We start from the raw sequence: 54,443 nt of genomic DNA, 5'->3' as shown, positions 1-54,443 counted from the left end.
TCAGCAGGTCGGTCACCTGCAGGTCCACCTCGGCCACCGCCAGCCCGAGCCGTGCCGTCGCCGCGGCCGCCAGCACCCGGCGCAGCCGGGCCGCCGTCGTCGGCAGCGGCTCGGCGGCCGTCGCCGCGAAGTCCGCCGACAGCCGCAGCGGCCCCGGCGGCACGGCGCCGGGCGGTGGCGGTACGACGGGTTCCTGGACGTCCTCCGGATCCGCCGGCGCGATCCGCACCGCCCCCAGCCGCACCCCCGGCACCCCGGCCGCCGCCCGGCGCAGCACCGCGTCGGCCGCCGGCTCCGTCACCCACGCACCGTCGTGCTGCCCGCCCAGCGGGAGCAGCCTGCCCGAGCCCAGGGGATGCCGTACCGCGTCTGTCCATCGGTCCGCCGTCATTGCTCCAGCCTGCCGCATCACCGGGGCATGACAGGGCATCCGCACTTACCTTGGTCGCAGGACGACGACCGGAAGGGGCGCACGGCGATGACGGAGACGACGGCGGAGCCGGAGAAGGACCCGAAGGACCCGAAGGACCCGACGGACCCGACGGACCCGACGGTACAGACCCGGAAGACCGTCAGACGCGGTGGCGGGGACCCGTCGACCCGGGGCCGGACCACGATCGCCGACGGTGTGGTGGAGAAGATCGCCGGACTGGCGGCCCGGGACGTGGTCGGCGTACACGCGATGGGCAGCGGACTCGCCCGCACCTTCGGCGTGGTGCGCGACCGGGTGCCGGGCGGCTCCAAGTCGGTCACCCGCGGTGTGAAGGCCGAGGTCGGCGAGGTGCAGACCGCGCTCGACCTGGAGATCGTCGTGGATTACGGCGTCTCGATCGCGGATGTGGCCCGTGCGGTACGGGAGAACGTGATCGCGGCCGTGGAGCGCATGACCGGGCTCGAGGTGGTCGAGGTCAACATCGCGGTGAGTGATGTGAAGCTGCCCGAGGAAGAGGAAGAGGAGCCGGAGTCCCGGCTTCAGTGACGGCTGAGGGGAACGCACCATGAGCTTGGCCGTGGTCGGCATGATCGCCGGCATGGCGCTGGGCTTCGCCGGGTACTTCGGCGGGTTCGGCGCCTTCCTGCTGGTGGCGGCGCTGGGGGCCGTCGGGTTCGTCGTCGGCAGGTTCGCGGAGGGAGACCTCGAACTCGGTGACTTCTTCCGCGGTCGCGACGACCGGCGTGACCGGCGACGATGACCGGCGCGAGCAGTGAGACGCGCAGGACTGCGACGGTCGTGGCGCCCGGCGAGCGCGGGGCCGTCCGGATCGCCGACCGGGTGGTGGCGAAGATCGCGGGGCAGGCGGCCCGCGAGGTCCTCGGCCCCCTCCCCAAGGACGCCGTACCCCCGCACGCCACGGTGGCGGTCCACCACGGCACCGCCCGCGTCCGCGTCCACCTCGAGCTGGACTATCCGTCCGACATCGGCGCCCGGTGCGCGGCTGTGCGTCGGCATGTGGTCGAGCGGGTAGGCGCGTTGGTGGACATGGAGGTACGGGAGGTCGCCGTGCACGTCGAGCGGCTGCACCCGGCCAAGACCCAGGGGAGGGCGTGATGAGCACCGAGCAGACACAGGTCGTCGAGAAGCCACCCGAGGCCGCGCCGCCCCCGGCCGGCCACGCGGCCCGCTTCTGGTCGCCGCGCCGCACACCCGCGGCCCTGGCCGCCGTCGTTCTCCTGGTGACGGCGGCCGCCTTCCTGTACGACATCGGGGCCGTACGGGCCCGCCACCCCGCGATGCACTGGCGCCGCGCACTGGCCCGGCAACTCGCGATGCGCCCCCTCGACGACACCTGGGTCCTGGTCGGCGCGGGCATCGCCGCCGCCCTCGGCGTCTGGCTGCTGACCCTGGCTGTCACGCCGGGCCTGCGGGACGTCCTGCCGATGCGCCGCAGCCACCCCGACGTCCGCGCCGGGCTGCGCCGCGACGCGGCCGCGATGGCGCTGCGCGACCGTGCCATGGAGATCTCGGGCGTACGCCGGGTACGCGTACGACTGCACCGCTCCCGCGCCCATGTCCTCGCCGTCTCCCACTTCCGTGAACTCGACGAGGTGCAGGCCGACCTGGACGCGGCACTCACCGACGCGATCCACGGTCTGGGTCTGGCCCACCCGCCCAGGCTGACCCTGCACGTCGTCCGCCCCGGCCGGAAGGGATGAACGATGCTCACGGCGATCAACCGCGTACTGATCGGTCTGGCGGGCCTGGTGCTCCTCGCCCTGGGCGGCGCGGTCCTGGCCGTCGGCCTCGGCGCCCCGCCCCCCTCCTGGTGGATCCACGACGGCCGTCACGACGTTCTCCTCACCACCGCCGAACGCACCCACTGGCGTGGAGCGGGCTGGTGGTGGCCGACGGTCCTGGCCGCCCTGGCGGTCCTGCTCCTGCTGTCCCTGTGGTGGCTGACCGCACAACTGCGCCGACGCCGGCTGACCGAGGTCCTGGTGGACACCGGGGACGGTGAGGGCGCGCTGCTGCGCGGCAGGGCCCTGGAGACGGTGCTGGCGACCGACGCGGCCCACCAGCAGGGCGTCGCCCACGCCCAGGCGGTGCTCAGGGGCAGGCGGACGGCTCCGGAGGTACGGGTCTGGCTCCAGCTGGACCCGGACGTGCCACCGCGGGAGGCCCTGGACGACCTCACCGCACAGGCACTGGCCCACGCCCGGGACTCGGCCGCCCTGAAGAGGCTCCCGGCGGAGGTCCGGCTGACATCCGTGAAACACCGCGTGGAGAGGGTCACTTGAGACAGCGTCCGGCCGTACGGCACCGGAAATGCCGTCGGCGTCGGCCGTGGCCACGGGAATCTCCGCCCGCGGAACCGGGTTGTCCGCCATTGCAGCGATGACCTCGGGACAGCGGGAGGGGACGGGAGCCGATGAGCCTTCGTCAGTTCGAGTACGCCCTGGCCGTTGCCGAGGAGGGCTCGGTGACCGCGGCCGCGGAGCGGCTGCACGTGGCCCAGCCGTCGATGTCCCAGCAGATCCGCGCCCTGGAGCGGGAACTCGGCGTGGAGCTGTTCGCCCGTACGCCGACCGGACTGGTGCCCACCGTCGTCGGCCGTGCCTTCCTGCGGGAGGCGGAGGTCGCGGTGAGCGCGGCACGACGGGCGCGGGCGACCGCGCGGGGCGGTGCCGACGAACTGGTGGGCGAGCTGGTGGTCGCCGTGCAGATGGGCTTCGGCACGCGGCAGCTGCCGGGCGCGCTGGGCGGGCTGCGTCACCGCTACCCGCGCCTGGAGATCACCGTCTTCGAGGAGCCGGGCTCCGCCGAGCTGGAGCGGCTGTGCCGCCAGGGCGTGCTGAACCTCGCCCTGATGGCGGCGTGCGAGCGGACCCCCTCCGACGCCCACCACCTCGGCGACGAGGAGTTCGTCGTGGTGCTGGGCGCCGGGCACCCGCAACTCGCCACGGACCGCGTCGACTTGCGTGAACTGGCGGGGGAGCCGTGGGTGCGCTTCGACCGTGACAGCGCGCTCGACGCCGTCCTGCTGGACGTGGAGCGGACCAACGGACTGGCCCCGGCCACGGCCGCCCGGGTGTCCCAGACGGCGACGGCCGTGCGCTGGGCCGCCCACGGGCTCGGGGTGACGCTCGTCCCGGCCTCCGCGGTGCCCCACGGTCACGAGCATCTGGTACGCCCGGTGTTCCCGGTCGTGTCCCGGCCCGTCATCGCCGTGCTCCGGCCCGGCGCGGGCCCGGCGGAGGCGGCCCTGCTCGAATTCCTGCGCAAGGAGAACTGGTCCGATTCCGCGTTCTTCGCGCCGATGTCCTGACGGCCGAGAAGGACGCGGGCGCCACCGGATTCCGCGGTGGAAAGGTCACCGTATTACTGTCGCGGAAATCAGCGTTCCGGAATTCCGTGGGTGTCAGCCCCTGGGGAATTCGCCGCCGTCCACGATGAGATTGCTTCCGGTCAGCCAGCTCGCCCGGTCGGAGGCGAGGAACAGCACCGCGTGGGCGATGTCGTCGGGCCGGCCGTCGCGCCCCAGCGGGGCGGTGTCGCCGGCGTTGATCGTGCCCGGCTTCAGGTCCAGGCGTGCCCACTGCTCCCGTGCCTCCTCACCGCCGGGAGTGGCGACCCTGCCTGGAGTCACGGTGTTGACCCGGATCCCGAACGGGGCCTGCTCCGAAGCCAGTCCCCGGCTGTAGTTCTCCAGCGCCGCCTTCGCCGCCGTGTAGTGCAGGAACGGCGCCACCGGGCTGAGTACCGCGGCCGACGACACATGCACGATCACCCCGGAACGCCGCTCCCGCATTCCGGGTACCAGCAGCGAGTCCAGCCGCACCGATGCCAGGAAGTTGAGGTCCAGAGCGTCCTGCCACTCCTCGTCGGGGATGGCCGAAGTGCCCTCGTACGGTCGGGCCCCGCCCACGTTGTGGACCAGGACGTCCACCTCGCCGAGCACCTCCCGCGCGGCCTCGGCGAGCGCCTTGGCGCCGGCCCGGGTCCGCACGTCGGCCGCCACGAAGGCGGCCCCCTCCGGCACCGTGGCCGACGCCGACCTGGCGGTGGTGAGTACCTCGGCGCCCGCATCCAGGAGCCGGCGCACCACAGCCGCGCCGATTCCGCGAGAACCACCCGTGACGAGGGCCCGCTTTCCGGCGAGTTCCCGTGTTTCCGATCCATTCTCGATCGTGGCCATGCCGCCGATCCTTTCCCTCGCGTTTTGGTTCGCTGTTCACGGTACGGAGGGAAAAGAACCAGAGGCAAAGACGAAATAGCAGCGACTGCCATAGGGAATCCCTATGGCGTCCCGACCGTCAGAATCCGTGCCGCATACCTCCGTCGACCGGCACCATGATCCCGGTCAGATAGGACGCCGCCGGCGACAGCAGAAACGCGCCCACCCGCCCGAACTCCTCCGGCGTCCCGTACCGCCGCAGCGGAATCCGGGACTCGTTCTCCATCCGGGTGGCCGCGGGGTCGGCCGACAGCGCGTCCAGCGCCCGCGCCCGGTCCGTGTCGATCCGCGACGGCAGCAGCCCCACCACCCGGATCCCGCGCGGCCCCAACTCGTCCGCGAGCGACTTGGCGAACCCGGCGAGCCCCGGCCGCAGCGCGTTCGAGATCGTCAGTCCGGGAATCGGCTCGTACACCGACCCGGACAGCACGAAGCCGATGACACCGCCGTCCGCCAACTCGGCCGCGGCCGCGCGTGCGAGCCGCACGGCTCCCAGGAACACCGCCTCGTAGGCGGTCTGCCACTGCTCGTCCGTGTTGTCGGCGATGAACCCGGCAGGGGGCCCACCCACGCTCACGAGAATGCCGTCGAAGCGTCCGAACCGCTCACGCGCCGCCGCGATCACCCGCTCCGGAGCGTCCCCGTCCGCGTTGTCGACGGCGATGCCCGCCGCGTTCGGCCCCAGTTCGGCCACCGCCTCGGCGACCCGCTCCTCGTCCCGTCCGGTCACCACGACCTTCGCCCCGTCGGCGACCAGTTCGCGCGCGGTCGCGTTGCCCAGCCCGCGGGTCGCTCCGGTGACGACGTACACCCGGTCCTTCAGTCCAAGATCCATGATTCCTATCCTGCCTCGTCGCTGCCGAACAGTGTGAGGGCGGTGTTCACCAGTCCGATGTGGCTGAACGCCTGCGGGAAGTTGCCCAGCTGGCGTCCGAGCTCCGGTTCGTACTCCTCGGACAGCAGGCCCACGTCGTTGACGAGTCCCACCAGCCGTTCGAACAACTCCTTCGCCTCGTCGGTACGGCCCGTCATGTGCAGCGCGTCGGCCAGCCAGAACGAGCAGGCCAGGAAGGCACCCTCGCCGCCCGGCATGCCGTCGACGCCGATCGCGTCGGTGTCGTAGCGGCGCACGAAGCCGTCGTGGCCCAGGTCGTCGCGGATCGCGTCCACCGTGCCGATCACCCGCGGGTCGTCCGGCGGCAGGAAACCGAAGCGGGGGATCAGCAGCAGGGCGGCGTCGAGTTCGCGCGAACCGTAGTACTGGGTGAAGGTGTTGCGCTTCGGGTCGAACCCCTTCTCGCACACCTCCCGGTGCACCTCGTCGCGGAGCGCGCGCCAGCGCTCCAGTTCGCCCTCCAGCTCCGCGTGCTCCTCCAGGGTCCGTACCGCGCGGTCCGCGGCCACCCACACCAGCACCTTGGAGTGCACGAAGTGTCGGCGGCCGCCGCGCACCTCCCACAGGCCCTCGTCCGGCTGGCGCCAGATCTTCTCCAGGAACTTCATCAGCGAGCACTGGATGGCCCACATGTGCGGCTTGGTGGGCAGGCCGGCGTTGCGGGACAGCGACAGGGAGTCCATGACCTCGCCGTACACGTCCAGCTGGAGCTGGTCGACGGCGCCGTTGCCGACGCGTACCGGCGCCGAGCCGGCGAAGCCGGCCAGCCAGGGCAGTTCGAACTCGGGCAGCCGGCGCTCGCCGGCCAGGCCGTACATGATCTGCAGGTCCGCCGGGTCGCCGGCGACCGCGCGCACCAGCCAGTCGCGCCAGGCCTGGGCCTCCTTGTGGTAGCCGACCGACAGCAGGGCGCCGAGGGTGAGGGTGGAGTCGCGCAGCCAGCAGAAGCGGTAGTCCCAGTTGCGCACCCCGCCCAGCTCCTCGGGCAGCGAGCTGGTGGCGGCGGCGACGATACCGCCGGTCGGCGCGTAGGTGAGCGCCTTGAGGGTGATCAGGGAGCGCATCACCGCGTCCCGGTGGGGGCCGTCGTAGGTGCAGCGGGCGGTCCAGCGCCGCCAGCCGGTGACGCTGGAGCGCAGCGCCTCGTACGGGTCCAACAGCGGCGGCCGCGGCTCGTGCGAGGGGTGCCAGGTGAGCACGAACGCGACCCGCTCACCCTCCGCGACGGTGAACTCCGAGTGCGTGCCGAAGTCCTCGCCCCAGGTCCGTACGGACGGTTCGCTGCGCAGCCACACCGAGTCGGGGCCGGCGACGGCGACCCGGTGACCGCCCGAGCGGCGCATCCAGGGGATGACCGAGCCGTAGTCGAAGCGGAGGCGGAGCGTGCTGTGCACGGTGACACGGCCGCTGACGCCCTCGACGATGCGTACCACGTCGGGGGCGTGGTCGCGTTGGGGCATCAGGTCGGTGACCCGGACCGTGCCCTCGGGGGTCTCCCACTCGGTGTCCAGGACCAGCGTGTCGGGCCGGTACGCGCGCCGGGTGCACGTGGTGGCGTCCTTCGGGGCGATCCGCCAGTGGCCGTTGTCCTCGTCGCCCAGGAGCCTGGCGAAGCAGGCCGCCGAGTCGAACCGGGGCACGCACAGCCAGTCGATGGAGCCGTCCCGGCCGACCAGGGCCGCGGTCTGTTCGTCGCCGATGAGGGCGTAGTCCTCGATGCGTCGGTCCACGGGTTCCGGTTTCCCGCCTGGCCGGTGGGCCAATCAGGGGGTGGGCCGGGGGAGTGACCCGTGCTCAGACGGCGGCCGCCGGTTCCGCTTCCGCCGCGGGCTCGTCCTTCGCGGCCTCCTCGCGGGCGCGGGCCTCACGGCGGACCAGCACGAACCAGCCGTAGGGGACGCCCGCGGCGAACAGCCACCACTGGATCATGTACGCGTAGTTCAGCGGGGCGTCTTCCTTGCCCGGGTCGGAGATCTGCTCCGGGGTGTCGCCCTTGGGCTCGGGCGCGGTCTGCTGGATGTAGCCGCCCAGCACCTGCTTGCCGAGCCGGCGAGCCTGCTCCTCGCTGTCGATCAGCATGATCTGCCGGTCGGGCAGGCCCTTGATGTCCTTGATGCCGCTCGCCGCGGTGGTCTCGTCGGGCATCAGCCGGCCCTGGACGGTGACCCGCCCGGCCGGCGGGGCCGGGACCTTGGGGAACGCGGTCTGGCTGGGGCCGTCCGAGGAGATCCAGCCCCGGTTGACCAGCAGCACCTTGCCGTCGGCCAGCACGAAGGGGGTGAGGACGTGGTAGCCGACCTCGTCGTCGTCGTTGGTACGACGCCGGACGACGACCTCGTCGGCGCTGTCGAAGGTGCCGGTCGCGGTGACGGTGTGGTAGCGCTCCTTGCGGGTCACCGCGTGCCCCGGCTCGGTCACCTGCTCCACCGGCACCGGCTTGGCGTCGAGTGCCTGGGCCACCAGTGCGTTACGGGCGCTGCGCTCCTCATACCGATGCTCCTGCCAGAACCCCAGCCGGATCATCGTGGGGATCAGAAGCAGGGAGATCAGGGTGAGGATCACCCACTGCCGGGTCAACAGGAAGCGGTACACCCCACGACCGTACAACTCGGTCGTGGGGCGCGAGCGGGCGGGTACCGGGTCACACGCGGTCGACGATGCCCGCCTTCCCGGCCTCGCGGGCGCAGTGGGCGCCGCAGTACCACTGGTTCTCGGCCTCGACGCCCTGGCCGATGATCGAGACCTTGCAGTGCTCGCAGACGGGGGCCATGCGGTGGATCGCACAGGAGAAGCAGTCGAAGACATGGACCGCGCCCTGCGCGTGCACCTCGAAGGTCATTCCGTAGTCATTGCCGCAAACTTCGCATTTCGCCATGGGCCTCAGGGTGAGCGGTCGTCCTCGCGCGGGCGAGTGGGCGCCGGGCGAGTCGCACGGCAATCACCCGTCCGTACGGCCCCGCCGCGCGGTCACTGCCCCGCTGCCGGCGTCGATGCCGGCGCCACGTCCCGCAGCAACTGCCCGAAGGCCGCCTCGTCGACGACCGGTGTGCCGAACTGGCGTGCCTTGAGCACCTTCGAGGTGCCCGAGTCCGGATCGTTGGTGACGAGCAGGCTGGTGAGCCGCGAGATGCTCGTCGACACATGCAGACCGGCCTCGACGGCCCGGTCCTCCAGAAGCTCCCGCTCGATGGACGTGTCCCCGGAGAACGCCACCCGCATGCCCTGCCGGAGCGGCTTGCCGTCCTCGAACCGCCCCGGGTTCGGATACGGACAGGCCGGCCGCTTGCGGGCCGGTCGCCAGCCGTTCGGACGGTAGCCGCCGTGGCCGCCGCTCGCCTGCGGCCCGATCCGGGGCGTCTCCGACCACTCCGTCAGCGGCCGGCACTCGAGCAGCGGCAGCCGTACGCTGCCCGCCGCCGCGGCCCGCAGACTGGGCCGGAACGCCTCCGCCAGCACGCGTGCGTCGTCCAGCGCGTGGTGCGCCCGCCGCTGTACGACACCGAAGTGCGCGGCCAGGGTCTCCAGCTTGTGGTTGGGCAGCGGCAGCCCCAACTCCTTGGAGAGCGCGATCGTGCACAGCCGCTGCTTCACCGGGGGCTCGCTCTTCGCGCGCGCGTACTCGCGCGCGATCATCTGCCAGTCGAAGACCGCGTTGTGCGCGACCAGCACCCGGCCGTCGAGCCGGGCCGCGAACTCCTCGGCGATGTCGGTGAAGAGCGGCGCCCCTTCGAGCACCTCGCTCGTCAGACCGTGGATCCACACCGGGCCCGGGTCGCGCTCGGGATTGACCAGCGTGTACCAGTGGTCCTCGACCTCGCCGCGCCCGTCCAGCCGGTAGACGGCGGCGGAGATTATCCGGTCGTCCCGGGCCAGTCCGGTGGTCTCCACGTCGACGACCGCGTACCCCTCGGGATACGCGGCCGGCCACGGGGTGCCGGCGGAGACTGCGGTCGTCTGGTCTTCGAGCATGGTCATTGAGGATACGGGCCCCGACCGACAGTCCGGTCCGTCAGGTCACCCGCCGCCACCGCCCGTTCGCATGTCCTGATTGCCCTTCGCGTGGCTATGGACCTTTTCGCCGCCCGGTGCCACCGTCCACCCCGCCCGGCGCTGACGCGGCGACGACTCCGCGGCGGCGCGGCGCTCGGACGGTCGGCGGAAGGGCGGTACGGCGGATGGCTCGCGTACGGTACGGCGCTCGGACCGAGGCGGAGATCGCGGCCGCGCGCACCACGAGGCTCCCGGACGTCTGGTCCACCGGCGTGGTGGCTGTCTGGGAGAGCGCCCCGGACGCGGTCGCGGCGGTGCTGCCGCCCCCGCTCAAGCCCACCGGCCGCCCCCTGGTCCGCGTCAGCATCAGCCAGGTCCGGCTGCCCGGATTTCCGCTGGGCGCGGGCTCGTTCGCGGTCGCCGCCGCGCACGGCGCGGCCGAGGGCGGTATCCGCTGGTGATGCCGATGACCCACGAACGCGCTCTCACCGGCGGCCGTGAGGTCTTCGGCGAGCCCAAGAAGCTCGGCGAGGTGACCGTCGGGCGCGAGGGCGACCGTGTCCCCTTCGTCGGCGCCGGCTTCATGTGCCCGCACGAGGTGCCGCTGCGCGACCGCATCGGCCTGGACAAGGCATGTGGGGCAGCGACTCCCCGCACGACGAGGGCACCTTCCGTTCCTAGAGACTGAGCGGGAGTGAGTTCTGTTGCCAGGATTCGTGCTCAGCCGAACGCCCCGGACGGTGTTGGGCGTTCTGGTCGACCGCGTTCGCTCCGCGCCCGGCGCCAGTGGATCGTGTCCGTGGTCCGGGGATGCGGGGGCGGTGTCCCTCACGTCCTGGGGTGTCTGGTCGGGCCTGGACGGTCCGATGCCCGTATCCATCGCTCTGGTGGGTGCGGGGCGGTGTCGTCCGTCGCCGGATCGGGTGTCCCAGGGCGCGTCGTCCGATCGCCACGGCGGCTGCGTCGTGGCGGGTGGTCTTACGAGTTCTGCCGGTGAGGGGTTTCTGCCAGTGCTGGGCGCCCCAGCGGGAGGTGTAGGCGGAGTCGACGGCGATGACGGGGATGCCGAGTTCGGCCGCCATGGACACGAGCCGGGCCCGCAGCCTGCTGACGGGCATGCCGGAGATCAGGTTCCGGAACCGCTTCCTGCGGCCGTGTTTCTCCCGGGTCTTCTCCGCGGCGAAGTCGAGGTCCTCGACGGCGATGGCGAGCCCGTGACGCCTGGCCCAGTGCAACAGCCGGATCAGTGCGTGCCGGACTTGGGCGTCGCGGTGACCGGCGGTTCCGGTGAGGTCGTAGCCGAAGCGGAGTGGTTCGCCGACCGGGTTGCCGTGTTCGGCCGTGCGGTGCGTTCGCCAGGTGCGCCAGCGGCGCCGGGAGCTTGACCGACACCTCGCCGTCGGGGGTGACGCGGAGGGTCTCGTTGCCGTACCGCTTGCCGGACTCGCCGTCGGCCTCGAGGAAGCGTCGTCCGGCCTGCCACCGCGCGCGCCACTGCTCCTCGGTGAGCCCGGCGGCGTCAAGGTGGTGACGGCTGTTCAGCAGCCGTCTGCCGCCGCGCACCACATGCACGATGCCGGCCTGCCAGTCGGCCCGTGCCGCCTCCAGTCGGTCTTCGAGAACGTGCAGTCGGCGGGACTTGGCGAACCACTCCTGCTTGCTGCGGTAGCCGCCGGGCGCGTGTTTCGATCCCTTCTCGCCCACGGGCAGGGACAGCCGGTGCGCGATCGTACGCACCCCCGGCCTGAAGGCTGTGGATGAGCGCGAGCCGACCGCGCCGGGCCGGCGCCCACTGGTCATGGCTGGCCTTTGGTGACGCCGGTACTCCCCTCGCCGGGGCCGGAGTGCGATCCTCCGTGTCGTGACGGAACAGACGCACGACAACGAGGCCCACGGGGGCGCGCTCGGCTCCCGGCTGAACTGGCTGCGCGCGGCGGTACTGGGCGCCAACGACGGCATCGTGTCGACGGCCGGCATCGTCGTCGGCGTCGCGGGCGCCACCGGGGACCGCAGCGCCCTGCTGACGGCCGGCCTGGCGGGGCTGCTCGCCGGGTCGATGTCGATGGCGGCGGGGGAGTACGTGTCGGTGTCCACCCAACGCGACTCGGAACTTGCCGCCCTCGCGTTGGAGAGGCGGGAACTCAAGGAGCAGCCCGAGGCGGAACTGGAGGAGCTGACCGAGCTGCTGGAGCGGCGCGGGCTGTCCCGGGACGTGGCGCGTGAGGCAGCGGTCCAGCTGACGGAACGGGACGCCCTGAAGGCCCACGCGAGCGTGGAGCTGGGCATCGATCCGGACGAGCTGACCAACCCGTGGAACGCGGCGCTGGCGAGCTTCCTGGCGTTCACCGTCGGGGCGCTGCTGCCGCTGCTGGCGATCGTGCTGCCGCCCGCCGAGTGGCGGCTTCCGGTGACCGTGGGGTCGGTGCTGGCCGCGCTGGTCCTGACGGGATGGAGCAGCGCGCGGCTGGGGGCGGCCGCGGTGGGTCCGGCGATGGTGCGGAACGTGGTGGGCGGCGCGCTGGCCATGGGCGTGACCTACGCGGCGGGGAGCCTGCTGGGGGCGGTGGGGGTGTGACGGCCGCCCGTCTGTTGGCGGAGATCGCCAACAAGCAAGCGCGTACCGCAGGCAATACTTGTGGGTAACAACGTCTAGCGGCAGCCGACCAGCGGTTCTACGGTGCCCCCATGCCGAACCTGCCCGATGTCGTGCTGTGGTCGATACCCGCCTTCGTGCTGCTCACCGTGATCGAGGTGATCAGCTACCGCATTCATCCCGACGACGACAGCGACGGGTACGAGGCCAAGGACGCGGCCACCAGCGTCGGCATGGGCCTTGGGTCGCTCGTCTTCGACTTCGTCTGGAAGATCCCGATCGTCGCGATCTACTGGGCGGTCTACGAACTCACCCCGCTGCGCATTCCCGTCCTGTGGTGGACGGTCCCGCTGATGCTGTTCGCGCAGGACTTCTTCTACTACTGGTCCCACCGCGGCCATCACGTCATCCGCATCCTGTGGGCCTGCCACGTCGTCCACCACTCCAGCAAGAAGTTCAACCTCACCACCGCGCTGCGCCAGCCCTGGACCACGCTGACCGTCTGGCCGTTCTACGTGCCGCTCATAGCCGTCGGTGTGCACCCGGCCGCGCTCGCCTTCTGCTCCTCCGCGAACCTCGTCTACCAGTTCTGGATCCACACCGAACGCATCGACAAGATGCCCCGGTGGTTCGAGTTCGTCTTCAACACGCCGTCCCATCACCGCGTGCACCACGCCTCCCAGGGCGGCTACCTGGACCGCAACTTCGGCGGGATCCTCATCGTCTGGGACCGGTTGTTCGGGTCGTGGGTGCCGGAGGTCGAGCGGCCGGTGTACGGGTTGACCAAGAACATCAACACGTTCAACCCGATCAAGGTGGCCACCCATGAGTACCTGGCCATCGGCAGGGACCTGAAGGCCGCGCGCAGTTGGCGGGAGCGGGCCGGGCGGCTGTTCCGGGGGCCCGGCTGGGCGCCGGCGGCCGCCGTGGAGCAGACCGAGGAGTCCGTGGCCGCGTGAGAGCGTCCCGGGCGCTGCTGGCCGCCTTCGCCCTGGCCCTCGCGGTCGACCTCGGCTGCCTCGCCGCCGGCTTCCACGCCGGGCACGCCGTCGCCAAGGTGCTCCTGATGCCGCTGCTGGCCGTCTGGACCGCCCGCGCGGGCGGCCCGCGGCTGCTCGTCGCCGCCCTGCTGTGCGGCTGGGGCGGCGATGTGCTGCTGCTCTCCGACGCCGACCCCGCCTTCATGGCGGGGATGGCCTGTTTCGCCGCCGGGCACGTCTGCTACCTCGTCCTGTTCCGCCGCCACGGACCGGCACACGCGCGTGCCCGCGTTCTCGCCGTCACCTACGCCGCCGCCCTCGTCACCCTGGTCGCCCTGCTGTGGCCGGACCTGCCCGCCGGGCTCCGCGTCCCCGTCGCCGGCTACAGCACTCTGCTCACCGCCATGGCGTACACGGCGGTCACCCGGCTCGGCCCGGTCGCCGGGCTCGGCGGCGCGCTCTTCATGCTCTCCGACACCCTCATCGCGACCGGCGTCGCCGACTGGCCGCAGCTGCCGAGACCCGACTTCTGGATCATGCTCACCTACGCAGTAGGGCAGTTCCTGCTGGTCCGGGGCACCCTCGACGCGCGGCCCGCACCGGCGACGGCGTACCGTGAAGTGCGCCCGACCACCCCCTGAGCGCACCCACGACACCGCACGAGAGGGATCCTCGCCATGCGCGCCACCACCATCCACGCCCCGTACGACATGCGCGTGGAGGACGTGCCCGAGCCGGTGGTGCAACTGCCCACCGACGCCGTCGTACGCGTGCTGCGCGCCTGTATCTGCGGCAGTGACCTGTGGGCCTACCGTGGCGAGGCGGCCCGGCAGCCGGGGCAGCGCATCGGGCACGAGTTCCTGGGCGTCGTCGAGGAGACCGGTTCCGAGGTGGGCACCGTCCGGCGCGGCGACCTGGTGGTGGCCCCCTTCATGTGGTCCGACGGCGTCTGCGACTACTGCCGCGAGGGCCTGACCACCTCCTGCGAGCACGGCGGCTTCTGGGGCTCGGTGGGGTACGACGGCGGCCAGGGCGAGGCCGTGCGGGTCCCGTTCGCCGACGGCACCCTGGTCCGGCTGCCCAAGGACGCGGCCTCCGACGACCACCTGCTGACCGCCCTGCTCACCCTCTCCGACGTCCTCGGCACCGGCCACCACGCGGCCCTCGGCGCGGGCGCCCGCCCGGGTGCCACGGTCGCCGTCGTCGGGGACGGCGCGGTCGGCCTGTGCGCCGTGCTGGCCGCCCAGCGGCTGGGCGCCGAGCGGATCATCGCGCTGGGCCGGCACGAGGTCCGCACCGACATCGCGCGCCGCTTCGGAGCCACCGACGTCGTCGCCGAGCGCGGGGAGGCGGCCGTGAACGCCGTACGCGAGCTCACCCGGGGCCAGGGTGCGCACTCGGTCGTGGAAGCCGTGGGCACCGAGCAGTCCATGCGGACGGCCGTCGAGATCACCCGGGACGGCGGCGCGATCGGCTTCGTCGGCGTCCCGCACGGCAGCGGCACCGGCCTCGACCTCGGCGTGATGTTCGACCGGAACATCGCCCTGCGCGGCGGTGTCGCCCCGGTCCGCGCCTACATCCCCGACCTGCTGCCCGACGTCCTCGCCGGCACCATCGATCCCTCGCCGGTCTTCGACCTGACCGTCGGCATCGAGGGCGTGCCCGACGGCTACAAGGCGATGGACGAGCGCACCGCCCTGAAGGTGCTCGTCACCAACGGCTGAATCAACATCCCGATCGATATCCCGGTCAATGGTTGATCAGGTCCACTTGAAGGAGCGCACCTGATGGAGCGCACTTGATCGGGTCGACCTGAACAAGCGACCCGGTCAAGTCCATCTGATCGGTACCGGCAGTGCCGTCAGCACGCCCGACACCGCGACCACCACCGCCAGCACGGCCACCTCGGCCCGCGCGGGGACGTACGCGGTGAGCGGGTCGGCCGCCCGGCGCAGCCGGAACCGTGCCCACAGCGCGAGCGCGGCGACGGCGGCGACGAGGACCACCTTGGCCAGCAGGGTGCGCCCGTACGCCGTCGTCGTCAGCTGGTCCAGGATCGTGCCCGCGGGCATCCGCCGCAGCGAACTCCACACGCCCGTCGCGGTGATGGCCGCGAGCAGTACGGCGGCCACGCGCGCGTAGAGACCGAGCAGCGCCGCTCCGGCCTCCCGGCCGCGCCACCGGCGCAGCAGGCGCAGTGCGTGCAGCAGACCGCCCGCCCACAGCGTCGCGCACGTCAGATGCACCAGGGTCAGCGCCGAGCCGAGCAACGGGCTGTGCTCGGGCGCGGGATGGGCGCGCAGCGCCTCGGCGACGACCACCGTGGCGAGCGGCCACACCTGGATCGCCGGGCGGCGCGCGCGGGCGCACAGACCGGCCAGCAGAAAGGCGTTGACCTCGATCAGCGCCAACTTGCCGTCACGTGACCGGTACAGGCCGCCCACGTCGATGTCGGCGAGAGAGCGCGGTACCAGGTTGCCCGTCGACACGAGCGACGCGAGCGCCAGCGCGGCGACGAAACCGGCGGCGGCCGCGAACGCCGCCCAGCTGGACGGCCGTTCCGGCGGCGCGTCGGGCAGCCGGCGGGCCAGCCGGTCCACGAAGACCTCGCCCAGCGGCACGCACAGGGCGGCGAACAGCACCCCGCGCAGCAGGGCGATGCCGCCCACCCCCGGCGCCGCGGCCTCCCCGGTGTCGTGCAACGCGGCGGACGGTCCGAGCAGCGGCACCAGCGCGGCCAGCGCCACCAGGAGCAGGACGGCGACGGCCCGGCGGGTGCCGGGGCGTCTCGTGGGGACGCTCGCGTCGGCCGCTTCGGTGGTCGGTCCTGTCGCCGTCACCCCAGGATCTTCGCCAGCCGTGACAGAACCGGGCAAGTGCCGGAAAACAACTGACGGAGCGTCATTCCGTCTATTCGTGTGTTTCCGGCCATCCGGGCGGTGCGGTCATGCCCACTCGGCCGGATCCGATCCCCACGGCACCGGAGGCCGCGCCCAGTCGGCCGGGCCGCCCGCGAAGGACACCGGTGGCCGTGCGTACCGCAGCCGCCCCAGCGAGCTGTCCGTCTCGGCGAGCCAGACGTCCGGTCCCTCGTACGGCTCACCGTCCTCGGGCTCGGGCTCCATCTCCGCCGTCAGCCACCGCGCCGTGCGCGCCAGCGCCAGCCGTACGAACCTGCTCCCGCCGTCGTACGACTGCTCGGTCAGTGCTCGCAGCACTCCCGCCGCCAGCAGATACCCCGTGCCGTGGTCGAGCGCCTGCGCGGGCAGCGCGCCCGGCCGGTCGGCCGAGCCCTCGGTCTCCGCGATACCGGTGGCGACCTGCACCAGGCTGTCGAAGCCGCGCCGTCCGCCCCACGGCCCGTACCCGCCCCACGCGGACACCTGGGCCACGACCAGCCCCGGCCGCCGTTCGGCCAGTGCCTCGGGGGAGAGTCCGAACCGGTCCAGGGCGCCCGGCCGGTAGCCGGTGACCACGACGTCCGCCGAGGCCAGCAGCTCCTCGAAGGCCGCCCGGCCGGTCGTGAGATCGAGCGTCGCCGAGCGCTTCCCGAAGCCCGTGTCGGCGTGCTGGTCGGGGAGTTCGGGCAGCCAGGGCGCGTCCAGGCGCAGGACGTCCGCGCCCAGCAGCGCCAGCGTGCGGGTGGCCACCGGGCCGGCCAGGACCCGGGTCAGGTCCAGGATGCGCAGCCCGGCGGCGGGCAGCAGGGGAGAGGCGCCGGCGTCGAGCGGCGGGAGCACGCGCGCGTGGGCCGTGTCCAGACGGCCTCGCTCGGCGAGGGGGCGTGCGGCCACCTCGGCCGCCTGCTCGTGCGCGGCCCACTCCCCGGGCGAGCGCAGCGCCACGGCGAGCCCGCCGGCGCCGTAGACGGCGGTCTCGACCGCCAAGGCGGGCTGCTCGGCGATCCGGGCCGCCACGTCCTCGGCCGCAGCCCCCTCCGGCAGCCCCAGCGCGGCCAGCAGCCGGGCCCGGTGGTGCGGGTAGTTGGCGTGGATGCGCACCCATCCGTCGGCCGTGCGCCAGAACCGCGACAGCGGGGCGAACTGCACGGGAGCGCGCCCGTCGACCAGGACCTGCCGCTCGCTGGTGAACGCCGTCACCACCGCCCCGTCGTCCACCCGAACGCCCGGCACCTGAGCGGAACCGGTCCGGCGCGCCCCCAGCTCGGCGGCGGCCAGCGCGCACGCGCCGACACACGCGCGTGCCAGCCGTCGTACGGGAAGGCGTGACCGGAGCGTGCCCGCGCGTGCCACGGTCGTGATCCGCGCGGGCAACGACGGATCGCCACCCAGCGCGGACCACGCGTAGTTGATTGCAGTCATGACTGCACTATGCAGTATTGACTGAATCAATATATGCTACCGGGTCACCGCCGCCAGTGCGTCCACCGTGCCCCAGCCGTAGAAACCGTTGTGGTTCTTGGAGCCCTCGCACACCGCGTCGACCTTGCCGTCGCCGTTGATGTCGTACGGGTCGGTGCACGGCGTGGCGCTCGCCTCGGCGTACAGCAGGGCCTTCACCAGGGCGGGGGAGGCGTGCGGATGGGTTGACTTGATCAATGCGGCGACACCGACGACATGCGGGGTCGCCATCGACGTACCGGCCATGTAGCCCCAGGTGCCGCCCGGCAGCGGGCCCAGGATCAGGCCGCTGGTCGCCGGGGGCGCCGGGGACTGGTAGGCGGTCGAGTCGCCGCCGGGCGCGGCGACGTCGATCACTCCGAGGCCGTAGTTGGAGAAGGACGACTTGAGGCCCTTCGCGCCGGTGGCGGCGACCGTGACGACGCCCGGCAACTGGGTCGGTATGTCGTAGCACTTGTGCGGGTCGATCACCCGGTCGCTGGGCGTGCCGTCGTTCGGTGAGACCGGGTCGGTGATCGAGTCGGAGGCCAGGTCGTAGCTCTCGTTGCCGGCCGCCGCCACGTTGACGGTGCCCTTCCTCTCCGCGAACCGGGAGGCCCGGGTGATGGCGTCGACGAGCGCCTTCTGGTCCGGGTCGGTGGTGCAGTTGAAGTACCAGGGGTCGGTGTAATAGCTGTTGTTGGTGACGTCGATGTGGTGCTCGGCCGCCCACACGAAACCGCAGACCACGGCCTCCGTGTAGAAGTACCCGGCGGTGGTGGCGACCTTGATGCCCGCCACCTTGACGCCCGGCGCCACACCGGTGATGCCGATCCCGTTCTTGGCGCCCGCGATCTCTCCTGCCACATGGGTGCCGTGCGGGCTCTCGGCGGCGCTGGGCCGCCAGGCCCCGTACGTGGTGTCCGGCTTGCCCGACACGCAGTTGGTGGACTGCGCGGCGGAGAAGTTGGGGGCGATGTCCGGGTGGGTGTCGTCGACGCCGGTGTCGATCACGGCGACGGTGACCTTCGAGCTGCCCAGGGTCTTCTCGTGCGCCTTGTCGGCCTTGATGGCGGGCAGGTCCCACTGCAAGGGCTCCAGCGGGTCCTGCCCGTCGGCCGCCTGCGCGTCCGCCTCCGCGACCTGCTCGGAGCTGAGCACCTGGGGCGCGCCGACGTCGGTGGTCGACTGGGCGGGCAGCGGCGCGTTGCGGGTGGCGCCCGCCGAGTCCACGCCCGGCACCTTGCGCAGGGTCTTGGCGAAGTCGGGGTTGGACGAGTGGACCACGATCACGCCGATCTCGTCGTACGAGATCACCACCGAACCGCCGGCCCGGCCGATCGCCCGCTGGACGCGCTGCGAGGTGCCGTGTCCGGGGCGGACGTTGACGACATAGCTGAGGGACGTCGCGTCACTCGCGTCCGAGGCGCCCGTGGCCGTGGCCGTGGCCGTGGTCGTGGTGTCGGCGGCGGACGCCGAGACGTCGGGCAGGAACGCGAGGGCCGTGGCCATGGCCATTCCGAGCGGGATGGCGAGCGCGCGGCGGTGGCGCGACTGGGGCGCTGTCATGTGGGTGAGCCTCCGGTTCGTTCGCGAAACGAGCATGCCGTGCGGGAAGTCCTGCTGCGGGCTGGTCACTTGACCGCGCGGAGCGCGTTCACGACCCCCGAGCCGTAGAAGCCGTTGTTGTGTTTCCCGCCCACACAGGTGGCGTCCACGACGCCGTCGCCGTCCCCGTCGTAGGGGCCGGTCGGGCAGCCCGGGTTGTCCGCCTCGGCCTTCAGCAGGGCCAGGAGCCGGGCCGGGGAGGCGTGCGGGTGGGTCGACTTCAGCAGCGCGGCGACCGCGGCCACGTGCGGGGACGCCATCGAGGTGCCCTGGAGGAAGCCGTACTGGTCGTTCGGCAGGGTGGACAGGATGCGGCCGTTCTGTGACGGCGTGTCCGGGATCTGGTACTTGTCGCCGCCCGGGCCCGCCACGTCGACGACGCCCTGTCCGTAGCTGGAGTAGTAGGACTTGGCGTTCTTGACACCGACCGCGCTCACGGTGACCACACCGGGCAGCTGGGTCGGCACGTCGAAGCACTCGTGCGGGTCGGCCGTGCGGGTCGTGGCCGTCGAGTCGTCGGGGCTGGAGGCGTCCGTGAGGGCGTGCGCGTCGAGATCGTCGTTCGAGTTGCCCGCGGAGGCCACATTGAGCGTGCCCTTGCTCCGGGCGTACAACTGCGCCCTGTTGACCGCGTCAACGATGGCACGTTGATCCGGGTCGTCCATGCAGTTGTACAGCCATGGATCAACGTAGTAGCTGTTGTTGGTGATCTCCACGCCGTGGTCGGCGGCGAACACGAAGGCGCAGACCACGCTCTCCGGGTAGAACAGCTGCGTCGAGTCGGGCTGGGCCACGGTGATGCTCGCGACCTTCACCCCTGGTGCCACGCCCGCCACGCCGATGCCGTTGCGGGCGGCGGCTATCTCACCCGCGACATGCGTGCCGTGGTAGTGGTCGGCGTCCACCGGCCGCCAGGCCCCGTACGTGGTGTCCGGCTTGCCCGACACGCAGTTGGTGGACTGCGCGGCGGAGAAGTTGGGGGCGATGTCCGGGTGGGTGTCGTCGACGCCGGTGTCGATGATGCCGACCGTCACCGAGCGGCTCCCCGGGTTGACCGCGGCGGCCTTGTCGGCGCCGATGGTCCGCAGGTCCCACTGGTCGGCCTCCAAGGGCTCCTGGCGGGCCGCCGCCCTCTTCTCGACCTTCGCGGCGTCCGCCTTCGACAGGACCTGCACGGCCCCCTCGGCCGTGGTCCCCGCCGCGCTCAGCGGAGCCGTCCGCGTCGCTCCCGCCGACCGCACCCCGCGCACCGCGCGCATCGCGGCGCCGAAGTCCGGGTTCGCCGAGTGCGCGACGATCACGCCGATCCTGTCGTACGACTCGACGATCGTGCCGCCGTTGCGGGTGATCGCCCGCTGCACCGACTCGATCGTGCGGTGGTCCGTCCTGGTGTTGACGACATAGGCCAGGTTCGGCCCGTCCGCCGCCGGCGTCGCCGAGGCCGTCAGCGGTGCCGCCGAAGCCGCCGCCGGCAGTAGGCCGAGCGAGGCGGTCAGTGACAGGGCAACCGGTACGGCGAGCGCCAGCGCGCGTCTGGAACGCAGATGAGCCATGGGGTCTCCACATCATCCGGAACATCAACCGAAAACGGGCCCGCCCGAGCCGCGAGTTGCCACTTGGGCAGGTACATGACGGGTGGTGCAGGGCGAAGCTATCTCCCGCACTCACCGGCCAGCAATGACCGGAGGCGACTCACATCGGCGACTTCCGAAAGAACTCGGGCGAGTTGAACCTGTCCACGCGTGGCGCCGTGACCTTGAGGAGGGAGCCACAGCAGGATCGAGGCCCCCTGTCGGAATCACCTGACGGAGTCGACTCGTCACTCCGGGTAGGTGGTCCAAGTGTCTGTGAGGTCAGAATCCGCATGTCCGTATCGCGAGGAGACTCCGTGGCTACCGAGACACCACCGCCCTCGAACACGCAGACCCGGCTCCCCTCCAGCGAGGAGTTCGCCGAGGTGCAGCAGAGTCCGGAGTTCGCCGAACTGCGGCACTCCTACCGGTCCTTCGCCTTCCCGCTGACCGTCGGCTTCATCGCCTGGTACCTGCTGTACGTCCTGCTCTCCAACTACGCGGGCGACTTCATGGGCACCAAGGTCGTCGGCAACATCAACGTGGCCCTGGTCCTCGGCCTCGCCCAGTTCCTCACCACGTTTCTCATCGCCTGGTGGTACGCGCACCACGCCGCGGCCAAGCTCGACCCCAAGGCCGAGGCCATCAAGTCCCGGATGGAGGGCGGCGCATGAACCCCGCGATCACCATGGCGGCCGGCGAGGCCAGCGAGCACCGGACACTGATCATCACCCTGTTCGCGGTGTTCGTCGCCGCGACCCTCGTCATCACCATCTGGGCCGGCCGTCAGACCAAGGACGCCGCCGACTTCTACGCGGGCGGCCGCCAGTTCACCGGCTTCCAGAACGGCCTCGCCGTCTCCGGCGACTACATGTCCGCCGCGTCCTTCCTCGGCATCGCCGGCGCCATCGCCCTCTTCGGCTACGACGGCTTCCTCTACTCCATCGGCTTCCTGGTCGCCTGGCTCGTCGCCCTGCTCCTGGTCGCCGAGCCGCTGCGCAACTCCGGCCGCTACACCATGGGCGACGTACTCGCCTACCGCATGCGCCAGCGCCCGGTCCGCACCGCGGCCGGCACCTCGACGATCGTGGTGTCGATCTTCTACCTGCTGGCCCAGATGGCGGGAGCGGGCGTCCTCGTCTCTCTCCTGCTCGGCATCACCAGCGACGGCGGCAAGATCGGCATCGTGGCCCTGGTCGGCGTCCTGATGATCGTCTACGTCACCATCGGCGGCATGAAGGGCACCACCTGGGTGCAGATGGTCAAGGCCGTGCTGCTCATCGCGGGCGCCCTGCTGCTGACCTTCATGGTCCTGGCCAAGTTCCACTTCAACATCTCCGACCTGCTCGGCAAGGCCGCCGACAACAGCGGCAAGGGCAGTGCCTTCCTGGAGCCCGGCCTGAAGTACGGCGCCACCGGCACCAGCAAGCTGGACTTCCTCTCCCTCGGCATCGCCCTGGTCCTCGGCACCGCCGGCCTGCCGCACATCCTGATCCGCTTCTACACCGTGCCCACCGCGAAGGCCGCCCGTAAGTCCGTGCTCTGGGCGATCGGCCTGATCGGCGCCTTCTACCTGATGACGCTCGCCCTCGGCTTCGGCGCCGCCGCGCTGATCAAACCGGACGAGATCATCGCCTCCAACAAATCGGGCAACACCGCGGCCCCTCTGCTCGCCCTGCATCTCGGCGGCGTCGACTCCAACTGGGGCGCGATCCTGCTGGCCACCATCTCGGCGGTGGCCTTCGCGACGATCCTCGCCGTGGTCGCGGGCCTCACCCTGGCCTCGTCCTCGTCCTTCGCGCACGACATCTACGCCAACGTGATCAAGAAGGGCCAGGCCTCCGAGAAGCAGGAGATCAACGCGGCCCGCTACGCCACCGTCGGCATCGGCGCGGTATCGATCGTGCTCGGCGCCCTGGCCCGCGACCTCAACGTCGCCGGCCTGGTCGCGCTCGCCTTCGCGGTCGCCGCCTCCGCGAACCTGCCGACCATCCTCTACAGCCTCTTCTGGAAGCGGTTCACCACCGGGGGCGCCCTCTGGTCGATCTACGGCGGCCTGGTCACCGCGGTCGGCCTGGTCCTCTTCTCACCGGTGGTGTCCGGCAAGGAGACCTCGATGTTCCCGGGCGTCGACTTCCACTGGTTCCCCCTGGAGAACCCGGGCATCATCTCGATCCCGGTCGGCTTCCTCCTCGGCGTCGTGGGCACCTACCTGTCCAAGGAGGTCCCGGACGCCGCGAAGTACGCGGAACTGGAGGTGCGGTCCCTGACCGGCACCGGAGCGCACTGACCTTCCTACGACTGGCCGCGTCGACGGGATCGTAGGGTCCTACGACGCGGCCGCGTCGTACCTCGTGGCATCGGGCCTCTCGCGATGTCAGCGCTGTCACGTAGGCTCGCAAGTGACGGAAGAGAACTGATCCGTGACGAGGGAGGGGGCCACGTGCTCATCGATACCTATGGCCGGGTGGCCACCGACCTGAGGGTCTCACTGACCGACCGGTGCAATCTGCGTTGCACGTACTGCATGCCCGAGGAGGGCCTGCAGTGGCTGACCAAGTCCGACCTGCTCACGGACGACGAGATCGTGCGCCTGATCGACATCGCCGTCCGCCTGCTGGGCATCGAAGAGGTCCGCTTCACCGGCGGCGAGCCCCTGCTGCGCCCCGGTCTGGTCGGCATCGTGGAGCGGGTGGCGGCCCTGGCCCCCCGCCCCCAGATGTCCCTGACGACCAACGGCATCGGCCTGCGGCGCACCGCCACGGCCCTGAAGGCGGCCGGTCTGGACCGGGTCAACGTCTCCCTCGACACCCTCCGTCCGGCGGTCTTCAAGACTCTCACCCGCCGCGACCGCCACCAGGACGTCCTCGACGGCCTCCAGGCCGCCCGTGACGCCGGCCTCACCCCCGTCAAGGTCAACACGGTCCTGATGCCGGGCCTGAACGCGGACGAGGCTCCCGACCTGCTGGCCTGGGCGCTGGAGCACGACTACGAGCTACGTTTCATCGAGCAGATGCCGCTGGACGCCCAGCACGGCTGGAAACGCGACAGCATGGTGACGGCGGGAGACATCCTCGCCTCGCTCCACACCCGCTTCGACCTCACCCCCGAGGACGCGGACGAGCGAGGGGCCGCCCCGGCGGAGCGCTGGCTGGTGAACGGCGGCCCGTACCGCGTCGGCGTCATCGCCTCGGTCACCCGCCCGTTCTGCGCGGCCTGCGACCGCACCCGCCTCACGGCCGACGGCCAGATACGCAACTGCCTGTTCGCCAGGGAAGAGACCGACCTGCGCGGCGCGCTTCGCTCGGGCGGGTCCGACGAGGAGATCGCCCGCATCTGGCGACTGGCGATGTGGGGGAAGAAGGCGGGCGCGGGTCTGGACGATCCCTCGTTCGTCCAGCCGGACCGGCCGATGTCCGCGATCGGGGGCTAGAGCCGCCCGGCAGGCGCTCTACCGGAGCCCTACGGGGACGGCTCCCACTCCTTCAACAACACGACATCCTTCAAAAACCCCCGCACCCCAAGGAACTGAGAGAGATGCTCCCGGTGCTCCTCACACGCGAGCCAGGTCTTCCGCCGCTCCGGCGTGTGGATCTTCGGGTTGTTCCACGCCAGTACCCACACCGCGTCGGCCCGGCAACCCTTCGCTGAACAGATAACGTCACTCACTGCTTCGTCCCGCACTGCGTCGTCTTGCAAAAAGAGCCCCGAACAAGGCGACGCCGAGCAGCCACGGGGGGAGCTGCCCGGCGTCGGTCCGTCGCTCCGACGGGGGATGCGGAGCGCGTACGCAGTATGTCATGGGTCACCCTCCGCCCGGCACCGGAACAGCACGATTGATCTGAGCTTTTCTTGAGCTTTGTGTGCGGCCGTCGCCCGCTCACGCCGCGTCCCCGGTGCTCAGACCGGATCCGGCCGCTCACCGCGCACCCCTGCCGCCGGGTCGGCCACCACGTCCTCCGGGACGGGTTCCGGGTGCGGTTCCTCCGCGCGCGGCGGCGCGATCATCAGCCGGGTCGGTGCCACACCGAACGTCGACGGGAGTGAGGACGGCCGCTCCCGGCCCGCGTTGGCGATCACGACCGCGACATAGGGGAGCAGCGCCCCGAGCACCAACGCCACGACGGCGACATAGCGTTCAACGTTCCACAACGTGGCCGCGAGAATCACCGAGACGGTCCGGACGGACATCGAGATGACATACCGCCGCTGCCGGCCGCGCACGTCCTCGGCAAGGCCGGTGCGGGCCCCGGTGATCCGGAACACCTGGACGCTGCCGCCGCCGCGCTGCTTCCGCATCACATTCCACCATCCGCCCGCATCGGACTCTCCCCGGCCCCTACCCTGCCCTCACCCGTACGGGGAACCGGGCCAGGACGTCTCCCACGTTACGCCGCGCCTGCGCCGCCTTCGAGACCGGGGCGCCCGCCCGCCTGCGTGAACGTTCTGCGCCGTACCGCGTACGGGTGTACCGACATGCGCCGTACGGCGGACAGGCCGAAACTTGGCGTAATGCTCACGTCGAGCCGTACGAGGAGGCAGCCATGGGATGGTTGTGGGCGATCATCGTGGGATTCGTGCTGGGCCTGATCGCGAAGGCGGTCATCCCGGGCAAGCAGCACAGCCCCCTCTGGCTGACGACCATCTTCGGCATGCTGGGCGCGATCGCCGGCAACGCGATCGCCCGCGCGGTGGGCGTGGCGGAGACGAGAGGCATCGACTGGAGCCGCCACATCTTCCAGCTGGTCGCCGCGATCATCATCGTCTTCCTGGGCGACATGCTCTACATGGCAACCCTGGGCAAGCGAAAGCACCGAGTCTGAGGCGCCCCGTAGGGGCGCGGGGCTGTATCCGCGGCTCCGCCCGTAGGCGCGACCAGCCACAACCGACCGGCACTCCGCAACGCACCCCGCGCCCCAACGGCGCTTACGAACCGACGACCTCCACAGCCGCCAGATTCTTCTTGCCCCTTCGCAGCACCAGCCACCGCCCGTGCAGCAGCTCCGCAGGATCCGGCACCGCGTCCTCGGCGGTCACCTTGACGTTGTTCACGTAGGCTCCGCCCTCCTTCACGGTCCGCCGGGCGGCGGACTTGCTCGCCACCAGCCCGACCTCGGCGAACAGGTCGACCACCGGCCCCAGTTCGGCGACCTGGATGTGCGGCACCTCGGAGAGCGACGCGGCCAGAGTCTTCTCGTCCAGCTCCGCCAGCTCCCCCTGCCCGAAGAGCGCACGGCTCGCGGCGATCACCGCGGCCGTCTGCTCGGCGCCGTGCACCAGCGTCGTCAGCTCCTCGGCCAGCGCCCGCTGGGCCGCCCGCGCCTGCGGACGCTCCTCGGTCTGCTTCTCCAGGTCCTCGATCTCCTCGTGCGACCTGAAGCTGAAGATCCGCAGGAACTTGGAGACGTCCCGGTCGTCCGCGTTCAGCCAGAACTGGTAGAAGGCGTACGGCGTGGTCATCTCCGGGTCGAGCCAGACCGTGCCGGACTCCGTCTTGCCGAACTTGGTGCCGTCGGCCTTCGTGATCAGCGGCGTGCCCAGCGCGTGCACCACGGCGTCGGGCTCGACCTTGTGAATCAGGTCGGTGCCCGAGGTGAGGTTGCCCCACTGGTCGCTGCCGCCGGTCTGCAGCGTGCAGCCGTACCGCCGGTACAGCTCCAGGAAGTCCATCCCCTGGAGGATCTGGTAGCTGAACTCGGTGTAGCTGATGCCCTCCTGGGACTCCAGCCGCCGGGCGACGGCCTCCTTCGCGATCATCTTGTTCACGCGGAAGTGCTTGCCGACGTCCCGAAGGAACTCGATGGCGGACATGCCCTGGGTCCAGTCCAGGTTGTTGACCATGACCGCCGCGTTCGGCCCCTCGAAGTCCAGCAGGGGGGCGATCTGCGCGCGCAGCCGCTCGACCCACTGGGCGACGACCTCGGGCGCGTTCAGCGTGCGCTCGGCATTCGGTTTCGGGTCGCCGATCAGGCCCGTGGCACCCCCGACCAGGCCCAGCGGGCGGTTGCCCGCCTGCTGGATCCGGCGCATCGTCAGGATCTGCACGAGGTTGCCGAGGTGCAGACTGGGCGCGGTCGGGTCGAAGCCGCAATAGAACGTGACAGGACCGTCCGCGAACGCCTTGCGCAATGCGTCCTCGTCCGTGGAGAGGGCGATGAGCCCCCGCCACTTCAGCTCGTCGACGATGTCCGTCACGGTTCTCGTATCTCCTTGGGCGATCTCGGATGATCTTTGGATGATCCTGGGGCAGTCGTGCGACCACCGGCTACGAGGTTATACGCCCTGACTGACAGAGCTCATATTGAAGTCAGGCACGCGCAGCGCGGGCATCGCAGCCCTAGTGAACCAGTCGCTCCACTCCCTCGGCAGCGTCTTTTCCGTGCGCCCGGCCTCGGTGGCCCGCCCCAGCAGGTCCACCGGCGACTCGTTGAACCGGAAGTTGTTCACCTGCCCGGTGACCTGGCCGTTCTCCACCAGGTACACGCCGTCCCGGGTCAGGCCGGTGAGCAGCAGCGTCGCCGGGTCGACCTCGCGGATGTACCAGAGGCAGGTCAGCAGCAACCCGCGTTCGGTGGCCGCGACCATCTCGTCCAGGGAGCGGTCGTCGCCGCCGTCCAGGATCAGGTTCCCGCCCGCCGGGGCGACCGGCAGCCCGGTCAGACCGGCCGTGTGCCGGGTGGTGGTCAGGTGTTTCAGCTCGCCGCCCGCGACCCACTCGGTGGCGCCGACCGGCAGCCCGTTGTCGAAGACCGACTGGTCACCGCCGGAGGAGTGCGCCACGACGAACGGAGCGGACTCCAGGCCCGGCTCGTTCGGGTCGCTGCGCAGGGTCAGCGGCAGCTCGGTCAGCCGCTCGCCGACGCGGGTGCCGCCGCCCGGCTTGGAGAACACCGTCCGCCCCTCGGCCGCGTCCCGCCCGGACGCCGACCACAGCTGGTAGATCAGCAGGTCGGCCACGGCGGTCGGCGGCAGCAGCGTCTCGTACCGGCCCGCCGGCAGCTCCACCCGGCGCTCCGCCCAGCCCAGCCGCACGGCCAGCTCGGCGTCGAGCGCGCCCGGGTCGACGTCCTTGAAGTCCCGGGTGGACCGCCCGGCCCAGGCCGACCGGGTACGGTCCGGCGACTTGGCGTTCAGCTCAAGGGTGCCGGTGGGCTGGTCGTGGCGCAGCCGCAGCCCGGTCGAGGTGCCGATGTACGTCGAGACCAGCTCGTGGTTGGCGAAGCCGTACAGCTCGCGGCCACCGGCACGCGCGCGTGCGAAGGCCTCGCCGAGCGCCGGGGCGAAGTCGGCGAACACGGCCGAGGAGGTCTCGGCGGGCGCGTCCGTGAAGTCCTGCGCCTCCGGCACGCCGGTGACCAGCGGCTGCGCGTCCTCGGCGGGACCGGCGCCGCGCGCGGCGGCCTCGGCGGCCCGTACCAGCGGCTCCAGGTCGTCGGCGGTCACCGCCGACCGGGACACGACACCGGAGGCGGTGCCCTCCTTGCCGTCGACGGTCGCTACGACGGTGAGTGAACGGCCGCGCGTGACGCCGTTCGTGGTGAGCGCGTTGCCGGCCCAGCGCAGGTTGGCGGTGGAGTGCTCGTCGGCGATGACCACACAGCCGTCGGCGCGGGAGAGTTCCAGTGCGCGCTCGACGATCTCGTGCGGCTTGTTGTCACGGGCGCTCATCGACCGGCCTCCTGCGTGGTGTTGAGGATGTTGACGCCCTTGAAGAGGGCCGAGGGGCAGCCGTGGGACACGGCGGCGACCTGTCCCGGCTGGGCCTTGCCGCAGTTGAAGGCGCCGCCCAGGACGTAGGTCTGCGGGCCGCCGACGGCCGCCATGGAGCCCCAGAAGTCGGTGGTCGTCGCCTGGTAGGCGACATCCCGGAGCTGTCCGGTGATCCGCCCGTTCTCGATCCTGAAGAACCGCTGGCCGGTGAACTGGAAGTTGTAGCGCTGCATGTCGATCGACCAGGAACGGTCGCCGACGACATAGATCCCGCGGTCGACCCCGCCGATCAGGTCCTCGGTCGACAGCCCGCCCGGATCGGGCCGGAGCGAGACGTTGGCCATGCGCTGCACGGGCACATGCCCGGGGGAGTCGGCGTACGCGCACCCGTTGGAGCGCTCGAAGCCGGTCAGCTTCGCGATCCTGCGGTCCAGCTGGTAGCCGACGAGCGTGCCGTCCTTCACCAGGTCCCAGGACTGGGCCTCGACGCCCTCGTCGTCGTAGCCGACGGTCGCCAGGCCGTGCTCGGCGGTGCGGTCGCCGGTGACGTTCATCAGCTCGGAGCCGTACCTGAGCTTGCCGAGCTGGTCGAAGGTGGCGAAGGAGGTGCCGGCGTAGGCGGCCTCGTAGCCGAGCGCGCGGTCCAGCTCGGTGGCGTGGCCGATGGACTCGTGGATGGTCAGCCACAGGTTGGACGGGTCGACCACCAGGTCGTACAGCCCCGCCTCGACGCTCGGCGCCCGCATCTTCTCGGCGAGCAGCACCGGGATCTGCTCCAGTTCGGCGTCCCAGTCCCAGCCGGTGCCGGTGAGGTACTCCCACCCGCGGCCGACCGGCGGCGCGATGGTCCGCATCGAGTCGAACTCGCCGCTCGACTCGTCCACCGACACGGCGGTCAGCTGGGGGTGCAGCCGCACCCGCTGCTGGGTGGTCACGGTCCCGGCCGTGTCGGCGTAGAACTTGTTCTCGTGCACGGTGAGCAGCGAGGCGTCGACATGGTCTACACCGTTCGCCGCCAGCAGCCGGGCGCTCCAGTCCGCGAGCAGCGCGGCCTTCTCCTCGTCGGGCACGGTGAACGGATCGATCTCGTACGACGAGACCCACGTCCGCTCCTCGTGCACCGGCTCACCGGCCAGCTCGACCCGCTCTTCGGACCCGGCGGCCTTGATCACCTGCGCCGAGAGCTTCGCCATCGCCACCGCCTGGGAGGCGACCTTGGCGGCGGCGTCCAGGCTCAGGTCCACGCCGGAGGCGAAGCCCCAGGTACCGCCGTGCACGACCCGGACCGCGTATCCGAGGTCGGTGGTGTCCGACGATCCGGCGGGCCTGGCGTCCCTGAGACTCCAGGACGCGCTGCGCACCCGCTCGAACCGGAAGTCCGCGTGCTGGGCGCCCAGTGCACGCGCGCGTGCCAGCGCGGCGTCGGCCAGGGCCCGTAGCGGAAGCGCCGTGAAGGCTTCGTCGATGGAATGAGGCACGGAGGTCTCCCTGCTGTCGTGGCCTGTCCGTCCGATCATGTCGCGCCCGCGGGTGTACGGACCACAGGTTTCGGCCCGGCGTCGGGCCTTTCTGTAGGGACCCGACAGCGACACCCCCGAGCCACTGTCGGTGCCCGCTTGCTCGCCGTGCTGGCGGGACCGATAGGTTTTCGATGAAGCCGCCTGTCGTGCCAGCTGTTCCGGCCGGTGGTCAGACCGAACGAAAGGGTGATCCGTTGAGCCGCTCGGTTCTCGTCACTGGAGGCAACCGGGGCATCGGCCTCGCCATCGCCCGCGCATTCGCCGACAACGGCGACAAGGTTGCCATCACATACCGCTCGGGTGAGCCGCCCGCCGTCCTCAAGGAACTGGGCTGCCTCGCCGTCAAGTGCGACATCACCGACACCGAGCAGGTGGAGCAGGCCTACAAGGAGATCGAGGACGCCCACGGCCCGGTCGAGGTCCTGATCGCCAACGCCGGCATCACCAAGGACACGCTTCTGATGCGTATGTCCGAGGAGGACTTCACCTCGGTCGTCGACACCAACCTCACCGGCACCTTCCGCGTGGTCAAGCGCGCCAACCGCGGCATGCTGCGCGCCAAGAAGGGCCGTGTCGTCCTCATCTCGTCGGTCGTCGGCCTCTACGGTGGTCCCGGTCAGGCCAACTACGCGGCCTCCAAGGCCGCCCTGGTCGGCTTCGCGCGGTCCCTCGCCCGTGAGCTGGGTTCGCGCAACATCACCTTCAACGTCGTCGCGCCCGGCTTCGTCGACACCGACATGACCAAGGTGCTCAGCGACGAGCAGCGCGCCACCATCGTGTCGCAGGTGCCGCTCGGCCGGTACGCGGAGCCCGAGGAGGTCGCCGCGACGGTGCGGTTCCTCGCCTCGGACGACGCCTCGTACATCACTGGAGCCGTCATCCCCGTTGACGGCGGACTGGGAATGGGTCACTGATCACCATGAGTGGAATCCTCGAGGGCAAGCGCATCCTGATCACGGGTGTGCTGATGGAGTCCTCCATCGCCTTCCACGCGGCCAAGCTGGCCCAGGAGCAGGGCGCCGAGATCATCCTCACCGCGTTCCCGCGGCCCACGCTGACCGAGCGCATCGCCAAGAAGCTCCCCAAGCCCACCAAGGTCATCGAGCTGGACGTCACCAACGACGAGCACCTCGGGCGGCTGGCCGACCTCGTCGGCGAGGAGCTGGGCGGGCTCGACGGCGTCGTGCACTCCATCGGCTTCGCCCCCCAGGACGCGCTCGGCGGCAACTTCCTCAACACGCCCTTCGAGTCCGTCGCGACCGCCATGCACGTCTCGGCGTACTCCCTGAAGTCGCTGACCATGGCCTGCCTGCCGCTGATGCAGAACGGCGGCTCGGTCGTCGGCCTCACCTTCGACGCCCAGTACGCCTGGCCGCAGTACGACTGGATGGGCCCGGCCAAGGCCGCCCTGGAGGCCACCAGCCGCTACATCGCGCGCGACCTGGGCAAGCAGAACATCCGCTGCAACCTCATCTCCGCCGGCCCGATCGGCTCCATGGCCGCCAAGTCCATCCCGGGCTTCAGCGACCTGGCCGCCGTCTGGGACCACCGCTCCCCGCTGGAGTGGGACCTCAAGGACCCCGAGCCGGCCGGCAAGGGCATCGTGGCCCTGCTGAGCGACTGGTTCCCGAAGACCACCGGCGAGATCGTCCACGTGGACGGCGGTCTGCACGCCATCGGCGCCTGACCCGCACGGACACCCTCCGCACGGACATTCCGGGGCCCGCATCCCACAAGGGGTGCGGGCCTCACCCGTTCGGCCCACCGGCCGGGCCGCCGCCACCCGGGCGGCGCACCCTGGGACTACGCGCCGGATTACGCGTTCACCGCGCGATTCCCTCCCCAGCCCGGCCGAGGAGGTCCCCTTGTGCGCATGTCCCGCAGCCTGGCCCCAGTGACCGTGGCCCTCGCGCTCGTGCTGGCCCTGCCGTACGACGCCGTGTCCCACGCGCGCGTGGGAGGCGGGCACCGGCCGGCCCCGCAACTGTTCGGCGCATCGTGCCGGACGACCGTCCGCGGCTCTCATGTGGTGGCCTACTGCCACAACCCCTACGTGGACACCGACCGGGTACGGCTGCACATCGAGTGCGCCGAGTGGTGGGACATCGACACCGACGGCTCCCCGGCCGACACCGGGCCCGCGCTGACCGTACGGCTCACCGGCCGCTGCTGGCAGGACGTCCGCTCGGTGTGGATCAGTCACCAGAAGGTGAGCTGAACCTGCCCGGCCGGCACAGGTACGGGTAGCTGGCCGCCTCCTTGGCGGCCGCGTCCGCGTCGCCCGCACGGATCGCGTCGACCAGGCGGGCATGGTCCATGTACGTCTCCGGTGTCAGCTCGGCGCCGACGTCCGCGCGCAGCCAGTCCCGCAGCACCTCGCCCAGGTCGGCGTACATCGCCGTCATCACGTCGTTGTGCGAGGCGGCCACCACGGCCAGGTGGAAGGTCGCGTCCGCCGTCACGAAGGCCTCCGCCTCGCCCGACTCCCAGGCCTGCTCGCGGTGGGCCAGAATCGCGTCGAGCTGCCTGAGGTCCTTCTCCGTGCGCCGGCCCGCGGCCAACCGGGCCGCCGAGGACTCCAGCGTGGAGCGCAGCTCGGCGATGTGCCGGGGATCGGCCCCGGCGAACCGGCGGTGCATCACGCCGGCCAGCTCACTGGTCGCCACGACGTAGGTGCCGGAGCCCTGCCGGATGTCCAGCAGGCCGTTGTGCGCCAGCGCGCGGACGGCCTCCCGGACGGTGTTGCGGGCCACCCCGAGCTGCTCGACCAGTTCCGGCTCGGTGGGGATGCGCGAGCCGACCGGCCATTCGCCGGAGGCGATCTGGTTCCGCAGCTCGGCGATGACCTGCTCGGACAGCGCCGAGCGGCGCGGGTGGCTCAGAGGCATGACACACCTTCGCACGCGAGGGCCGGGCAGCAGCGGCGGGGTCAGCCGTGGTCCGCCGCCCGGGGCTGGACAACCAATCATCCCATGATTCTATGATGGGCGTCATGGGAGCCGAGGAAACCACCACGACGACATCGACGACAGCACGTCCGACGGAACCCGGCCGGGGCCCGGTGAACGGCACGCGCGCGTGGACGACACGGCTCTTCGTGGTCGGCATCCTGCTGGCCGCCGTCAACCTCCGGCCCGCCATCACCAGCCTCGGCGCGCTCCTGGAGGAGGTCCGCGACGGGCTCGGTATGAGCGGCAGCGTGGCCGGACTGCTCACCTCCGTGCCGCCGCTCTGCTTCGCCGTCTTCGGCGTCATGGCCCCCCGCCTGGCCCGCCGCTTCGGGCCGCCGGCGGTGGTCTGCGCCGGCATGGTCGCCATCACGGCCGGCCTGCTGATACGCCCCTACGTCGGCGGTACGGCCGGTTTCCTGGCCGGCAGCGCGCTCGCGCTGATGGGTATCGCCGTCAGCAACGTGCTGATGCCGGTCATCGTCAAGCGCTGGTTCCCCGACCGGGTCGGATCCATGACCGGCCTGTACTCGATGGCACTCGCCGCCGGCACCTCGATCGCCGCCGCGGTGACCGTGCCCCTGACCGACGCGCTGGGCGGCGGCTGGCAGTCCGGGCTCGCCGTGTGGGCGGGGCCGGCGGCGGCCGCGGTGCTGCCCTGGCTTCCGCTGGTCCGGGACCGGGGACCGGCACCGGGGCCCGTGGCCGAGGCACGCGCGCGTGCGGACCGGCAGCCGCCCGCCGCCCTGCGGATCACCCGCAGCCGTACCGCCTGGGCGCTCGCCGTGTTCTTCGGACTCCAGGCCACCGCCGCCTACATCACCATGGGCTGGATGGCGCAGATCTTCCGGGACGCGGGCGTGCCCGCGGGCACCGCCGGACTGCTGCTGGCCGTCACCATGGTGATGGGCGTACCGCTGGCCTTCGTCATCCCGCGCGTGGCCACCCGGCTGCCGCACCAGGGTCCGATCGTGATCGCGCTCGGCGTCTGCGGCCTCGCCGGATACGCCGGCCTGTGGGCCGCGCCGGCCGGCGGCGCGTGGGCCTGGGCCCTGCTGCTCGGAGTCTCCAACTGCGCTTTCCCGCTGGCCCTCACCATGGTCGGGATGCGGTCCCGGACCGGCGCGGGCGTCGTGCAGCTCTCCGCCTTCGCCCAGAGCGTCGGCTACCTCATCTCCATCCCGGGCCCGCTGCTGGTGGGCGTGCTCTACCAGCACAGCGGCGGCTGGGGCCTGCCGATCGCCCTCATGGCCGGCCTGATGATTCCGCAGATGGCCGTCGGTGTCCTGGCGGGCCGCGACCGCACGGTCGAGGACGAGGCGGCGGCCGCCTGACACCGACGCGGGGCGTGCGGGCACCGTCGGCCGCCCCGTCGGCGCCCCGGCGGGGCGATCCGGCCCCGTCGACGCCCCGGCGGCGTGTCGGACCACCCCGCCCGATCCGTCCCCTGTGCGGGGTGCCAGACTGGTCGCATGCCAGTGCTCGACCCGAACCCCCAGAACGGTCAGAAGAAGATGCTGATCGTCTTCGGCTCGTTCTTCGCCATCTTCATCGTCATCGCCGTCATCGCGACCCTCGCGTCACCCTGACCACCGCCCCGGCGGCCGGTGGTGGGGCTAGCACCACCATCCCCTAGGGGGTGAGGGTCAGGGTGAAGTGGGTGGATCACCGGATGGGTCGGCGGCCGCGGATTCCGTAATTTCGAGTTGTGGCCGCGAGGGGCGGTCACCGAAGCCCGGAGACCAGCGGAGGCGATCATGCCGGCCCCTACGCACACCCTGCCCCACCCCGCTACCCCGGGCAGCGTCGACGTCCGGCTGCCCTGGTGGGCCCTCGCCCTGCCCGCGCTCGCCTTCGTCGCCCTGCTGGTGCTGATACTGAACCCGGCGGACGCTCACGCGACCACGGGTGAGCCGGCCGTCACCCATCTCGTCGAGCGGGTCCAGCAGATCGTCACGCGTTAGCCCCACCGCCTCCGGACCGGGTGAAGCCGCATGTCAACTCCCTGCGCCCGATGGCCTGTTTCATGCGAAGCTGGGTGACATGAGCGTCGCAGAATCCCGCAGGATCGTCTTCTTCCGCCATGCGAAAGCCGACTGGCCACAGGTGACCGACCACGAGCGACCGCTCGCTGACCGGGGCCGGATGGAAGCCGCCGTCGCCGGACGCAAGCTGGCGGACAGCGGCATCACCTTCGACCTGGCCCTGTGCTCCACTTCCGTGCGCACCCGGGAGACCTGGAAGCTTGCCGTCCATGAGCTCGCGCACCGGCCGAAAACAGTCTACGAGGAGCGGGTGTACGAGGCCTCTCCGGGCGAGCTGATCGCCGTGCTCAACGAGGTGCCCGACGACGCGCAGGACGTTATCCTCATCGGCCACAACCCCGGCGTGCACGGCGTGACCGAGATTCTGACCGGCAGCTCCGAGGGCGACGCCCGCGACCGGATGAACAGCCGGGGCTTTCCGGCCGCCGCCTTCGCCGTCGTGACCTTCGAGGGCACCTGGAAGAGCCTGGAACCTGGTGTGACCACGCTCGTGGACTACTGGGCCCCCACCGACTGAGACGACTGGCACCAGCGTACGGCCACCGCTCTCCGGCACGGGACGGCACGGGGCCCGGCACCGGTCTCCTCGGTGCCGGGCCCCTGCGACAGGACCGCCGGGCGGTTCAGCTCTCGTCGTGGGTGTCCGCCGCCTCGACCTCTTCACGGGTGACGCCCAGCAGATACAGCACCGTGTCCAGGAAGGGGAAGTTCACCGCCGTGTGCGCGGCCTTGCGGACCACCGGCTTGGCGTTGAAGGCGACACCGAGACCGGCCGCGTTCAGCATGTCCAGGTCGTTGGCGCCGTCACCGATGGCCACCGTCTGCGACAGCGGTACGCCCGCCTCGGCAGCGAACCGGCGCAGCAGCCGTGCCTTGCCCGCACGGTCCACGATCTCGCCGGTCACCCGGCCGGTCAGCTTGCCGTCGACGATCTCCAGCGTGTTGGCCTGGGCGAAGTCCAGCCCGAGCCGCTCCTGCAGATCGTCGGTGACCTGGGTGAAACCGCCCGAGACGACGCCGACCTGGTAGCCGAGCCGCTTCAGCGTGCGGATCAGGGTCCGGGCGCCCGGCGTCAGCCGCACCTCGGCGCGCACCTTCTGCACGACCGACTCGTCCAGCCCCTTCAGCAGCGCCACGCGCGCGTGCAGCGACTGCTCGAAGTCCAGCTCCCCGCGCATCGCGGCCGCCGTCACCTCGGCGACCTGGTCCTCGCAGCCGGCGTGCGCGGCGAAGAGCTCGATCACCTCGTCCTGGATGAGCGTCGAGTCCACGTCCATGACCACCAGACGCTGGGCCCGCCGGTGCAGGCCGGCCGCGACGACCGCGATATCCACGCCGAGTTCCGCCGCGTCCGCGACCAGGGCGGTGCGCAGTGCCTCGGTCCCCACGCCGGACACCGCGAACTCCACCGCCGTCACCGGGTACTTGGCGAGCCGGAAGATACGGTCGATGTTGCCGCCCGCCTTGGCGATCCGGGCGGCGATGGCGGCCGTCGACTCGGCGGTCAGGGGGTGACCCAGGACGGTGACCAGGGAACGGCCCAGGCCGCGCGGGCGGTTGTCGCCGTGGCCGGAGATGATCTCCGCCTGCATCTTCATCGATTCGGCCCAGCTGTGCACGGTCGCCCTGAGGTCGCCCTCGAGCCCTGCCGCGGGCGGGGTCACGAGCGCGCACAGCACCAGCCGGCCTCGCGTGACGACCTGCTCGATGTCGACCACGTCGACCATGTACGCGGCAAGGGTGTCGAAGAGGCCGGCCGTGATGCCCGGCCTGTCCTTGCCGAAGATCTTGACGAGGAGAGTGGGGACCTCGGAGGTCTGAGGATCGCTCATGGTGTAACCACCGTAACCGGCACGCAGTGCCTGCGGCGCAGGTGGTCCGCCTGACGGACACGGAACAATAAGTGTCGGATCGGTGTCGGAGGCCTTGCTTCCACACTACGGGCGAACGTGCGGCGATGTCGGCGACCGGGAGCGGCATACTCCCGGCCCGCGCCTTCACGCACAGTTCAGGGCCGCTCCACGCGCGGTCCGGACGCCATTGGCGACATCGCCGAGCCTCGCCTCGGCGGTGAGCAGCCTCACCGATGGGGCCGCCTGGGCGGCGGCGGGGGAGGCGGAGGAGGAGGGGGAGGCGGGGGAGGCGGGCCCGTGTCCGGACCGTCCGGCCGCCGCCCCGCTGGTCCGCGCCGCGGAGAGCGGGGCGGCGGGTCGACCGGCCGGGCCATGGTGGGAGCGCCGTACACATCACCGGCACCGGACGGTACGTCAGGGGGGTCGCCGCCGCCCTCGCGCGACGACCCCTCCGACGACCGCGGACCGCCGACAGCCCGGCCGTCCGCCGCCGGCGGTGCGTCACCCCGTCCGCCCGCAGGCCCGAAGCCCCGCGACTCCCGCGGCGCGTCGGGCCGGGGTGGCCGTGCGTCGTATGGCCCCCGGGTCTGGGACTCCCGCGGCGCGTCGGGCCACGATGCCTGTCCGGCTGGCGGTCCCGGGCGTTGCCGTTCCCCCGGCCTCTCGGGCCAGGGCTCCCGGTCGTCGCCCCCTGGCTCCCGTAGTTCGGTCGGTACCCGGAGGTAGGGATTGGTGTGCGGATTCGGGGGGCGGTACGGAGTCGTCGGTGCGTAGGGTCCCTCCGTCCCGCCGCTCCCGGGGTGTCCCGGAGCCCCGGGCCCCACCGGGCCGCGGCCCGCGTCACCCCGTGCCGGCCGCGCCGTGCGGGTGCCGGCGGCGCCGGTTGCCCATGCCAGCAGCGCGCCCGCCGCCCCCGCCGCCGCACCCCACGCCGCGCCGAGGAGCAGGGCCATGCCCAGCTGCCCGTGCAGCTGGATGCCGGCGCCGAAGGCGTCGAAGCCCAGCACCGACAGGGAGGCATCCACGGACAGGTCCGCCAGCCAGGCCAGCAGCGGCAGCGTGAGCGCGGTCGCGATGCCCAGCCGCACCGCGCACCGTCCGGCGAAACCGAGCGCGCCGGGACGCGAGCCCCGCAGCGTCTCCGCCTCACCGGCTGCGGCACCAGCACCAGCCCCACGGCCGGTCACCGGCGTCCGTACCGCCGTGAACACTCCGGCCAGCAGCATCAGCAGGGCCGCGGCGATGCCCAGCAGCCATACCCGTCCGTCCAGGTCGGCCAGGTGGCCCAGGGTCACCGACTGGTCGGACGGTGAGTTCAGGAGGTCGTCCAGGGGGTGCGGCAGGAACATGGTGAGGATGCCCGTCGCCCTGCCGTCGAAGGGAACGAAGAGGCCGATCGGGATGCCGAGCCAGACGCCGTTCGGGGCGCCGAGCAGCGCCGCGCCCATGATCCGGGCCGGGTGCGGGTCGCCGACCGCCGCGAAGGCCGCCGCCGCCCAGCCCGCCGTGACCGCCACCAGCAGGACCGTCACCAGCGCCGAGACCGCCGGCCGTACCACCCGGTGTACCGCTTCCCAGCCGCGTGGCAGCGGAGTGCGGCGTGAGGCCAGCAGGGCGATCAGCAGGATCCCGACCGACCAGCCGAGACCGCCGAGCAGGGTCGCCGCCGTGTCCACGCTGAAGCCGACCGCCGCGTTCGCGTGCACGAGGTCGCCGAGGCGGTCCGGCAGCAGCCCGCCGACATCCCCGATGCCGGGGATCTTGAGACCGCCTCCTCCGCCGCCGGTACCCGGCAGCTTGTCCAGCCCCAGCGCACCGCCGTCGATGGTCACGACCGAGTGCCCGGCCCAGGCCAGTCCGCCCAGCATCGCCACGAAGAGCCCCACCACCGAGCCCGCGCGGGCCAGCAGTTCGGCCGGTGCGATCACAACTCCGGCCGTGCGCAGGGACCGTAAGAAGAACCAGGACAGGAGCAGGGCTCCCACCAGGCTCACACCCAATGGCGTGATCTCGACGGCCGTGGTGGCCTGTGCCCCTTTCAGGCCGAATGCAGACAGATCTCCGTTCGGCGTGACCGAACCACCTGCCCCGAGTGCCACAACCGCCGCTGTCATCGGGCCCAGTGAGCCCGCCGCGTCGGCCCGCAGCAGATGCAGACCCAGCGCCGCGGTACCCGCCATGCCGATCAACGCCCAGCTCACCGCGGCGATCGCGGACAGCAGGATGTCGCCCCACGGCAGCCGCGCGCCGTGCCTCGTGTTCTCGACTCCCGTGCCGGACGTGCCAGAACCCATGGCCGACCCCCCGATCCGCGGACGCGCCGGGCCGCTCCGCCGCGCTTGTCCCCCTCGCGTGGATTACCACTCTCCGGCCCGGTTTCAACCCCGTCAACGGAAAGAGTTGAAGCGCTCGTAGGAGGCCTCCACAAGGCCCGACTTTCGGTCAGAGGGCCGAGCCTGAAATAGTTCCCGACGATGTTCGACATCCCTAGACTCCCTGTGATGGGGGTAACTCGGGGGACTACTCATGGGGCTTGGAGTGCCGGAACTCGTACTGGAATCAGACGGACGCACCTGGACGCTCGACCCGTCCAGGTCATACACCCTCGGACGCGATCCGCAGGGGGACCTCGTGTTCGACGACGCCAGGGTCTCCTGGCGGCACGCCACGATCAGCTTCGACGGCCGCAGTTGGGTCATCGCGGACCACGGCAGTACCAACGGCACCTTCGTGCAGAGCCAGCGGGTCCAGCGGACCGAGATCGGCCCGGGCTCGGCCGTACACCTGGGCAACGCGAACGACGGACCGCGGCTGAGCCTGTCCGGCACCGCGGCCGCCGCGGCCCGGCCCCAGCCTCAGCAGCAGCCGTACGCGGCGCAGGGCGCGGGCGGCGCGGGCTGGTCCCAGCCGCCGGCTCCGCAGCCATCGGCTCCGCAACAGGACTGGCAGCAGGCCTCGTCGGCGATCCCGCAGCAGCAGGGCGCCCCGGCCATGGCCTCCGGTGGTGGCGCGGGGGCGCCGCCGGTCTACGGCGACCGCAGCCCGACCACGTTCCACCAGTTCTCCATCGGCCGCGTGATGCGCATCGGCCGTGCCCTGGAGAACGAGCTGGTCGTCTCCGACCTGCAGGTCTCGCGCCACCACGCGGAGTTCCACTCCACGCCGGACGGCCGCATGGAGATCCGCGACCTGGGCTCGCACAACGGCACGTACGTCAACGGTGTCGCGATCGCCAAGGGCGGCACCGCGCTGCTCGACGCGAACGACATCGTCGGCGTCGGCCACTCCACCTTCCGGATCGTCGGCGACCGGCTGGAGGAGTTCGTCGACACCGGCGAAGTCTCCTTCTCCGCACGGCACTTGACCGTCACGGTCGACGGCGGCAAGCAGATCCTCAAGGACGTCTCCTTCGGTGTCCCGGAGAAGTCCGTGATCGCGGTCATCGGCCCCTCGGGGTCCGGCAAGTCGACCCTGCTCAAGGCGCTCACCGGCTACCGCCCGGCCAATGAGGGCGAGGTGCTGTACGACAACCGCAACCTCTACAAGCAGTTCGCCGAGCTGCGCCAGCGCATCGGTCTGGTCCCGCAGGACGACATCCTGCACAAGGAGCTGACCGTCAAGAAGGCCCTCAAGTACGCGGCCAAGCTGCGCTTCCCGGCCGACACCACCGGGCAGGAGCGCGACGACCGCATCGACGAGGTGCTGCGCGAGCTGAAGCTCGACATCCACAAGGACAAGAAGGTCACGTCCCTCTCAGGCGGCCAGCGCAAGCGGGTCTCGGTGGCCCTGGAGCTGCTCACCAAGCCGTCGTTGATCTTCCTCGACGAGCCCACCTCGGGTCTCGACCCGGGGATGGACCGCGATGTCATGCAGCTGCTGCGCGGCCTCGCCGACGACGGCCGTACGGTCCTCGTCGTCACCCACTCGGTGGCCGAGCTGGCGCTGTGCGACAAGCTCCTGGTGATGGCGCCGGGCGGTGCGGTCGCCTACTTCGGTCCGCCCGAGGAGGCGCTGAACTTCTTCGGCTACGACACCTGGGCCGATGTCTTCTCCGCCTTCGAGAACTACCGTGACTACGACTGGGCGGGCCGCTGGAAGGGCTCGCAGCACTACCAGATGTACGCCGCGGACATCGACGCGATCGCCCCGCAGTCCGTACAGATCCCCGCGATGCAGGCGATGCGGCCGAAGAAGCCGCAGAGCTGGGGGTCGCAGCTGCTGACCCTGGTGCGGCGATACGTGTCGGTCATCGCCTCCGACAAGGGCTTCCTGGCGCTGACGGTGATCCTGCCGGCGGTGCTCGGCGCGGTCAGCCTGCTGATCGACAGCGACAAGGGTCTGCTGGTCAACCCGGTGAGCTCGAAGACCGGGGTGCCGGTCCCGAACGGCACGGCGACCACGGTCCTGCTGATCCTCGCCGTCGGCGCCTGTTTCGCGGGCGCCGCGAACTCCGTGCGCGAGCTGATCAAGGAACGGGTCATCTACGAGCGGGAGCGGGCGACCGGTCTGTCCCGGTCGGCATATCTGATGTCCAAGGTGGTCGTGCTCGGTGTGATCACCGTGCTGCAGGGCCTGATGGTCGGCCTGATCGGCTTCTCCAGCCGTGAGATCCCCGACGAGGGCGTGGTCCTCGGCCACTCCACCCTCTTCGAGCTCTGTATCCCGATCATGGGGCTCGGCTTCACCTCGATGATGTTCGGCCTGGTCATCTCCTCGTTGGTGAAGACGTCCGAGAAGACCATGCCGCTGCTGGTGATGTTCGCGATCATCCAGGTCGTGTTCACCGGCTGCCTGTTCAACCTGAACGGAGCGGTCGGCGTCAACCAGGTCTCGTACCTGATGCCGTCCCGCTGGGCGGTGGGTGCCGACGGCGCCACGCTGGACTTCAACAACATCGCGCCCAACACCGACGACCCGACCAGCACGGACCCGCTGTGGAACCACACCGCCGGGGCCTGGACCATGGACATGGCCGCGCTGATCGTCCTCGGGGTGATCTGCGGCTTCCTGGTGGCCCGCTTCCTGCGCCGCCACGAGCCCGAGGTCATGCGCAAGTAGTCGCCCGTACGACGCCGAAGGGCGGCACCCCGCAGTGGGGTGCCGCCCTTCGGCGCGTGCGTGAAGAGGTCCGCGCCGGCCTCAGTACGCGCTGTTGACGTTGTCGATCGAGCCGTACCGATGCGCCGCGTAGTTGGCGGCGGCGGTGATGTTGGCTACCGGGTCGTAGATGTTCCAGGACGTGCCGTTGACGTGGTACGTGGCGAAGGTCGGCGGGATGACCTGCAGCAGACCCTTGGAGGGGATGCCGTTGATGGCGTTGATGTCCCAGTTGTTGATGGCGTTCGGGTTGCCGGAGGACTCCCGCATGATGTTGCGGTGCAGGCCGTTGTAAGAGCCCGGGATGCCCTTGGTGTTCATGATGTCGAGGGCCTGGCGGATCCAGCCGTCGAGGGTGTTCGAGTAGGTCTTCGCGGCGACCTGCTGGATCTGCGGGCGCTGCGCGGACCGGCTCGCGGCCTGCTTGGCGGCGTGCTTCACGTGGGCGGCGTGGGCGGCCTGCTTGGCGGCGGCCTCGACGTGCTTCACGTGGGCGGTGTGGGCGGCCTTGACCTTGGCGGTGTGGGCCGCGTGGGCCTTCTTCACGTGCGCCACGTGCAGGGCGTGGGCCTGCTTCACGTGGGCCAGGTGCAGGGTGTGGGGCGTGGCCGCCTTCTTCTTGGCGGCGATCGCCTCGACCTTGACGTTCTGGAACGCGAGCTGGTCGGTGACCGTGCCCTTGACGTCCTTGATCTGCTCCGTGCCGTAGGCCACCTGGGCCGCGGTCCGGGGGGACCCGGTCACGGCGGTCTCCGCGCTGCTGGGCACAGCGGAGAAGGCGAGGGCGGCGGCGCCGAGCGTGGCGACACCGGCGAGCGCGATCTTGTGATGCTTGGTCAGCGTGGGACTGTGGGCGTGCTTGGGCATAGCAGTGGACCTCTTCGAATAGCGCGGAGGTCGCTCGTTGTCCGCGGGGGAGACCGGCTCCTCCTGCACGAACACCGCGGGGGGAATCCGCGGTGCTGAGCGACGAGAGCAATTCTTAGCGGCCGCAAAATTCCCTGGCAAAGGTGTGACGTACGATCCCCGGTAGTACAGGCCGGAGGGGCAAAACGGGACAGACTAGGTCGTCTGTCCCGTTCACTGCGGGACCCTTTATCTCCTATGTCCGTTCGTACGTGATGTGCGCCCTATGTGCGGCCTCACATCGGCCGCACATGAATCTCACCAGGAGTTGCTCTAGCAATGCTCTGTGTGAGGGCTCTCCTCCGGGAGGATGAGGTGCACATCGCCGAACTCGTGCCACAGGTAGAGCCCGCGCAACGCCTCCTCGTAGCTGTGGTCGACCGAGGGCCGCCCCGCAACCGCCTCCAGCATCAGCAGATGCGAGGCCTCCGGCTCGTGCAGCCCGGTCAGCAGCCCGTCCACCACCCGCACCCCGCGCCCGGGCGTCACGACGAGCTCCGTCCACCCCTCGGCCGCCCGCACCACCCCGTCGGCGCCCGCCGCCGACTCCACGGCCCGCACGGCGGTCGTCCCGACGGCGACGACCCGCCTGCCACCCGCCCTGGCCGCGTTGATCAGACGCGCCGACGCCGCCGGAACGGCGAAACGTTCCGGGTACGGCGGCTCGTGCGCCTCCCCCGACGACACCCCCGTGTGCAGCGTGATCGGCGCGAACTGCACGCCCCGGCTCACCAGCTCCGCCACCAGCCGCGCGGTGAAGGGCCGCGCCGCACTCGGCATCTCCGCACTCCCGGCCCCGTCGGCCGAGGGCAGCGCGAACACCGTCTGGTAGACGGACAGCGGCTGGTCCCGCTCCGTGTAGGAGTAACGAATGGGCCGCCCGTGCTCCCGCAGCATCCCCGGCACGTCCCCCGAGGCCCGCGCCCACCACAGCCGCTCGCCCCGCGCACTCAGCGGCTCCACCAGGACCAGCCGCCCGCCCCCGGGCAGCCGCACCTCACTCCCCGCGGACGCGCCCGCACGCGCGCGTGTCGTCCCCCTGCCGTCCGGCTCCCGCAGCTCGACCGCCCACCGCCCGTCGTCCCCGCGGGTGGAGAAGTGCACCACCACGCGCGCGTGCCCGATCCGCCCGTCCACGGCGGCCGCCAGCGTCGGCGAGGTGTTCACCACCAGCAGGTCCCCGGCCCGCAACAGCACCGGCAGCTCGGCGAAGGCGTGATGCGACACCGCCGTCCCGCGCGACACCAGCAGCCGTACGGCATCCCGCTCCAGCCCCGGCCCGCGCTGCTCGGCCGGCACCCGCGCGGACAACTCCTCCGGCACCCGCAGAGCTGTCGTCATCGTCCCTCCACCAGAGCCGGCGCCCCGTACCGGCCGCTCGCCGGCCGCTCGTCGAGCAACCGCAGGAACGCCGGTACGACGCTCTCCGGTGCCGGCCGTGGATCGTCGTCGTCCGGTACGGCCGCCGCGTACAGGCCGGTCGCCATGTCCCCGGGATCCACCGACCACACCCGCAGCCCCGGCTCCTCCACACCGAGCACCGCCGCCAGCTGGTCCAGGGCGGCCTTCGAGGCGCCGTACCCGCCCCAGGTCTCGTACGCCTCCGCGCCCGCGTCCGAGCTGACCGCTATCACCGCCCCCGCAGCCGACTCCCGCAGCAGCGGCAGCGCCTCCTGGGCCAGGCCCAGCGCGGCCACCACATTCACCTCCAGTGCCCGGCGCAGCCCCGCCAGGGGCAGCTCGCCAAGGCGCACCAGCGGCTCGGCACCCAGCGCGCTGGCGTTGCTCACCAGCAGGTCCAGCCCGCCCAGCCGACCCGCGGCGGCCACCAGCTCGGCCCGGTGCCCGGCGTCCGTGACATCGCCGGGCAGCGCCGCCACCCGCGTCCCCGGCCCCGCGACGGCCTCCGCCGCCTCTTTCAGCGCCCCCGCGCCCCTGGCGTCCAGCACCAGGTCCCAGCCGCGCGCGGCCAGCGCCTGAGCCAGCGCACGCCCCAGTCCCTTCGACGCCCCCGTGATGATCGCTACCGGCATGACAACCGTCCCCTCGGCTCCGTCCGCCTCCGTCGGCGGTGACCTCAACCTAGGAACGGCACCGCCCCGGCCGCCTCGGACGCGGGGCGCAATCCGGCGGGGCCCTTCGGACTACGCCGCCGGTCCGGGGCCTGCGTCCTAGGACCCGGGTCCTACGGCCATCGGCCCGGGCCCCGCCACCATCGGCCGATCCGCGGTGTCACACCCCGCCGGTACCGTGAGGGCATGAGTCAAGGTCCCCGGTCCGGCCTCGCCGCGGTCAGCTCAGCGCTGCTGGCCATGAGCAGGCACCTGGAGGTGCGCGACGTCCTCAAGACGATCGTCGCCTCCGCCCGTGAGCTGCTCGACGCGCAGTACGCCGCGCTCGGGGTCCCCGACGACCACGGCGGCTTCGCCCAGTTCGTCGTCGACGGTGTCACCGACGCCCAGTGGAAGGCCATCGGCCCGCTCCCGCGCCAGCACGGCATCCTCGCCGCGATGCTCCACGAGGCGAAGGTCGAGCGGCTCGCCGACGTCCGCAAGGACCCCCGCTTCGAGGGCTGGCCGTCGGCCCACCCCGAGATGTCCGACTTCCTGGGCCTGCCGATCCGGGACGGCGACGAGATCATCGGCGCGTTGTTCCTGGCCAACAAGGTGCGCTCGGCGGGGGGAAGCCCCCCACACTCCCCGTGCCCCGAGCCCGACGGCAGTTGCGGCTTCACCGCGGAGGACGAGGAACTGCTCTCCATCCTCGCCCAGCACGCCGCGATCGCCCTCACCAACGCCCGCCTCTACGAGCGCAGCCGCGAGCTGACCATCGCCGAGGAGCGCTCCCGGCTCGCCCACGAGCTGCACGACGCGGTGAGCCAGAAACTGTTCTCCCTGCGCCTTACCGCCCAGGCCGCCGCCGCCCTGGTCGACCGCGACCCCTCCCGCGCCAAGGGCGAGTTGCAGCAGGTGGCCGCGCTCGCCGCCGAGGCCACCGACGAACTGCGCGCGGCCGTCGTGGAGCTGCGCCCCGCCGCCCTCGACGAGGACGGTCTGGTCGCCACCCTCCGCACCCAGATCCAGGTCCTCGACCGCGCCCACGCGGCGCGCGTGACCTTCGCCGCCGGCGGCGTCCGCGCCCTGCCCGCCGCCCAGGAGGAGGCGCTGCTCCGGGTGGCCCAGGAAGCCCTGCACAACGCCCTGCGGCACTCCGGCGCCGAGCACGTCGACGTGACCGTGAACCGGCGCGGCGGCGGGGCCGTGCTGCGGGTCACGGACGACGGCAGCGGCTTCGACCCGCACCTCACCCGCAGTGCCGGACGCCACCTCGGCCTGGTCTCCATGCGGGACCGGGCGAACGGGGCCGGCGGCACGCTGACCGTGGAATCGGCGCCCGGCAAGGGCACCACGATCGAGATGGAGGTCCCCGGTGGCTGACGCGATCAGGGTCCTGCTGGTCGACGACCACCAGGTCGTCCGCCGGGGCCTGCGTACCTTCCTGGAGGTCCAGGACGACATAGAGGTCGTCGGCGAGGCCGCCGACGGCGCCGAAGGGGTCGAGCGCGCCCAGGAGCTGAGCCCCGACATCGTCCTCATGGACGTCAAGATGCCCGGCATGGACGGCGTGGAGGCCCTGCGCAAGCTCCGCGAACTCGACAACCCCGCGCGCGTGCTCATCGTCACCAGCTTCACCGAGCAGCGCACGGTGGTCCCGGCCCTGCGCGCAGGCGCCGCCGGATACGTCTACAAGGACGTCGATCCCGACGCGCTCGCCACCGCCATCCGCTCGGTGTACGCCGGGCACGTCCTGCTCCAGCCCGAGGTGGCCGGCGCCCTGCTCTCCCAGGAGGAGGCCAACTCCGGCCACGGCAGGGGAGGGTCGCTCACCGAGCGGGAGCGCGAGGTGCTGGGGCTGATCGCCGACGGCCGCTCCAACCGCGAGATAGCACGCGCTCTGGTGCTCTCCGAGAAGACCGTCAAGACGCACGTCTCGAACATCCTGATGAAACTCGACCTCGCCGACCGCACCCAGGCCGCCCTGTGGGCCGTACGCCATGGCGTGACCGGCTGAAACGCCCTCCGTAACGCTTCACCGACGGCAACATGAAGGGTCGTCCTACGGGCTGAGATTCATACCGTCGTGGGAATGTCACCCGGACGGCGCATCCTCTCCCGGCCACCGGCGTTCTTCAGTGCGTGCCGCGGCGACCGCCGCGGCGATCGCCAAGGAGGGCTCAAGAAGTGAAGAACCTGAAGAAGGCAGCGGCCGTGACGATGGTGGCCGGCGGGATCATGGCCGCGGGCGCGGGGATGGCCTCCGCCCACACCGGCGGCTCCCACGCCGACGGCCAGGCCCAGGGCTCTCCGGGCGTCGTCTCGGGCAACGTCATCCAGGTCCCGGTGCACGTCCCGGTCAACGCCGTCGGCAACAGCGTCAACGTCATCGGCGTGCTGAACCCCGCCTTCGGCAACCTCGGCCTCAACCACTGAGACCGCGCCGCACCGCGGCATCGACCTCCGGCCTTCCGGGCGCCCCCGGAAGGCCGGTCGGCTTTTACTCCCAGCGGCTTTTACTGCCAATGACTCCTGGGCCCAACGGCTCTCAGGTCCAGTGACTCTCACGCCCAATGATCCGAACGGGCCGTCACGGCCAGGCGCCCCGTACCACCCAGGACCCCTGCGGCGTTGATCAGCGCACGACCCACGGCCGGGTCGGACACGCACACGCAGGAGGAACCCTTCCCATGAACATCGCCAAGAAGGCCGCCGTCGCCCTCACCGTCGCCGGTATCGCAGCGGGCGCCTCCGCCGGTTCGGCCTTCGCCGACGCGGTTGCCGACGGCGACGCTGTCGCCTCCCCGGGCGTCGCCTCCGGCCTGGTCGCCCAGATCCCGCCCAACGTCCCGGTCAACGTCAGCGGTCTCTCCGCCAACGTGGTCGGCCTCCTGAACCCCGCGTTCGGCAACACCGCGGTCAACAAGTAGGACCGGCACCACCGTCGAGGCCACGCCGTGCGGCGTGGCCCTCAGGCGCTCTAGCGCCCCCGCTCGCGCTCCTCCACCACCGAGTTGTACGCCGCCACCTGCGCCCGCCGGGCCGTCCGCTCCACCGGCCGCAGGGCCAGCGACCGCGCCGCCATCTCCGACGCGCTCACCGCGCCCCCGTGCCCGTTCTCGTGCGCCAGCGAGATCAGCAACCCGACCCGCTGCGCCAGCTCGAGGACCCGTACCGCCCGAGGCGGATACCCGGGGGCCAGCACCTCCCGCCCCCGCTCGGCCCGCGCCCGGTAGGCGTCGATCGCCGCCTCCGCCACCGGACCCGACCCGGCGACGTCCAGCTTCGCCAGAATCTCGGTCGCGTCCCTGAGCGCCTCCGCCAGCTCCCGCTCGGCCTCGCCCAGCGACGGCACGTCCGCAGGCGGCGCCTCCCGCACCGGCAGCACATGCCAGACCACCTCGACATGCACATCACCGGCGGGACCGGCCTCGGACACCTCCGGCACCAGCCCGAGGGCGGCGCCGTAACAGATCACCGCCTGCTCGGCCTCCAGAGCCCGCGCGTTGAACTCCGGCGGGCCGCTCAGCCCCAGCGGATGGCCCGGCGCCGGCAGCGCGACCCGCAGCCCGGTCGCCCCCAGCGTCCGCAGCCGCCCGAACGCCAGCGTGAGCCCGACCGGAGCGGACTCCCCGGGCAGCCCCTCCACCCGATGCACCGCGTCCTCGCCGACGATGGCGAGCACGGCGTCATCCGGAGAGACAACTCCGGCCAACAGGGCATTTCCCCAGGCGGCGAGGCGCCCTGAGCGAGGTTCCGAAAGCATGCCTCCACCCTAAGGACCGGACCGATGGAATGGAGCGCCGCACTCGTGGCGTAGATTTCATAAGGGCCGCGCCCACCGGCGCCGCCGCCCGAGCCACCGGCGTACGCGCCAGCCGAGACCGGCCACACTGCAAGGGGAGACAACGCGCTCATGAGCGATGTTCTGGAGCTTCAGGACGTATCCGTGGTCCGGGAGGGCCGGGCTCTGGTGGACCAGGTCTCCTGGTCGGTGAAGGAGGGCGAGCGCTGGGTCATCCTCGGCCCCAACGGCGCCGGCAAGACCACCCTCCTGAACATCGCCTCCAGCTACCTCTTCCCCAGCAAGGGCACCGCCACCATCCTCGGCGACACCCTCGGCAAGGTCGACGTCTTCGACCTGCGCCCCCGCATCGGTGTGGCCGGCATCGCCATGGCCGAGAAGCTCCCCAAGCGCCAGACCGTCCTGGAGACCGTGCTCACCGCCGCCTACGGCATGACCGCCCACTGGCAGGAGGAGTACGACGAGGTCGACGAGGAGCGCGCCCGCGCCTTCCTCGACCGCCTCGGCATGACCGACTACGTGGACCGGAAGTTCGGCACCCTCTCCGAGGGCGAGCGCAAGCGCACCCTGATCGCCCGCGCCCTGATGACCGACCCCGAGCTGCTGCTGCTCGACGAGCCCGCCGCCGGCCTCGACCTCGGCGGCCGCGAGGACCTGGTCCGCCGCCTCGGCCGGCTCGCCCGGGACCCGATCGCCCCCTCCATGATCATGGTCACCCACCATGTCGAGGAGATCGCCCCCGGCTTCACCCACGTCCTGATGATCCGCCAGGGCAAGGTCCTCACCGCCGGCCCGCTGGAGCTCGAACTCTCCTCCCGCAACCTCTCCCTCTGCTTCGGCCTCCCGCTCGTCGTGGAGCAGCTCGGCGACCGCTGGACGGCCCACGGACTCCCCCTGTCCTGACGGCTCCTGACGGGAGTTCCGTCCAGGGAAAGCACCCTGTCGGGGTCGGCACCCGCGGCCCTACCATGACCATGTGAACAGCATCGACGCATGGGTGTGGTGGCTCGTCGGCGCGGCGGCGCTCGGAATCCCGCTCGTGGTGACCGCGATGCCGGAGTTCGGCATGTTCGCGGTCGGCGCGCTGGCCGCCGCGGCCACCGCCGGACTCGGTGCGGGCGTCGTCATCCAGGTACTCGTCTTCGTCGTCGTCTCCGTCGCCCTGATCGCCGTCGTACGCCCCATCGCAGCCCGGCACGCCGCCCAGCGACCCCAACTCGCCACGGGCATAGACGCGTTGAAGGGCAAGCAGGCCGTCGTACTGGAACGCGTCGACGGCTCCGGCGGACGGATCAAGCTGGCCGGCGAGGTCTGGTCGGCACGCTCGCTCGACACCGGGCGCGCCTACGAAGCCGGAGAGGAAGTGGACGTCGTGGAGATCGAGGGGGCCACGGCCATCGTCATCTGACCTCGTACGACGCAACTCAGCGGAAGGACTCCCGAGTTGGGCGAGGGTCTGTCAGACTCGTCCAGCAAGATCTTCAACAACCATAAGATCTGCCGAGCGCCGAGGCGGAGAAGGGTACGGGGAGCGACGATGGAACCGGTCATCATCGTCCTGGTCATTCTGGTGGTGTTGGTCTTCATCGCCTTGATCAAGACGATCCAAGTCATCCCACAGGCGAGCGCCGCCATCGTGGAGCGCTTCGGCCGCTACACGCGGACCCTGAACGCGGGCCTGAACATCGTGGTCCCGTTCATAGACACCATCCGCAACCGCATCGACCTGCGTGAACAGGTCGTACCGTTCCCGCCCCAGCCGGTGATCACCCAGGACAACCTGGTCGTGAACATCGACACGGTCATCTACTACCAGGTCACCGACGCGCGAGCGGCCACCTACGAGGTCGCCAGCTACATCCAGGCCATCGAGCAGCTCACGGTCACCACGCTCCGCAACATCATCGGCGGCATGGACCTGGAGCGCACCCTGACCTCCCGCGAGGAGATCAACGCGGCCCTGCGAGGTGTCCTCGACGAGGCCACCGGCAAGTGGGGCATCCGCGTCAACCGTGTCGAACTGAAGGCGATCGAGCCGCCGACCTCCATCCAGGACTCGATGGAGAAGCAGATGCGCGCCGACCGTGACAAGCGCGCCGCGATCCTCACCGCGGAAGGCACGCGGCAGGCCGCGATCCTCACCGCCGAAGGTGAGAAGCAGTCCCAGATCCTGCGCGCCGAGGGTGAGGCCAAGGCGGCCGCTCTGCGCGCCGAGGGCGAGGCCCAGGCGGTCCGCACGGTCTTCGAGGCGATCCACGCGGGCGACCCGGACCAGAAGCTCCTCTCCTACCAGTACCTCCAGATGCTTCCGAAGATCGCCGAGGGCGACGCCAACAAGCTCTGGATCGTCCCCAGCGAAATCGGCGACGCCCTCAAGGGCCTGTCCGGCGCGATGGGCAACTTCGGCTCGCTGGGCGGCGGTTCGGGCGGCGGCGCTAACGTCCCGGCCCAGGAACGCCGCGAGAAGCCCAACATCGACTGACGGTCATCGACGGACGGTTCTGGAAAACAAAGGTTCCCCGCACCCCGTTCAGGGGCGCGGGGCTCTGTTTGATTTGCGGCTCCGCCGCGTGGGCGCGACAAGCCGCGCTCGCACGACGAGCCCGGCCAGGCACACGACTAGGCGGCCACATCCCCCGCCAGCCACTCAGGAAGCGCCGCCAGATCCTCGGCCCCCATCGCCAACAGCATCGCATCCTGCGGTGAAGGCTCGAACGGTCTCTGAAGCAACGGCATCCCCGCCTGCTCAGGTGTCCGGTCCGCCTTGCGGTGATTGTCCTCCGCGCACGAGGCCACCGTGTTCAGCCAAGAGTCCTGACCGCCCTGGGCCCGAGGCACCACATGGTCGACGGTCGTCGCCCGCCGCCCGCAGTACGCGCACCGGTGCCGGTCCCTGACCAACACCCCCCGCCTCGACCAGGGCGCCTGTCTCCGGAACGGCACCCGTACATAACGGCACAGCCTGATCACCCGGGGCGCGGGTATGTCCACATCCGCACCGCGCATGCGCAGTTCGGGGTGGGCCTGCTCGACGACGGCCTTGTCCTGGAGCACCAGGACGACGGCTCGATTCAAAGTCACCGTAGACAGCGGCTCGAAGCTCGCGTTCAGCACCAGCGTGTCACGCATCCAGCCCACCTCCCATGTGCACCGTGCCCACCCCCGGCGGGCTTGGATCAACTCTGGACGGGCGCGCCGAGATGGACAACGCAATAAAAACTGCCCGCCCCTGATCACTTCCAAGACCAGGGACGGGCAAACGTTCAATGAACGCTTGGCTGATTTCGCGAGGTGCGTCAGCCCTTCTCGGGGTTCTCGTACTCGCCGATCAACTGCGCGCGGGCGATCGCGTGGAACCGCAGGTTGAACCCGACGACGGCAGGCGACACATCGGCGTCCGGACCGAGCTTCTCCTGGTCCACCGCGTACACCGTGAAGACGTACCGGTGCGGCCCGTCCCCGGGCGGCGGCGCGGCACCGCCGAAGTCCTTCGACCCGTAGTCGTTGCGCACCTGTACGGCGCCCTCGGGCAGGCCCTCGAACTTGCCGCTGCCCGCACCCGCCGGCAGCTCGGTCACCGAGGCCGGAATGTCGAACACGGACCAGTGCCAGAACCCGCTGCCCGTCGGGGCGTCCGGGTCGTAGCAGGTCACGGCGAAGCTCTTGGTCCCGGCCGGGAAGCCCTCCCACCGCAGCTGCGGCGAGGTGTTGCCCTTCGCGTAGACCTGAGCGTCCTTGAGCGTCGCCCCTTCCTCGACGTCGTCGCTCGTCACCGTGAACGAGGGGACGGGCGGGTGGAAGTCATGGGGGAGAGGCCGCCGCTTGAGCTCGGTCACCTCGGTACCTCCTGATCGATACTGATCGCTTACGGAAGCCGATACGGACTCCGCGGTTCCCGAGCCTAGAACCAGTTGCGCTTGCTGCCGACCTCGGACAGCCACTGGTTCAGATAAGCCGCCCAGTCGGTCCCGTGGAAGTCGTGCAGACCCACCTGGAACGACCGGAAGGTGTCACTGCCCTCACTGAACAGCCCCGGCTTCTTGTCCATTTCAAGGATGACGTCCATGGCGTGCGCGTCCGCCACGAAGCTCAGCTCGACCTGGTTCAGCCCCCGGTACTGGGACGGCGGGTGGAACTCCACCTCCTGGTAGAACGGCAGCGTCTGCCGGGTCCCCCGGATGTGACCGCGCTCCAGGTCCGCGTTCTTGAAGCGGAAGCCCAGCTGGATGAAGGCGTCCAGGATCGCCTTCTGTGCCGGCAGCGGGTGCACGTTGATCGGGTCCAGGTCACCGGAGTCCACGGCACGCGCGATCTCCAGCTCGGTGGTCACCCCGATGTGCATCCCGCGCAGCGCCTGCCCGTCGATCATCGTGACCGGCGTCTCCCAGGGGATCTCCAGCCCGAACGGCACCGCGTGCACCGCCCCGGCCTGCAGCTCGAAGGCACCGCCGAGCCGCACCTTGCCGAAGTCGATGTTCTGCTTGTACTCCTCGTCGCCGCTCTCCACCTCGACCCGCGCCTGGAGACCCACGGACAGCCCCTGGATCTCCTGATTCACCGACCCGCCCTGGATCCGCACCTCACCCTGGACGACGCCACCCGGCACGACGTTGATCTCGGTGAGCACCGTCTCCACGGAAGCCCCACCGGCCCCCAGGCTCGCGAGCAGCTTCTTGAACCCCATGACTCTCCCTTTACGTACGGACCCTTGATCCCTAGAAACGCGATCCGACCGCGACCGGTTCCGGCCCACACCCTGGCAAGGAGACGAATCCTTGACCACCCCTTGGCATCCTCTGCCTGGACTAGGCTCGGACGCCATGATCGCGCCCCCGGACCGTACGTCACTCCCCAGGGACTTCTTCGACCGCCCTGTACTGGAGGTCGCCCCCGACCTCCTCGGCCGCATCCTCCTCCGCACCACCCCGGACGGTCCGATCGCGGTCCGCATCACAGAGGTGGAGGCGTACGACGGCCCGAACGACCCCGGGTCGCACGCCTATCGCGGGCCCACACCCCGCAACGAGGTGATGTTCGGTCCGCCCGGACATGTGTACGTCTACTTCACCTACGGCATGTGGTTCTGCATGAACCTCGTCTGCGGTCCGGTGGGCATCGCGAGCGCGGTCCTGCTCCGCGCCGGCGAGATCGTCGAGGGCGTCGAGCTCGCGCGCAAACGTCGACTTTCGGCCCGATACGACAGAGAACTGGCCAAAGGCCCGGCCCGCCTGGCCACCGCCCTGGGCGTCGACCGGGCCCTGGACGGCACGGACGCGTGTGCCGCCGACGAGACACCGCTGCGGATGCTGACCGGTTCCCCCGCCCCCTCCGACCAGGTACGCAACGGTCCGCGCACCGGAGTCGCCGGCGAGGGGGGCAATGGTGAGGTTCATCCCTGGCGTTACTGGATTGCAGATGACCCGACAGTCAGCCCCTATCGGGCCCATGTACCCCGGCGCCGCTCAAGTTGACGCGTCCCTGGAAGGTGCGTAACGTAGCCCGAGCCGATGAACCGGGTATGGCATTCGCCAGCAGCCGGAAGCGGCCACCCACTACCTACGACTTCCCCTGACGGGGTCGGATTTGTCATGCCTGCATGCCTGAATTCGAACTCACGGAACTCGATTATGAGTCTCGACGGGAATCGGCTAACGTAGTGAATGTCGAAAGGCCGACAGGCGAAAGCCGGAAAGCCTCAGACAATCCCGCCGACCGGGAATCGGACGCCGAAAGGATCTGATAGAGTCGGAAACGCAAGAACGAAGGGAAGCCCGGAGGAAAGCCCGAGAGGGTGAGTACAAAGGAAGCGACCGTTCCTTGAGAACTCAACAGCGTGCCAAAAGTCAACGCCAGAT

Annotated in this window: 56 protein-coding genes and 2 pseudogenes (1 of these 58 running past the window's edge); 31 read left to right on the top strand and 27 right to left on the bottom strand. The window is 71.1% G+C overall.

Going from position 1 to position 54,443, the window contains the following annotated elements; translation table 11 throughout:
• Positions 1 to 391, bottom strand: partial view of a nucleopolyhedrovirus P10 family protein gene (locus tag ACWGJB_RS11140; protein WP_453379919.1) — the 5' portion only. The gene continues 308 nt to the left of window position 1, outside the view; 391 of the gene's 699 nt are visible here — the first part of the coding sequence; it begins with the start codon at positions 389 to 391; its stop codon lies beyond the left edge, outside the window.
• 87 nt (positions 392 to 478) lie between these two features.
• Between ACWGJB_RS11140 and ACWGJB_RS11135 the strand changes: the two genes are divergently transcribed.
• From ACWGJB_RS11135 to ACWGJB_RS11110, 6 genes are all read left to right on the top strand, one after another.
• The gene (locus tag ACWGJB_RS11135; protein ID WP_453379918.1) at positions 479 to 979 is read left to right on the top strand and encodes an Asp23/Gls24 family envelope stress response protein; all 501 of its coding nucleotides are present in this window, start codon (positions 479 to 481) and stop codon (positions 977 to 979) included.
• 19 nt (positions 980 to 998) lie between these two features.
• On the top strand, positions 999 to 1,193 hold the full coding sequence (locus ACWGJB_RS11130) for a hypothetical protein (protein WP_453379917.1): 195 nt from the start codon (positions 999 to 1,001) through the stop codon (positions 1,191 to 1,193).
• A complete protein-coding gene (locus tag ACWGJB_RS11125) occupies positions 1,190 to 1,549 on the top strand; it encodes an Asp23/Gls24 family envelope stress response protein (RefSeq protein WP_453379916.1) in 360 nt (119 codons plus the stop codon). The genes ACWGJB_RS11130 and ACWGJB_RS11125 overlap by 4 nt, the downstream gene beginning before the upstream one ends.
• The gene (locus ACWGJB_RS11120; RefSeq protein WP_453379915.1) at positions 1,549 to 2,154 is read left to right on the top strand and encodes a DUF6286 domain-containing protein; all 606 of its coding nucleotides are present in this window, start codon (positions 1,549 to 1,551) and stop codon (positions 2,152 to 2,154) included. The genes ACWGJB_RS11125 and ACWGJB_RS11120 overlap by 1 nt, the downstream gene beginning before the upstream one ends.
• Positions 2,155 to 2,157: 3 nt before the next feature.
• Complete coding sequence (gene amaP, locus ACWGJB_RS11115) at positions 2,158 to 2,736, top strand: alkaline shock response membrane anchor protein AmaP (protein ID WP_453379914.1); 579 nt, start codon at positions 2,158 to 2,160, stop codon at positions 2,734 to 2,736.
• A gap of 131 nt (positions 2,737 to 2,867) precedes the next feature.
• On the top strand, positions 2,868 to 3,764 hold the full coding sequence (locus tag ACWGJB_RS11110; RefSeq protein WP_453379913.1) for a LysR family transcriptional regulator: 897 nt from the start codon (positions 2,868 to 2,870) through the stop codon (positions 3,762 to 3,764).
• A 93-nt stretch (positions 3,765 to 3,857) separates the two neighbouring features.
• Here ACWGJB_RS11110 and ACWGJB_RS11105 read toward each other — a convergent pair whose 3' ends face one another.
• The 6 genes from ACWGJB_RS11105 to ACWGJB_RS11080 all read right to left on the bottom strand — a co-directional run bounded on the left by ACWGJB_RS11105 (position 3,858) and on the right by ACWGJB_RS11080 (position 9,537).
• Positions 3,858 to 4,634: an SDR family oxidoreductase gene (locus ACWGJB_RS11105; RefSeq protein WP_453379912.1), complete on the bottom strand. Its 777-nt coding sequence runs from the start codon at positions 4,632 to 4,634 to the stop codon at positions 3,858 to 3,860.
• A 118-nt stretch (positions 4,635 to 4,752) separates the two neighbouring features.
• Positions 4,753 to 5,508, bottom strand: coding sequence for an SDR family oxidoreductase (locus ACWGJB_RS11100; RefSeq protein ID WP_453379911.1), 756 nt, complete (start codon positions 5,506 to 5,508; stop codon positions 4,753 to 4,755).
• Between the two features lie 5 nt (positions 5,509 to 5,513).
• Positions 5,514 to 7,298 (bottom strand): glycoside hydrolase family 15 protein, encoded by a 1,785-nt coding sequence (locus tag ACWGJB_RS11095; RefSeq protein ID WP_453379910.1) that lies wholly within the window; start codon positions 7,296 to 7,298, stop codon positions 5,514 to 5,516.
• A gap of 64 nt (positions 7,299 to 7,362) precedes the next feature.
• Positions 7,363 to 8,160 (bottom strand): SURF1 family cytochrome oxidase biogenesis protein, encoded by a 798-nt coding sequence (locus ACWGJB_RS11090; RefSeq protein WP_453379909.1) that lies wholly within the window; start codon positions 8,158 to 8,160, stop codon positions 7,363 to 7,365.
• Between the two features lie 49 nt (positions 8,161 to 8,209).
• Positions 8,210 to 8,443: a hypothetical protein gene (locus tag ACWGJB_RS11085; protein WP_351326105.1), complete on the bottom strand. Its 234-nt coding sequence runs from the start codon at positions 8,441 to 8,443 to the stop codon at positions 8,210 to 8,212.
• Positions 8,444 to 8,535: 92 nt separating this feature from the next.
• Complete coding sequence (locus ACWGJB_RS11080; RefSeq protein ID WP_453379908.1) at positions 8,536 to 9,537, bottom strand: DEDDh family exonuclease; 1,002 nt, start codon at positions 9,535 to 9,537, stop codon at positions 8,536 to 8,538.
• 206 nt (positions 9,538 to 9,743) lie between these two features.
• Between ACWGJB_RS11080 and ACWGJB_RS11075 the strand changes: the two are divergent.
• Positions 9,744 to 10,111: pseudogene (locus tag ACWGJB_RS11075) on the top strand (acetoacetate decarboxylase family protein); the annotation flags it as partial.
• A 124-nt stretch (positions 10,112 to 10,235) separates the two neighbouring features.
• Here the strand turns inward: ACWGJB_RS11075 and ACWGJB_RS11070 are convergent.
• Positions 10,236 to 11,437: pseudogene (locus ACWGJB_RS11070) on the bottom strand (IS200/IS605 family accessory protein TnpB-related protein).
• On the opposite strand from ACWGJB_RS11070, the gene ACWGJB_RS11065 reads away from it, so the two are divergent.
• From ACWGJB_RS11065 to ACWGJB_RS11050, 4 genes are all read left to right on the top strand, one after another.
• Positions 11,420 to 12,133 (top strand): VIT1/CCC1 transporter family protein, encoded by a 714-nt coding sequence (locus tag ACWGJB_RS11065; protein WP_360481465.1) that lies wholly within the window; start codon positions 11,420 to 11,422, stop codon positions 12,131 to 12,133. The pseudogene ACWGJB_RS11070 and the gene ACWGJB_RS11065 sit on opposite strands and share 18 nt — an antisense overlap.
• A gap of 110 nt (positions 12,134 to 12,243) precedes the next feature.
• Positions 12,244 to 13,110: a sterol desaturase family protein gene (locus tag ACWGJB_RS11060; protein WP_453379907.1), complete on the top strand. Its 867-nt coding sequence runs from the start codon at positions 12,244 to 12,246 to the stop codon at positions 13,108 to 13,110.
• On the top strand, positions 13,107 to 13,772 hold the full coding sequence (locus tag ACWGJB_RS11055; RefSeq protein ID WP_453379906.1) for a lysoplasmalogenase: 666 nt from the start codon (positions 13,107 to 13,109) through the stop codon (positions 13,770 to 13,772). The genes ACWGJB_RS11060 and ACWGJB_RS11055 overlap by 4 nt, the downstream gene beginning before the upstream one ends.
• Before the next feature lie 36 nt (positions 13,773 to 13,808).
• Positions 13,809 to 14,855: a zinc-dependent alcohol dehydrogenase family protein gene (locus tag ACWGJB_RS11050; protein WP_453379905.1), complete on the top strand. Its 1,047-nt coding sequence runs from the start codon at positions 13,809 to 13,811 to the stop codon at positions 14,853 to 14,855.
• Between the two features lie 105 nt (positions 14,856 to 14,960).
• On the opposite strand, the gene ACWGJB_RS11045 is transcribed toward ACWGJB_RS11050, so the two are convergent.
• From ACWGJB_RS11045 to ACWGJB_RS11030, 4 genes are all read right to left on the bottom strand, one after another.
• A complete protein-coding gene (locus tag ACWGJB_RS11045; protein WP_453379904.1) occupies positions 14,961 to 15,971 on the bottom strand; it encodes a CopD family protein in 1,011 nt (336 codons plus the stop codon).
• A 105-nt stretch (positions 15,972 to 16,076) separates the two neighbouring features.
• The gene (locus ACWGJB_RS11040) at positions 16,077 to 17,453 is read right to left on the bottom strand and encodes a CoA transferase (RefSeq protein WP_453379903.1); all 1,377 of its coding nucleotides are present in this window, start codon (positions 17,451 to 17,453) and stop codon (positions 16,077 to 16,079) included.
• Positions 17,454 to 17,489: 36 nt separating this feature from the next.
• Complete coding sequence (locus tag ACWGJB_RS11035; protein WP_453379902.1) at positions 17,490 to 19,040, bottom strand: S8 family peptidase; 1,551 nt, start codon at positions 19,038 to 19,040, stop codon at positions 17,490 to 17,492.
• Positions 19,041 to 19,105: 65 nt separating this feature from the next.
• Entirely contained in the window at positions 19,106 to 20,632 is a 1,527-nt protein-coding gene (locus ACWGJB_RS11030; protein ID WP_453379901.1) for a S8 family peptidase, read from the bottom strand.
• Positions 20,633 to 20,967: 335 nt separating this feature from the next.
• Between ACWGJB_RS11030 and ACWGJB_RS11025 the strand changes: the two genes are divergently transcribed.
• The 3 genes from ACWGJB_RS11025 to moaA all read left to right on the top strand — a co-directional run bounded on the left by ACWGJB_RS11025 (position 20,968) and on the right by moaA (position 24,083).
• Positions 20,968 to 21,324, top strand: coding sequence for a DUF485 domain-containing protein (locus ACWGJB_RS11025; protein ID WP_360481442.1), 357 nt, complete (start codon positions 20,968 to 20,970; stop codon positions 21,322 to 21,324).
• On the top strand, positions 21,321 to 22,940 hold the full coding sequence (locus ACWGJB_RS11020) for a solute symporter family protein (protein WP_453379900.1): 1,620 nt from the start codon (positions 21,321 to 21,323) through the stop codon (positions 22,938 to 22,940). The genes ACWGJB_RS11025 and ACWGJB_RS11020 overlap by 4 nt, the downstream gene beginning before the upstream one ends.
• 153 nt (positions 22,941 to 23,093) lie before the next feature.
• Positions 23,094 to 24,083, top strand: coding sequence for a GTP 3',8-cyclase MoaA (moaA, locus tag ACWGJB_RS11015; protein WP_453379899.1), 990 nt, complete (start codon positions 23,094 to 23,096; stop codon positions 24,081 to 24,083).
• Positions 24,084 to 24,112: 29 nt separating this feature from the next.
• Here the strand turns inward: moaA and ACWGJB_RS11010 are convergent, their stop codons facing one another.
• Positions 24,113 to 24,319: a hypothetical protein gene (locus ACWGJB_RS11010; protein ID WP_450763139.1), complete on the bottom strand. Its 207-nt coding sequence runs from the start codon at positions 24,317 to 24,319 to the stop codon at positions 24,113 to 24,115.
• A gap of 231 nt (positions 24,320 to 24,550) precedes the next feature.
• Positions 24,551 to 24,949 (bottom strand): DUF3099 domain-containing protein, encoded by a 399-nt coding sequence (locus ACWGJB_RS11005; protein ID WP_453379898.1) that lies wholly within the window; start codon positions 24,947 to 24,949, stop codon positions 24,551 to 24,553.
• A 245-nt stretch (positions 24,950 to 25,194) separates the two neighbouring features.
• Between ACWGJB_RS11005 and ACWGJB_RS11000 the strand changes: the two genes are divergently transcribed.
• Positions 25,195 to 25,473, top strand: a complete 279-nt coding sequence (locus ACWGJB_RS11000) for a GlsB/YeaQ/YmgE family stress response membrane protein (protein WP_351694615.1) — start codon at positions 25,195 to 25,197, stop codon at positions 25,471 to 25,473.
• Positions 25,474 to 25,576: 103 nt separating this feature from the next.
• On the opposite strand, the gene tyrS is transcribed toward ACWGJB_RS11000, so the two are convergent.
• The 3 genes from tyrS to ACWGJB_RS10985 form a co-directional block, all read right to left on the bottom strand.
• Positions 25,577 to 26,845: a tyrosine--tRNA ligase gene (gene tyrS, locus ACWGJB_RS10995; RefSeq protein ID WP_453379897.1), complete on the bottom strand. Its 1,269-nt coding sequence runs from the start codon at positions 26,843 to 26,845 to the stop codon at positions 25,577 to 25,579.
• A 78-nt stretch (positions 26,846 to 26,923) separates the two neighbouring features.
• Positions 26,924 to 28,318 (bottom strand): metallopeptidase TldD-related protein, encoded by a 1,395-nt coding sequence (locus ACWGJB_RS10990; protein ID WP_453379896.1) that lies wholly within the window; start codon positions 28,316 to 28,318, stop codon positions 26,924 to 26,926.
• Positions 28,315 to 29,877, bottom strand: coding sequence for a TldD/PmbA family protein (locus tag ACWGJB_RS10985; protein WP_453379895.1), 1,563 nt, complete (start codon positions 29,875 to 29,877; stop codon positions 28,315 to 28,317). The genes ACWGJB_RS10990 and ACWGJB_RS10985 overlap by 4 nt, the downstream gene beginning before the upstream one ends.
• 197 nt (positions 29,878 to 30,074) lie before the next feature.
• Between ACWGJB_RS10985 and fabG the strand changes: the two genes are divergently transcribed.
• From fabG to ACWGJB_RS10970, 3 genes are all read left to right on the top strand, one after another.
• Positions 30,075 to 30,794 carry a 3-oxoacyl-[acyl-carrier-protein] reductase gene (gene fabG / locus ACWGJB_RS10980; RefSeq protein WP_453379894.1) on the top strand — a complete coding sequence of 240 codons (720 nt, stop codon included), beginning with the start codon at positions 30,075 to 30,077 and terminating at the stop codon, positions 30,792 to 30,794.
• 5 nt (positions 30,795 to 30,799) lie between these two features.
• Positions 30,800 to 31,567, top strand: coding sequence for an enoyl-ACP reductase FabI (fabI, locus tag ACWGJB_RS10975; protein WP_453379893.1), 768 nt, complete (start codon positions 30,800 to 30,802; stop codon positions 31,565 to 31,567).
• A 180-nt stretch (positions 31,568 to 31,747) separates the two neighbouring features.
• Positions 31,748 to 32,098 (top strand): hypothetical protein, encoded by a 351-nt coding sequence (locus tag ACWGJB_RS10970; protein WP_453379892.1) that lies wholly within the window; start codon positions 31,748 to 31,750, stop codon positions 32,096 to 32,098.
• On the opposite strand, the gene ACWGJB_RS10965 is transcribed toward ACWGJB_RS10970, so the two are convergent.
• Positions 32,076 to 32,768, bottom strand: coding sequence for a FadR/GntR family transcriptional regulator (locus ACWGJB_RS10965; protein WP_453379891.1), 693 nt, complete (start codon positions 32,766 to 32,768; stop codon positions 32,076 to 32,078). The genes ACWGJB_RS10970 and ACWGJB_RS10965 overlap by 23 nt on opposite strands.
• Positions 32,769 to 32,860: 92 nt before the next feature.
• Between ACWGJB_RS10965 and ACWGJB_RS10960 the strand changes: the two genes are divergently transcribed.
• The 4 genes from ACWGJB_RS10960 (at position 32,861) to ACWGJB_RS10945 (ending at position 35,390) form a co-directional block, all read left to right on the top strand.
• On the top strand, positions 32,861 to 34,162 hold the full coding sequence (locus ACWGJB_RS10960) for a CynX/NimT family MFS transporter (protein ID WP_453379890.1): 1,302 nt from the start codon (positions 32,861 to 32,863) through the stop codon (positions 34,160 to 34,162).
• 138 nt (positions 34,163 to 34,300) lie between these two features.
• Positions 34,301 to 34,417, top strand: coding sequence for an SGM_5486 family transporter-associated protein (locus ACWGJB_RS10955; protein WP_089107830.1), 117 nt, complete (start codon positions 34,301 to 34,303; stop codon positions 34,415 to 34,417).
• 168 nt (positions 34,418 to 34,585) lie between these two features.
• Positions 34,586 to 34,792, top strand: coding sequence for a hypothetical protein (locus ACWGJB_RS10950; RefSeq protein WP_453379889.1), 207 nt, complete (start codon positions 34,586 to 34,588; stop codon positions 34,790 to 34,792).
• A 79-nt stretch (positions 34,793 to 34,871) separates the two neighbouring features.
• Complete coding sequence (locus ACWGJB_RS10945) at positions 34,872 to 35,390, top strand: SixA phosphatase family protein (protein ID WP_453379888.1); 519 nt, start codon at positions 34,872 to 34,874, stop codon at positions 35,388 to 35,390.
• A 106-nt stretch (positions 35,391 to 35,496) separates the two neighbouring features.
• Here ACWGJB_RS10945 and serB read toward each other — a convergent pair whose 3' ends face one another.
• On the bottom strand, positions 35,497 to 36,705 hold the full coding sequence (gene serB / locus ACWGJB_RS10940; protein ID WP_453379887.1) for a phosphoserine phosphatase SerB: 1,209 nt from the start codon (positions 36,703 to 36,705) through the stop codon (positions 35,497 to 35,499).
• 248 nt (positions 36,706 to 36,953) lie between these two features.
• A complete protein-coding gene (locus ACWGJB_RS10935) occupies positions 36,954 to 39,020 on the bottom strand; it encodes a streptophobe family protein (RefSeq protein ID WP_453379886.1) in 2,067 nt (688 codons plus the stop codon).
• A gap of 232 nt (positions 39,021 to 39,252) precedes the next feature.
• Here ACWGJB_RS10935 and ACWGJB_RS10930 point away from each other — a divergent pair, with 232 nt between their 5' ends.
• Positions 39,253 to 41,784 (top strand): FHA domain-containing protein, encoded by a 2,532-nt coding sequence (locus ACWGJB_RS10930; protein ID WP_453379885.1) that lies wholly within the window; start codon positions 39,253 to 39,255, stop codon positions 41,782 to 41,784.
• 81 nt (positions 41,785 to 41,865) lie between these two features.
• Here the strand turns inward: ACWGJB_RS10930 and ACWGJB_RS10925 are convergent, their stop codons facing one another.
• The 3 genes from ACWGJB_RS10925 to ACWGJB_RS10915 all read right to left on the bottom strand — a co-directional run bounded on the left by ACWGJB_RS10925 (position 41,866) and on the right by ACWGJB_RS10915 (position 44,762).
• Positions 41,866 to 42,690: a transglycosylase SLT domain-containing protein gene (locus ACWGJB_RS10925; RefSeq protein ID WP_453379884.1), complete on the bottom strand. Its 825-nt coding sequence runs from the start codon at positions 42,688 to 42,690 to the stop codon at positions 41,866 to 41,868.
• A 312-nt stretch (positions 42,691 to 43,002) separates the two neighbouring features.
• Complete coding sequence (locus ACWGJB_RS10920; RefSeq protein ID WP_453379883.1) at positions 43,003 to 44,070, bottom strand: S-adenosylmethionine:tRNA ribosyltransferase-isomerase; 1,068 nt, start codon at positions 44,068 to 44,070, stop codon at positions 43,003 to 43,005.
• A complete protein-coding gene (locus ACWGJB_RS10915; RefSeq protein ID WP_453379882.1) occupies positions 44,067 to 44,762 on the bottom strand; it encodes an SDR family NAD(P)-dependent oxidoreductase in 696 nt (231 codons plus the stop codon). The genes ACWGJB_RS10920 and ACWGJB_RS10915 overlap by 4 nt, the downstream gene beginning before the upstream one ends.
• Positions 44,763 to 44,987: 225 nt before the next feature.
• On the opposite strand from ACWGJB_RS10915, the gene ACWGJB_RS10910 reads away from it, so the two are divergent.
• The 4 genes from ACWGJB_RS10910 (at position 44,988) to ACWGJB_RS10895 (ending at position 47,713) form a co-directional block, all read left to right on the top strand.
• Positions 44,988 to 46,166: a GAF domain-containing sensor histidine kinase gene (locus ACWGJB_RS10910; protein WP_453379881.1), complete on the top strand. Its 1,179-nt coding sequence runs from the start codon at positions 44,988 to 44,990 to the stop codon at positions 46,164 to 46,166.
• The gene (locus ACWGJB_RS10905) at positions 46,159 to 46,800 is read left to right on the top strand and encodes a response regulator (RefSeq protein WP_453379880.1); all 642 of its coding nucleotides are present in this window, start codon (positions 46,159 to 46,161) and stop codon (positions 46,798 to 46,800) included. Before ACWGJB_RS10910 ends, ACWGJB_RS10905 begins: the two co-directional genes overlap by 8 nt.
• 170 nt (positions 46,801 to 46,970) lie before the next feature.
• Positions 46,971 to 47,219, top strand: a complete 249-nt coding sequence (locus ACWGJB_RS10900; RefSeq protein WP_453379879.1) for a chaplin — start codon at positions 46,971 to 46,973, stop codon at positions 47,217 to 47,219.
• 254 nt (positions 47,220 to 47,473) lie between these two features.
• Positions 47,474 to 47,713 (top strand): chaplin, encoded by a 240-nt coding sequence (locus ACWGJB_RS10895; RefSeq protein ID WP_453379878.1) that lies wholly within the window; start codon positions 47,474 to 47,476, stop codon positions 47,711 to 47,713.
• Between the two features lie 50 nt (positions 47,714 to 47,763).
• Here ACWGJB_RS10895 and ACWGJB_RS10890 read toward each other — a convergent pair whose 3' ends face one another.
• Complete coding sequence (locus ACWGJB_RS10890; RefSeq protein WP_453379877.1) at positions 47,764 to 48,549, bottom strand: hypothetical protein; 786 nt, start codon at positions 48,547 to 48,549, stop codon at positions 47,764 to 47,766.
• Between the two features lie 150 nt (positions 48,550 to 48,699).
• Here ACWGJB_RS10890 and ACWGJB_RS10885 point away from each other — a divergent pair, with 150 nt between their 5' ends.
• From ACWGJB_RS10885 to ACWGJB_RS10875, 3 genes are all read left to right on the top strand, one after another.
• A complete protein-coding gene (locus ACWGJB_RS10885) occupies positions 48,700 to 49,491 on the top strand; it encodes an ABC transporter ATP-binding protein (protein WP_453379876.1) in 792 nt (263 codons plus the stop codon).
• A gap of 73 nt (positions 49,492 to 49,564) precedes the next feature.
• On the top strand, positions 49,565 to 49,996 hold the full coding sequence (locus tag ACWGJB_RS10880) for an NfeD family protein (RefSeq protein ID WP_362568513.1): 432 nt from the start codon (positions 49,565 to 49,567) through the stop codon (positions 49,994 to 49,996).
• A 129-nt stretch (positions 49,997 to 50,125) separates the two neighbouring features.
• Positions 50,126 to 51,070: an SPFH domain-containing protein gene (locus ACWGJB_RS10875; RefSeq protein WP_453379875.1), complete on the top strand. Its 945-nt coding sequence runs from the start codon at positions 50,126 to 50,128 to the stop codon at positions 51,068 to 51,070.
• A 137-nt stretch (positions 51,071 to 51,207) separates the two neighbouring features.
• On the opposite strand, the gene ACWGJB_RS10870 is transcribed toward ACWGJB_RS10875, so the two are convergent.
• The 3 genes from ACWGJB_RS10870 to ACWGJB_RS10860 form a co-directional block, all read right to left on the bottom strand.
• On the bottom strand, positions 51,208 to 51,717 hold the full coding sequence (locus ACWGJB_RS10870; protein WP_453379874.1) for an HNH endonuclease: 510 nt from the start codon (positions 51,715 to 51,717) through the stop codon (positions 51,208 to 51,210).
• Positions 51,718 to 51,884: 167 nt separating this feature from the next.
• On the bottom strand, positions 51,885 to 52,424 hold the full coding sequence (locus ACWGJB_RS10865) for a YbhB/YbcL family Raf kinase inhibitor-like protein (RefSeq protein ID WP_453379873.1): 540 nt from the start codon (positions 52,422 to 52,424) through the stop codon (positions 51,885 to 51,887).
• A 65-nt stretch (positions 52,425 to 52,489) separates the two neighbouring features.
• Positions 52,490 to 53,272, bottom strand: coding sequence for a sporulation protein (locus ACWGJB_RS10860; protein WP_453379872.1), 783 nt, complete (start codon positions 53,270 to 53,272; stop codon positions 52,490 to 52,492).
• Between the two features lie 136 nt (positions 53,273 to 53,408).
• Between ACWGJB_RS10860 and ACWGJB_RS10855 the strand changes: the two genes are divergently transcribed.
• Positions 53,409 to 54,059 carry a DNA-3-methyladenine glycosylase gene (locus tag ACWGJB_RS10855; protein ID WP_453379871.1) on the top strand — a complete coding sequence of 217 codons (651 nt, stop codon included), beginning with the start codon at positions 53,409 to 53,411 and terminating at the stop codon, positions 54,057 to 54,059.
• The last annotated feature ends 384 nt before the right edge of the window (positions 54,060 to 54,443 follow it).

Source organism: Streptomyces sp. NPDC054813, from assembly GCF_053611365.1.
The sequence above is the reverse complement of the archived record's forward strand: the minus strand, read 5'-3'. Positions and strand labels throughout refer to the sequence as shown.

Excerpts from the sequence above, each read along its gene's own strand:
- ACWGJB_RS10860 (WP_453379872.1), bottom strand. The coding sequence starts at position 53,272 with ATGGGGTTCAAGAAGCTGCTCGCGAGCCTGGGGGCCGGTGGGGCTTCC.
- ACWGJB_RS10920 (WP_453379883.1), bottom strand. The coding sequence starts at position 44,070 with ATGACGACAGCTCTGCGGGTGCCGGAGGAGTTGTCCGCGCGGGTGCCG.
- ACWGJB_RS11060 (WP_453379907.1), top strand. The coding sequence starts at position 12,244 with ATGCCGAACCTGCCCGATGTCGTGCTGTGGTCGATACCCGCCTTCGTG.
- amaP (WP_453379914.1), top strand. The coding sequence starts at position 2,158 with ATGCTCACGGCGATCAACCGCGTACTGATCGGTCTGGCGGGCCTGGTG.
- ACWGJB_RS11040 (WP_453379903.1), bottom strand. The coding sequence starts at position 17,453 with ATGACTGCAATCAACTACGCGTGGTCCGCGCTGGGTGGCGATCCGTCG.
- ACWGJB_RS10935 (WP_453379886.1), bottom strand. The coding sequence starts at position 39,020 with ATGGGTTCTGGCACGTCCGGCACGGGAGTCGAGAACACGAGGCACGGC.
- ACWGJB_RS10875 (WP_453379875.1), top strand. The coding sequence starts at position 50,126 with ATGGAACCGGTCATCATCGTCCTGGTCATTCTGGTGGTGTTGGTCTTC.
- ACWGJB_RS10925 (WP_453379884.1), bottom strand. The coding sequence starts at position 42,690 with ATGCCCAAGCACGCCCACAGTCCCACGCTGACCAAGCATCACAAGATC.
- ACWGJB_RS10960 (WP_453379890.1), top strand. The coding sequence starts at position 32,861 with ATGATGGGCGTCATGGGAGCCGAGGAAACCACCACGACGACATCGACG.
- ACWGJB_RS11120 (WP_453379915.1), top strand. The coding sequence starts at position 1,549 with ATGAGCACCGAGCAGACACAGGTCGTCGAGAAGCCACCCGAGGCCGCG.
- ACWGJB_RS10950 (WP_453379889.1), top strand. The coding sequence starts at position 34,586 with ATGCCGGCCCCTACGCACACCCTGCCCCACCCCGCTACCCCGGGCAGC.
- fabI (WP_453379893.1), top strand. The coding sequence starts at position 30,800 with ATGAGTGGAATCCTCGAGGGCAAGCGCATCCTGATCACGGGTGTGCTG.
- ACWGJB_RS11130 (WP_453379917.1), top strand. The coding sequence starts at position 999 with ATGAGCTTGGCCGTGGTCGGCATGATCGCCGGCATGGCGCTGGGCTTC.
- ACWGJB_RS10965 (WP_453379891.1), bottom strand. The coding sequence starts at position 32,768 with ATGCCTCTGAGCCACCCGCGCCGCTCGGCGCTGTCCGAGCAGGTCATC.
- ACWGJB_RS11030 (WP_453379901.1), bottom strand. The coding sequence starts at position 20,632 with ATGGCTCATCTGCGTTCCAGACGCGCGCTGGCGCTCGCCGTACCGGTT.
- ACWGJB_RS11135 (WP_453379918.1), top strand. The coding sequence starts at position 479 with ATGACGGAGACGACGGCGGAGCCGGAGAAGGACCCGAAGGACCCGAAG.
- ACWGJB_RS10930 (WP_453379885.1), top strand. The coding sequence starts at position 39,253 with ATGGGGCTTGGAGTGCCGGAACTCGTACTGGAATCAGACGGACGCACC.
- ACWGJB_RS11105 (WP_453379912.1), bottom strand. The coding sequence starts at position 4,634 with ATGGCCACGATCGAGAATGGATCGGAAACACGGGAACTCGCCGGAAAG.
- ACWGJB_RS11050 (WP_453379905.1), top strand. The coding sequence starts at position 13,809 with ATGCGCGCCACCACCATCCACGCCCCGTACGACATGCGCGTGGAGGAC.
- ACWGJB_RS11110 (WP_453379913.1), top strand. The coding sequence starts at position 2,868 with ATGAGCCTTCGTCAGTTCGAGTACGCCCTGGCCGTTGCCGAGGAGGGC.
- ACWGJB_RS11080 (WP_453379908.1), bottom strand. The coding sequence starts at position 9,537 with ATGCTCGAAGACCAGACGACCGCAGTCTCCGCCGGCACCCCGTGGCCG.
- ACWGJB_RS10990 (WP_453379896.1), bottom strand. The coding sequence starts at position 28,318 with ATGAGCGCCCGTGACAACAAGCCGCACGAGATCGTCGAGCGCGCACTG.
- ACWGJB_RS10890 (WP_453379877.1), bottom strand. The coding sequence starts at position 48,549 with ATGCTTTCGGAACCTCGCTCAGGGCGCCTCGCCGCCTGGGGAAATGCC.
- ACWGJB_RS10885 (WP_453379876.1), top strand. The coding sequence starts at position 48,700 with ATGAGCGATGTTCTGGAGCTTCAGGACGTATCCGTGGTCCGGGAGGGC.
- ACWGJB_RS10895 (WP_453379878.1), top strand. The coding sequence starts at position 47,474 with ATGAACATCGCCAAGAAGGCCGCCGTCGCCCTCACCGTCGCCGGTATC.
- ACWGJB_RS11125 (WP_453379916.1), top strand. The coding sequence starts at position 1,190 with ATGACCGGCGCGAGCAGTGAGACGCGCAGGACTGCGACGGTCGTGGCG.
- ACWGJB_RS10915 (WP_453379882.1), bottom strand. The coding sequence starts at position 44,762 with ATGCCGGTAGCGATCATCACGGGGGCGTCGAAGGGACTGGGGCGTGCG.
- ACWGJB_RS11000 (WP_351694615.1), top strand. The coding sequence starts at position 25,195 with ATGGGATGGTTGTGGGCGATCATCGTGGGATTCGTGCTGGGCCTGATC.
- ACWGJB_RS11100 (WP_453379911.1), bottom strand. The coding sequence starts at position 5,508 with ATGGATCTTGGACTGAAGGACCGGGTGTACGTCGTCACCGGAGCGACC.
- ACWGJB_RS11005 (WP_453379898.1), bottom strand. The coding sequence starts at position 24,949 with ATGCGGAAGCAGCGCGGCGGCGGCAGCGTCCAGGTGTTCCGGATCACC.
- ACWGJB_RS11035 (WP_453379902.1), bottom strand. The coding sequence starts at position 19,040 with ATGACAGCGCCCCAGTCGCGCCACCGCCGCGCGCTCGCCATCCCGCTC.
- ACWGJB_RS10855 (WP_453379871.1), top strand. The coding sequence starts at position 53,409 with ATGATCGCGCCCCCGGACCGTACGTCACTCCCCAGGGACTTCTTCGAC.
- ACWGJB_RS10955 (WP_089107830.1), top strand. The coding sequence starts at position 34,301 with ATGCCAGTGCTCGACCCGAACCCCCAGAACGGTCAGAAGAAGATGCTG.
- ACWGJB_RS10870 (WP_453379874.1), bottom strand. The coding sequence starts at position 51,717 with ATGCGTGACACGCTGGTGCTGAACGCGAGCTTCGAGCCGCTGTCTACG.
- ACWGJB_RS10985 (WP_453379895.1), bottom strand. The coding sequence starts at position 29,877 with ATGATCGGACGGACAGGCCACGACAGCAGGGAGACCTCCGTGCCTCAT.
- ACWGJB_RS10910 (WP_453379881.1), top strand. The coding sequence starts at position 44,988 with ATGAGTCAAGGTCCCCGGTCCGGCCTCGCCGCGGTCAGCTCAGCGCTG.
- ACWGJB_RS11020 (WP_453379900.1), top strand. The coding sequence starts at position 21,321 with ATGAACCCCGCGATCACCATGGCGGCCGGCGAGGCCAGCGAGCACCGG.
- serB (WP_453379887.1), bottom strand. The coding sequence starts at position 36,705 with ATGAGCGATCCTCAGACCTCCGAGGTCCCCACTCTCCTCGTCAAGATC.
- ACWGJB_RS10945 (WP_453379888.1), top strand. The coding sequence starts at position 34,872 with ATGAGCGTCGCAGAATCCCGCAGGATCGTCTTCTTCCGCCATGCGAAA.
- ACWGJB_RS11085 (WP_351326105.1), bottom strand. The coding sequence starts at position 8,443 with ATGGCGAAATGCGAAGTTTGCGGCAATGACTACGGAATGACCTTCGAG.